Origin of the sequence: Actinoalloteichus sp. AHMU CJ021 (genome assembly GCF_002895405.1) — a bacterium.
Classification (GTDB): Bacteria; Actinomycetota; Actinomycetes; order Mycobacteriales; family Pseudonocardiaceae; genus Actinoalloteichus_B; species Actinoalloteichus_B caeruleus.
Window position 1 is genome coordinate 4,892,325 of the sequence record NZ_CP025990.1, and the last position, 57,671, is coordinate 4,949,995.

Annotated in this window: 47 protein-coding genes and 1 CRISPR repeat array (2 of these 48 cut by a window edge); of the genes, 29 read left to right on the forward strand and 18 right to left on the reverse strand. The window is 72.1% G+C overall.

What is annotated here, in order from left to right; all coding sequences use genetic code 11:
* Positions 1 to 305 carry the beginning of an ATP-dependent Clp protease ATP-binding subunit gene (locus tag C1701_RS20795; RefSeq protein WP_026420132.1) on the reverse strand. 2,266 nt of this gene lie to the left of the window's left edge, so 305 of the gene's 2,571 nt are visible here — the first part of the coding sequence; its start codon is at positions 303 to 305; its stop codon lies beyond the left edge, outside the window.
* 215 nt (positions 306 to 520) lie between these two features.
* Here C1701_RS20795 and C1701_RS20800 point away from each other — a divergent pair, with 215 nt between their 5' ends.
* Positions 521 to 1,639 (forward strand): PLP-dependent cysteine synthase family protein, encoded by a 1,119-nt coding sequence (locus C1701_RS20800; protein WP_026420133.1) that lies wholly within the window; start codon positions 521 to 523, stop codon positions 1,637 to 1,639.
* Between the two features lie 31 nt (positions 1,640 to 1,670).
* Here C1701_RS20800 and C1701_RS20805 read toward each other — a convergent pair whose 3' ends face one another.
* Together C1701_RS20805 and C1701_RS20810 are read right to left on the reverse strand one after the other, a co-directional pair.
* Complete coding sequence (locus tag C1701_RS20805) at positions 1,671 to 3,848, reverse strand: alpha-galactosidase (RefSeq protein ID WP_026420134.1); 2,178 nt, start codon at positions 3,846 to 3,848, stop codon at positions 1,671 to 1,673.
* 671 nt (positions 3,849 to 4,519) lie between these two features.
* Positions 4,520 to 5,248 carry a GGDEF domain-containing protein gene (locus tag C1701_RS20810; RefSeq protein WP_051314243.1) on the reverse strand — a complete coding sequence of 243 codons (729 nt, stop codon included), beginning with the start codon at positions 5,246 to 5,248 and terminating at the stop codon, positions 4,520 to 4,522.
* A 371-nt stretch (positions 5,249 to 5,619) separates the two neighbouring features.
* Between C1701_RS20810 and C1701_RS20815 the strand changes: the two genes are divergently transcribed.
* From C1701_RS20815 to C1701_RS20825, 3 genes are read left to right on the forward strand one after another with little or no spacing between them, the layout of a single operon-like run.
* Positions 5,620 to 6,015: a helix-turn-helix transcriptional regulator gene (locus C1701_RS20815; protein ID WP_030105973.1), complete on the forward strand. Its 396-nt coding sequence runs from the start codon at positions 5,620 to 5,622 to the stop codon at positions 6,013 to 6,015.
* Positions 6,012 to 6,599, forward strand: a complete 588-nt coding sequence (locus C1701_RS20820; RefSeq protein WP_155886233.1) for a hypothetical protein — start codon at positions 6,012 to 6,014, stop codon at positions 6,597 to 6,599. The genes C1701_RS20815 and C1701_RS20820 overlap by 4 nt, the downstream gene beginning before the upstream one ends.
* Before the next feature lie 6 nt (positions 6,600 to 6,605).
* Complete coding sequence (locus C1701_RS20825) at positions 6,606 to 7,856, forward strand: MAB_1171c family putative transporter (protein WP_026420136.1); 1,251 nt, start codon at positions 6,606 to 6,608, stop codon at positions 7,854 to 7,856.
* 15 nt (positions 7,857 to 7,871) lie between these two features.
* Here C1701_RS20825 and C1701_RS20830 read toward each other — a convergent pair whose 3' ends face one another.
* A complete protein-coding gene (locus tag C1701_RS20830) occupies positions 7,872 to 8,708 on the reverse strand; it encodes a hypothetical protein (RefSeq protein WP_103056461.1) in 837 nt (278 codons plus the stop codon).
* Positions 8,709 to 9,411: 703 nt separating this feature from the next.
* On the opposite strand from C1701_RS20830, the gene C1701_RS27735 reads away from it, so the two are divergent.
* From C1701_RS27735 to C1701_RS20845, 3 genes are all read left to right on the forward strand, one after another.
* Positions 9,412 to 9,888 carry a DUF742 domain-containing protein gene (locus C1701_RS27735; RefSeq protein ID WP_162147330.1) on the forward strand — a complete coding sequence of 159 codons (477 nt, stop codon included), beginning with the start codon at positions 9,412 to 9,414 and terminating at the stop codon, positions 9,886 to 9,888.
* A gap of 158 nt (positions 9,889 to 10,046) precedes the next feature.
* Positions 10,047 to 11,339 carry an MFS transporter gene (locus C1701_RS20840; RefSeq protein ID WP_051712762.1) on the forward strand — a complete coding sequence of 431 codons (1,293 nt, stop codon included), beginning with the start codon at positions 10,047 to 10,049 and terminating at the stop codon, positions 11,337 to 11,339.
* A gap of 770 nt (positions 11,340 to 12,109) precedes the next feature.
* Entirely contained in the window at positions 12,110 to 14,335 is a 2,226-nt protein-coding gene (locus tag C1701_RS20845; protein WP_103056462.1) for a WD40/YVTN/BNR-like repeat-containing protein, read from the forward strand.
* A gap of 74 nt (positions 14,336 to 14,409) precedes the next feature.
* Here the strand turns inward: C1701_RS20845 and C1701_RS20850 are convergent, their stop codons facing one another.
* Positions 14,410 to 15,402, reverse strand: a complete 993-nt coding sequence (locus tag C1701_RS20850) for a Gfo/Idh/MocA family protein (protein WP_245588915.1) — start codon at positions 15,400 to 15,402, stop codon at positions 14,410 to 14,412.
* A 246-nt stretch (positions 15,403 to 15,648) separates the two neighbouring features.
* Here C1701_RS20850 and C1701_RS20855 point away from each other — a divergent pair, with 246 nt between their 5' ends.
* From C1701_RS20855 to C1701_RS20875, 4 genes are all read left to right on the forward strand, one after another.
* Positions 15,649 to 17,703 (forward strand): heavy metal translocating P-type ATPase, encoded by a 2,055-nt coding sequence (locus C1701_RS20855; RefSeq protein WP_337661850.1) that lies wholly within the window; start codon positions 15,649 to 15,651, stop codon positions 17,701 to 17,703.
* 218 nt (positions 17,704 to 17,921) lie between these two features.
* A complete protein-coding gene (locus C1701_RS20865; RefSeq protein WP_081715640.1) occupies positions 17,922 to 18,608 on the forward strand; it encodes a DUF305 domain-containing protein in 687 nt (228 codons plus the stop codon).
* 322 nt (positions 18,609 to 18,930) lie between these two features.
* Positions 18,931 to 19,329, forward strand: coding sequence for a DUF6153 family protein (locus C1701_RS20870; protein ID WP_026420141.1), 399 nt, complete (start codon positions 18,931 to 18,933; stop codon positions 19,327 to 19,329).
* 72 nt (positions 19,330 to 19,401) lie between these two features.
* Entirely contained in the window at positions 19,402 to 20,010 is a 609-nt protein-coding gene (locus C1701_RS20875) for a DUF305 domain-containing protein (RefSeq protein WP_103056464.1), read from the forward strand.
* A 70-nt stretch (positions 20,011 to 20,080) separates the two neighbouring features.
* Here the strand turns inward: C1701_RS20875 and C1701_RS20880 are convergent, their stop codons facing one another.
* Entirely contained in the window at positions 20,081 to 21,031 is a 951-nt protein-coding gene (locus C1701_RS20880) for a phosphotransferase family protein (RefSeq protein ID WP_016696947.1), read from the reverse strand.
* A gap of 182 nt (positions 21,032 to 21,213) precedes the next feature.
* Positions 21,214 to 22,257, reverse strand: a complete 1,044-nt coding sequence (locus C1701_RS20885; RefSeq protein WP_016696948.1) for an NAD-dependent epimerase/dehydratase family protein — start codon at positions 22,255 to 22,257, stop codon at positions 21,214 to 21,216.
* Between the two features lie 231 nt (positions 22,258 to 22,488).
* Here C1701_RS20885 and C1701_RS20890 point away from each other — a divergent pair, with 231 nt between their 5' ends.
* The 4 genes from C1701_RS20890 (at position 22,489) to C1701_RS20905 (ending at position 27,911) form a co-directional block, all read left to right on the forward strand.
* Entirely contained in the window at positions 22,489 to 23,850 is a 1,362-nt protein-coding gene (locus C1701_RS20890; RefSeq protein ID WP_030106976.1) for an amidohydrolase family protein, read from the forward strand.
* 242 nt (positions 23,851 to 24,092) lie between these two features.
* The gene (locus tag C1701_RS20895; RefSeq protein ID WP_103057127.1) at positions 24,093 to 25,301 is read left to right on the forward strand and encodes a cytochrome P450; all 1,209 of its coding nucleotides are present in this window, start codon (positions 24,093 to 24,095) and stop codon (positions 25,299 to 25,301) included.
* Between the two features lie 590 nt (positions 25,302 to 25,891).
* Entirely contained in the window at positions 25,892 to 27,100 is a 1,209-nt protein-coding gene (locus C1701_RS20900; RefSeq protein ID WP_103056465.1) for a cytochrome P450, read from the forward strand.
* 151 nt (positions 27,101 to 27,251) lie between these two features.
* A complete protein-coding gene (locus C1701_RS20905) occupies positions 27,252 to 27,911 on the forward strand; it encodes a TetR/AcrR family transcriptional regulator (RefSeq protein WP_051314071.1) in 660 nt (219 codons plus the stop codon).
* A gap of 38 nt (positions 27,912 to 27,949) precedes the next feature.
* On the opposite strand, the gene C1701_RS20910 is transcribed toward C1701_RS20905, so the two are convergent.
* A complete protein-coding gene (locus tag C1701_RS20910; RefSeq protein WP_051314070.1) occupies positions 27,950 to 29,230 on the reverse strand; it encodes a cytochrome P450 family protein in 1,281 nt (426 codons plus the stop codon).
* 300 nt (positions 29,231 to 29,530) lie between these two features.
* On the opposite strand from C1701_RS20910, the gene C1701_RS20915 reads away from it, so the two are divergent.
* Positions 29,531 to 30,097: a TetR/AcrR family transcriptional regulator gene (locus C1701_RS20915; RefSeq protein WP_162147315.1), complete on the forward strand. Its 567-nt coding sequence runs from the start codon at positions 29,531 to 29,533 to the stop codon at positions 30,095 to 30,097.
* Positions 30,094 to 31,407 (forward strand): FAD-dependent oxidoreductase, encoded by a 1,314-nt coding sequence (locus C1701_RS20920; RefSeq protein ID WP_103056467.1) that lies wholly within the window; start codon positions 30,094 to 30,096, stop codon positions 31,405 to 31,407. The genes C1701_RS20915 and C1701_RS20920 overlap by 4 nt, the downstream gene beginning before the upstream one ends.
* A 232-nt stretch (positions 31,408 to 31,639) precedes the next feature.
* Here C1701_RS20920 and C1701_RS20925 read toward each other — a convergent pair whose 3' ends face one another.
* Positions 31,640 to 32,269: an NUDIX hydrolase gene (locus C1701_RS20925; protein WP_372493024.1), complete on the reverse strand. Its 630-nt coding sequence runs from the start codon at positions 32,267 to 32,269 to the stop codon at positions 31,640 to 31,642.
* Positions 32,270 to 32,400: 131 nt separating this feature from the next.
* Positions 32,401 to 33,600: a helix-turn-helix domain-containing protein gene (locus tag C1701_RS20930; protein WP_103056468.1), complete on the reverse strand. Its 1,200-nt coding sequence runs from the start codon at positions 33,598 to 33,600 to the stop codon at positions 32,401 to 32,403.
* Positions 33,601 to 34,002: 402 nt separating this feature from the next.
* Here C1701_RS20930 and C1701_RS20935 point away from each other — a divergent pair, with 402 nt between their 5' ends.
* Genes C1701_RS20935 through C1701_RS20945 form a run of 3 tightly spaced genes read left to right on the forward strand, consistent with a single transcriptional unit; the run spans position 34,003 to position 35,236 of the window.
* Positions 34,003 to 34,350 carry a hypothetical protein gene (locus C1701_RS20935; protein ID WP_026419211.1) on the forward strand — a complete coding sequence of 116 codons (348 nt, stop codon included), beginning with the start codon at positions 34,003 to 34,005 and terminating at the stop codon, positions 34,348 to 34,350.
* The gene (locus tag C1701_RS20940; RefSeq protein ID WP_026419210.1) at positions 34,347 to 34,715 is read left to right on the forward strand and encodes a hypothetical protein; all 369 of its coding nucleotides are present in this window, start codon (positions 34,347 to 34,349) and stop codon (positions 34,713 to 34,715) included. Before C1701_RS20935 ends, C1701_RS20940 begins: the two co-directional genes overlap by 4 nt.
* Positions 34,712 to 35,236, forward strand: coding sequence for a hypothetical protein (locus C1701_RS20945; protein WP_155886169.1), 525 nt, complete (start codon positions 34,712 to 34,714; stop codon positions 35,234 to 35,236). The genes C1701_RS20940 and C1701_RS20945 overlap by 4 nt, the downstream gene beginning before the upstream one ends.
* A 191-nt stretch (positions 35,237 to 35,427) precedes the next feature.
* On the opposite strand, the gene C1701_RS20950 is transcribed toward C1701_RS20945, so the two are convergent.
* The 5 genes from C1701_RS20950 to C1701_RS20970 form a co-directional block, all read right to left on the reverse strand.
* Entirely contained in the window at positions 35,428 to 37,677 is a 2,250-nt protein-coding gene (locus tag C1701_RS20950) for a rhamnogalacturonan lyase family protein (protein ID WP_337661851.1), read from the reverse strand.
* Between the two features lie 782 nt (positions 37,678 to 38,459).
* Entirely contained in the window at positions 38,460 to 39,707 is a 1,248-nt protein-coding gene (locus C1701_RS20955; RefSeq protein WP_155886168.1) for a serine hydrolase, read from the reverse strand.
* A 258-nt stretch (positions 39,708 to 39,965) separates the two neighbouring features.
* The gene (yicI, locus tag C1701_RS20960; RefSeq protein WP_103056471.1) at positions 39,966 to 42,290 is read right to left on the reverse strand and encodes an alpha-xylosidase; all 2,325 of its coding nucleotides are present in this window, start codon (positions 42,288 to 42,290) and stop codon (positions 39,966 to 39,968) included.
* Between the two features lie 93 nt (positions 42,291 to 42,383).
* Positions 42,384 to 43,772, reverse strand: coding sequence for a GH1 family beta-glucosidase (locus C1701_RS20965; RefSeq protein ID WP_103056472.1), 1,389 nt, complete (start codon positions 43,770 to 43,772; stop codon positions 42,384 to 42,386).
* A gap of 135 nt (positions 43,773 to 43,907) precedes the next feature.
* Complete coding sequence (locus C1701_RS20970; RefSeq protein WP_026419206.1) at positions 43,908 to 44,918, reverse strand: LacI family DNA-binding transcriptional regulator; 1,011 nt, start codon at positions 44,916 to 44,918, stop codon at positions 43,908 to 43,910.
* 1,069 nt (positions 44,919 to 45,987) lie between these two features.
* Here C1701_RS20970 and C1701_RS20975 point away from each other — a divergent pair.
* Complete coding sequence (locus C1701_RS20975; protein WP_103056473.1) at positions 45,988 to 46,443, forward strand: hypothetical protein; 456 nt, start codon at positions 45,988 to 45,990, stop codon at positions 46,441 to 46,443.
* Between the two features lie 91 nt (positions 46,444 to 46,534).
* On the opposite strand, the gene C1701_RS20980 is transcribed toward C1701_RS20975, so the two are convergent.
* The 3 genes from C1701_RS20980 to C1701_RS20990 form a co-directional block, all read right to left on the reverse strand.
* Positions 46,535 to 47,167 (reverse strand): winged helix-turn-helix domain-containing protein, encoded by a 633-nt coding sequence (locus C1701_RS20980; protein WP_337661852.1) that lies wholly within the window; start codon positions 47,165 to 47,167, stop codon positions 46,535 to 46,537.
* A 276-nt stretch (positions 47,168 to 47,443) separates the two neighbouring features.
* A CRISPR array of direct repeats spans positions 47,444 to 47,733; the repeat unit is 30 nt; unit sequence GTTGGAACTCCTCGTAGGAGCGATGAGGAC.
* Positions 47,734 to 48,160: 427 nt separating this feature from the next.
* Positions 48,161 to 48,487 carry a hypothetical protein gene (locus C1701_RS20985; RefSeq protein ID WP_337661853.1) on the reverse strand — a complete coding sequence of 109 codons (327 nt, stop codon included), beginning with the start codon at positions 48,485 to 48,487 and terminating at the stop codon, positions 48,161 to 48,163.
* Between the two features lie 311 nt (positions 48,488 to 48,798).
* On the reverse strand, positions 48,799 to 50,079 hold the full coding sequence (locus C1701_RS20990; RefSeq protein ID WP_103056475.1) for a citrate synthase: 1,281 nt from the start codon (positions 50,077 to 50,079) through the stop codon (positions 48,799 to 48,801).
* Positions 50,080 to 50,169: 90 nt separating this feature from the next.
* On the opposite strand from C1701_RS20990, the gene C1701_RS20995 reads away from it, so the two are divergent.
* The 8 genes from C1701_RS20995 to pglW form a co-directional block, all read left to right on the forward strand.
* Positions 50,170 to 51,342 (forward strand): citrate/2-methylcitrate synthase, encoded by a 1,173-nt coding sequence (locus C1701_RS20995; RefSeq protein WP_103056476.1) that lies wholly within the window; start codon positions 50,170 to 50,172, stop codon positions 51,340 to 51,342.
* Positions 51,343 to 51,804: 462 nt separating this feature from the next.
* Positions 51,805 to 52,038: a hypothetical protein gene (locus C1701_RS21000; RefSeq protein ID WP_337661854.1), complete on the forward strand. Its 234-nt coding sequence runs from the start codon at positions 51,805 to 51,807 to the stop codon at positions 52,036 to 52,038.
* A gap of 14 nt (positions 52,039 to 52,052) precedes the next feature.
* A complete protein-coding gene (locus C1701_RS21005) occupies positions 52,053 to 52,313 on the forward strand; it encodes a hypothetical protein (protein ID WP_026419169.1) in 261 nt (86 codons plus the stop codon).
* Positions 52,314 to 52,344: 31 nt separating this feature from the next.
* Positions 52,345 to 52,860, forward strand: a complete 516-nt coding sequence (locus C1701_RS21010; protein ID WP_051314043.1) for a DddA-like double-stranded DNA deaminase toxin — start codon at positions 52,345 to 52,347, stop codon at positions 52,858 to 52,860.
* Positions 52,857 to 53,303 (forward strand): Imm1 family immunity protein, encoded by a 447-nt coding sequence (locus C1701_RS21015; RefSeq protein WP_051314044.1) that lies wholly within the window; start codon positions 52,857 to 52,859, stop codon positions 53,301 to 53,303. The genes C1701_RS21010 and C1701_RS21015 overlap by 4 nt, the downstream gene beginning before the upstream one ends.
* A 52-nt stretch (positions 53,304 to 53,355) precedes the next feature.
* On the forward strand, positions 53,356 to 53,673 hold the full coding sequence (locus C1701_RS21020) for a DddA-like double-stranded DNA deaminase toxin (RefSeq protein WP_245588834.1): 318 nt from the start codon (positions 53,356 to 53,358) through the stop codon (positions 53,671 to 53,673).
* Positions 53,658 to 53,990, forward strand: a complete 333-nt coding sequence (locus C1701_RS21025; RefSeq protein WP_103056478.1) for a hypothetical protein — start codon at positions 53,658 to 53,660, stop codon at positions 53,988 to 53,990. The genes C1701_RS21020 and C1701_RS21025 overlap by 16 nt, the downstream gene beginning before the upstream one ends.
* A 358-nt stretch (positions 53,991 to 54,348) precedes the next feature.
* Positions 54,349 to 57,671 carry the 5' portion of a BREX system serine/threonine kinase PglW gene (pglW, locus tag C1701_RS21030; protein ID WP_417853701.1) on the forward strand. Its footprint extends 1,036 nt past the window's final position, so 3,323 of the gene's 4,359 nt are visible here — the first part of the coding sequence; it begins with the start codon at positions 54,349 to 54,351; its stop codon lies beyond the right edge, outside the window.

A 57,671-nucleotide genomic window follows, 5' to 3' on the forward strand; every position in this document is an offset into this window, starting at 1 on the left:
GCCAACGCCCCCGGATCGGCCCCCGCCTCCTCCAGCAGTTCCCGGGTCGGGGCCACCTGGGTGGCGGCCCAGAGGAGGTGCTCGGTGTCGACGTCCGCCCGACCCCAGTCGGCCGTCTTCCGGGCGGCCCTGGCCATCAGCTCCCGCGCCTGCTCGCTCATCAGCAAGGTGATGTCCACCCGTCGCGCGGGGTGGCGCTGCCCACCGCTGCCGAAGAACCGGGCGAGGAACTCGTCGAAGGAACCCCCGCCGAAGCCTTCCGGTCCCCCGCCGAGGCCACCCTCCGGGCCGAAGTAGCCGCTCATTGCCAACCTCCCAGTGCTGACGACCTGCCGTGGCCCCGCTGTCGGTGGCACGTGGCGCGGCCAGCCCGGCGTCGTCGGCCCGGCGAGGCGGCCCACACCGCTCTGCTCACACGAGGCGCGTCTCCCGGGGGTGCCCGAGTGGGGGAGGAACAAACGCCGCTGGCCGGTGGGACGCGCGGCGACCCGGCTGGTGGTGGGTCGGCTATCCTGCCGCGATGCGGGCTGGGGCGCGGGACGAGGACGAGTGGGCCGGCGGTCTCGGCCGTCGAGCGCGGGCCTGGGCGGACGAGGCGGTGCGGCGGGTGCAGGCGGACGCGAACCGTTCCGCCGACACGCACCTGCACCTCGTGCCGCTCCCCGCCGACTGGGGGATCGACCTCTACCTCAAGGACGAGTCGGTGCATCCGACGGGGAGCCTCAAACACCGGCTGGCCAGGTCGTTGTTCCTCTACGGCCTCGCGAACGGGTGGATCACCGAACACACCACGATCATCGAGGCCACCAGCGGGAGCACCGCCGTGTCCGAGGCCTACTTCGCCCGGCTCCTCGACCTGCCCTTCATCGCCGTGATGCCCCGCACGACGAGCCCCGAGAAGATCGCGCTCATCGAGCGCTACGGCGGGCGGTGCCACTTCACCGACCGGCCGATCGAGATCTACTCCGAGGCCCAGCGGCTCGCCGAGGAGACCGGCGGGCACTACATGGACCAGTTCACCTACGCGGAGCGGGCCACCGACTGGCGGGGGAACAACAACATCGCCGAGTCGATCTTCGAGCAGCTCGGCCAGGAACGGCACCCCGTCCCCCGGTGGATCGTGGTGGGCGCCGGTACCGGCGGAACCTCGGCGACGATCGGCCGCTACCTGCGGTACCGGCGCTACCCGACCCGGCTGGCGGTCGTCGACCCGGAGAACTCGGCGTACTTCCCCGGGTGGACCACGAACGCTCCCGACTACGCCACCGGGATGCCCTCCCGCATCGAGGGGATCGGCCGTCCCCGCATCGAGCCCAGCTTCGTGCCCAGCGTCATCGACCTGATGATCCCGGTGCCGGACGCCGCGAGCATCGCGGCCGTGCGCCACCTGCACGAGATGACGGGTCTGCGCGCCGGTGGTTCGACCGGCACCAACCTCTGGGGCAGTTGGCAGCTGATCAGCCGGATGCTGGACGCCGGGACGACCGGCAGCGTGGTCACCCTGCTCTGCGACGGCGGCGACCGCTACGACCACACCTACTACGACGACTCCTGGGTGGAGCGGCAGGACCTGGACCTGGCGCCGCACCGCCGGACCATCGACGAGTTCCTCGCCTCCGGCACCTGGAAGCAGGGCTGACCTCCCGGCACCGGACGACCGCCGACCAGGGTCACGCCGCCCGGAGGTGCAGGAGCAGCCCGTGCGCGGGGTGGAGGACGGGCAGTTGCAGCCCGACCGCGTCCAGGGCCCGTCCGGTGAACACCACCCCGCCTTCCTCGATCCACCGGGGCAGCGCGACGGCGGACCCCGAGGTGGGTTCGCCGACCTCGGTGCGCAACCGCACCAGGTACCGGTGGTCGGGGTCCAGGCCGGGTAGCCGGACCCGCCCGGGTACCGCCCCCGTGGAGGTCCCCAACCGGGCGTAGGAGAAGACGGCCTCCCGGCTGTCCGGCGCCACGACGCCCCGGACCAGGGCCTCCGGGTCGGGGTGGTCCACGTGGACGACGCGACCTCCGTGCAGCAGCCCCCGCAGTTCCCGGTACAGGGCGGCCCAGGCCCGGATCGCGTCCAGTTCGGCCTCGTCCCGCCCGACGAGGTTCCATTCGATGCCGGCGTGCGCGCCGAGGCTGGTGAGCAGGCGGAACCGCAGGTCCGTCACCCGTCCCGTGGTGTGCGAGGTGGGGCCGCCGACGTGGCTGCCCACGAGCTCGGGAGGGAGGAGGACCTCGGTCCAGCGCTGGATGACCTGACGCTCGACGGGGTCGTTGGTGTCCGAGGCCCACACGCGGTCGGTCCGCTCCAGCACTCCCAGGTCCACGCGGGCCCCGCCGGACGAGCAGGACTCGATCTCCAGCCGAGGATGCCGTTCCCGCAGCCTGTCCAGCAACCGGTAGACGCCCAGGGTCTGGCCGTGGACGCCCGCGCGCCCCGTCGGTCCGTGGACGGCTTCCAGCAGGTCGCGGTTGTGGTCCCACTTGAGGTAGTCGATCCGGTACTCGGTGACCAGCGCCGTCAGGCGTTCGAAGAGGTGGTCGGCGACCTCGGGTCGGGACAGGTCGAGGACGTGCTGGTGGCGCCAGGGGAGCGGTAACCGCCCTTCCGCCGCCAGCACCCAGTCCGGGTGGGCGCGGTAGAGGTCCGAGTCGGGGTTGACCATCTCGGGTTCGACCCACAGGCCCACCTCCATGCCCAGCTCGCGGACGTGGTCGAAGACGGGGCGCAGACCGTCCGGGTACTTCCCGGGGTCGACGTGCCAGTCGCCGAGGCCGGCGCGCTCGTGGCGGCGCCCGAGGAACCAGCCGTCGTCGAGGACGAAGCGTTCGACCCCGACCGAGGCCGCGACCGAGGCCAGTTCGCGCAACGTGTCGACGTCGTGGTCGAAGTAGACGGCCTCCCAGGTGTTCAGCACCAGGGGGCGGGGGGTGCGGGGGTGGTGCCGGCGGGAGCGCAGCCAGTCGTGGAGCCGGGCCGACAGGCCGTCCAGGCCCCGGTCGGACCAGGAGAAGCACACCCACGGCGTGGTGTGGGTCTCCCCGGGTGCGAGGCGGACCTCCCCGGGGCGGAGCAGCTCACCGCCGCCCAGCGTGGCCGAGGCCTGCCCGGCCCGTTCCGGCAGTCGTTCGGCCAGGTGTGTCTGGTCGCCGCTCCAGGCGACGTGGACGCCCCACACCTCGCCGTGCCGGAACCCGAACCCGGTCTGGCCGGCGACGAGCAGCAGGGGAGCGTCGTGCCCGGTCCGCCCCCGTCGGCTCTCCCGCGCCCATGAACCCTCCACCAGGGGGCGCCGCTGGGGGCTGCGTTCCCGACACCACCGGCCGGTCAGGTCGAGGAGTTCCGTCGCCTCGTCCGGCAGTGGGAGAGCGCTGACCAGCCCTCCCACCGTCCACGCGCCGGTCCCGGTGTTGGTCACGCGGTGGCGGGTCCTGACCAGCCCACCCGCCTCCATCCGCAGCGTGACGGTGACGGCGAGCCCGGAACGCTCGTCGGAGGCCCTGACGGTGAGTTCCCCACCGGACCCGCTGGCGGGGTGGCCGTCCGAGGGGTGGTCGAGGTCGACCTCGTGGACCGTCCACCGGGGATGCGAGACGGCGCCCTCGCGGTGGCCGGCGAGCGCGGGCCGCCCGGACCAGCCGTCGGCCTCCCCGGCCAGCAGCGGGAACCAGCGGGGGAAATCCACCGAGCTGGGTGGCGCGGGTTGTTCGACGCCCGTGCGCAGGGCGGCGCCCAGTTCGGCGTCGACCTCGCCGAGGTCGGCTCCCCAGTGCAGCACCCGGGGCGTCCCGGACGCCGGCACGTCGAGCACGAGCGCGGTTCCCGCCGCGCGAAGCGCGATGATCCCGTCCGTCATGGTTGCGTTCGGCTCCCGGGTCGGTGGGCGGCCCCCGCGTGCGGTCGCGGGCGCACCGGTCGACGATCAAGGCAACCACCGGGGTGGAGCCAGGCACAAGGCGACGACCGGGTGTTGGTCACCGTTGTCCGATCGCTGTCCTCCGCCTGGCCCTCGGCCTCGGGGTCCGGCCAGCGGTGCGCGAGTGGGAGGCGGCGGGCCGCCGCGGTGGCGGAGGTGGAGCGGAAGCGCGTCCGAATCGCCGGCCGGCACGAGGTGGGTGGGGAGGCGACGCCGGGCGCTGCCGGGTCACGGGCCCGGCAGCCCCGCCCGGTCGGAACGGCACGGGGTTCGGGGCCAGTGGGAGGAGCGTGACCGCCGGCGCCGCGAACCGGGGCGGTGAGCGCCCGTCGCACCGGCGGGTCGCTCGACGCGGTGGGTTGGTCCACCCGGGCCGGGTGTCCTGCCCGCCGCGTCGTGGTCGGCCGGCGAAGGAGAGGGCGGCGCCACGCGCTCGCGCGGTCCCGCACCCGTCACGGGTGGCCGAGGGCTCCGCTCGGAGTACGGGTGCTCCGAGGAGGTGGCCGGTGCTCGTCGTCGTCCGGGATGGCCACGGGGAGATCAGCCCTGGTCCCGCACGACGGGCCCGAGGAGCGGTCGAGTGCGCGGACACGTGCGGGCCGGAGGCGAGCTCAGCTCTGGGCGGAGGCCGTTCGCACCGGCATCACCATGCGGGGAGCGCTGGTCAGCGCCGGTCGGTACTGACGGGGGGTCTGCTGCCGGGGCACCTGGGCGGTGCGCATCCAGGGTTCGTACCTGACCCACCGCCCGCGTAAGAGCTTCGCCTGGTACAGCGCGGCATCCGCCGCACCGACCCACTGGGGGAGGCTGGGCTGGGTCCGCGTCACCCGCCGGATCTGGGACACCTCGGCGACGCCGATCGAGGCACTGGGCGCCAACCAGCCGCCGTCGGCGAGCTGGATGGGCTCGGCGAGCGCCTCGACCAACCTGTCCAACACCGAGGGATCGGCCAACTCCGGGAGGGCCGCCACGAACTCGTCGCCGGCGAACCGGCCGACGACGGCGGCGGGCCCGAGCGTCGCGGTGATCCGTTCCGCCTGCACCGCCAGGACGGCATCTCCCGCCGAGTGGCCCCAGGTGTCGTTGACCTGCTTGAACTGGTCGAGGTCGACGAAGAGCACGGCCGGGTCAGGGCACTCCTCCAGGAGGGGCCTCGCCTCGTTGCCCCACGCGGCCCGGTTCCAGACCCTGGTCCGCTCGCAACGCCTACCCGCCTCGACGGCCTCCAACAGCGCGCGGTTGCGCCGTTCGAGCCCCCGGATCCGCTGTTGGAGCACGGCGGCGTGCAGTGCCCACATGATCCAACCCCCGGTGATCAGCGCCGCCATCACCCAGGTCACCGCGCACCGCCCGGGTGCGCCGTCAACTCGCCCCTGCACCTGATCATGCCTGCCCCTCCCGGCACCCTGCCCTGCGTTCCGGAGACCCCCTGCTGGGCGGCGTACGAGTTCCCCGCTCGCGTTCACGCGAATACCGGCCGCGTCGTCCATCTCAAGTTGTCGCCCGGACAGGCGTATCCATTCCCCGACACCGTTACCCCCGGTCGGGGGGAGTGGATGCGACTCACGGCCCTGCTGCTCTACTCTGCTCTCCGAATGCTGACTAGTATTCTTAACACTACCCCCGACGATAGGGAGCGCCAGTATGGGCTGTCAAGGATTTCAGTCACGGAGCGTATCGCCCGATCGGGGGATGCTTCGTGGGAGTCGCAATGACGGTCGGTGACAGCGGGTCCTGGTCCATCGCCGAAGCCCTGAACCGGCTCATCGACGACTACAAAGAGCGCACCGGACAGCCCAAGCTCAGCATCCGCGCCCTCACCCGCCAAATGCGTTCCGACGGCGTGACGATTTCCCACGGCACACTCCAGAACCTGGTCAACGGCACCCACGGGAATCCCGGCCGCGAATTGCAGAACAGCCTCGCGCGTTTCTTCGGCGTCAGCCCCGTCTACTTCGACGCGCCTCCCACGTCCCTCGAGGTCGAGGTGATGGGGAGGTTCGCCGACCTCAGCCCGGAACGCCAGGAGGCGGTGCTCCAGCTCATCAACGACCTCCACGCGGAGGAACACCCGCCCGGCGAGACCGGCGACCACCGGCCGCGATGAGGCGCCGTCCACCCCGGTTGAACCTGGCGCGAGCACTGCGGCTGGCCAACGAGGCGGTCGCCACGCTGACGATCCCCGACCCCTGGGACCTCCGGGAGTTCACCGAGCACGTCGCCGAACGCCGGGGGCGCCCCATCCGACTCGTGCCGCGCACGATGAGTTCCTACCGCTCCATCGCCTCCGGCCTGTGGGTGCGTGAGCCCGACGCGGACATCGTCGTCTTCGACGCCACCTCCAGCCCGCTCCACCAGGAGAACACCGTCCTGCACGAGCTCGCCCACATGCTGCTCGACCACCGAGGCGTTCCCCTGCCCGGCCTGTCACCACCGGGAGGTCCCACCCGGCCGACGGCCGAGGCCGGCGGCGCCGCCACCACCAGACCACCGGATCGCCGCGAGGGGGACCCGCCGGAGGAGGTGCCGGCCCGGGTGCTGCACCGCGACCACTACCCGGACCAGGCCGAACTGGAGGCCGAGACCCTCGCCTACACCATCTGGGAGGCGGCGGGGGCACCGAGGGCCCTCGTCACGGATCCGCTGAGCAGGATGACCGCCGCGTTCGAGCACGGTCAGCGAAGGAGATGATCGACGATGCGGGATGTCGTCCAGTTGGCGGTGATCGGGCTCGCGGTGGCCGCCAGCGTGCTGAAACTGCTGCACTTACGCCGGCCCGGTACGAACCGGTCCGCGATCCGCGCGATGTGCGGTTTCCTCGTCGCGATGGGCGCCGCGCTCATCATGGAGTCCGCGGCGGTCTCGCCCTGGCTGGACGAGGTGCTGGGGCTGTCCGCCGCCTACGCGCTCAAGCACACCGCCGTGCTCACCTCGTTGTTCTGCCTCCGCGCCGCCTTCCTCTGCTGGGTGTGGGAACCGGGGCGCCCACGGGCCCGGCGGATCAGCGTGCACGCCGTGATCCTCGTCGGGGTGATCGCGACGCGCTGGGTCCTGGGACTGCTGGCGGGCGACGCGGACGTCGCGGCCGCCATGCGCTCGGAGTGGACCGAGGCGCCCTGGAGCGCCGCCGCCATGATCCTCTACGCCCTCTACGTCGGGCTCTCCGGCGCCTCGATCGCCGCGCTCGCCTGGATGTGGGCCCGGCACAGCGACCGGCCGTGGACCGCCAGGGGGCTCCGGCTGATCGCGCTCGGCTGCGTCGTCGGCATCAGCTACCTCGCGCACAAGGTCGTGTTCCTCGCCCTGGTCCTGGGCGGGTGGCAGCCCACCTACGACCAGTACCAGGTGGAGTGGGCGCTCATCGTCTGCTGCGCCGCCCTGCTGTTCGCCGGCCTGGCGATGCCGCTCATCGCCACCGGCCTGCCGGCGGCGGTCCGCCTCGGCCGGCACCGCGCCGCCTACGGACGGCTCGGTCCCCTGTGGATGGCCCTCACCCGGGTGCGCCCGGAGGTCGTCCTGGCGATGCCCCAACCCTTCGTCCTCCGCTACCTGCCCGCCTCGGTGGGACGCCTCTGGGACCGCGTCTCGCTGGGGAACCTCTCCCTCCGCCTGTACCACCGGGTCATCGAGTGCTGGGACGTCCTGGTGTACCTGCACGGTCACCTCTCGGACCAGATCCGGTCCGACGCCTACGAGCGGGCGCACGCCGAGACGGGTGACCCCCACCAGGCGGCGGCCATCAGCGAGGCGGTGATGATCGCGGTCGCCCTGCGCCGCGCGGAGGGCGACCACCCCGTGCTCCCCGAGGGCGAACGGGCGAGACCGATGGACTCCCACCACACCCTGTCCGAGAACATCGCCTGGTGGCAGCGGGTGTCCCACGCCTTCCGCTCCCCGCTGACCGCCCACATCGCCGAGCGCTACCAGCGGACGGCCGCGCCCGTCTGAGGTACCCCGTCCGGATCAGCGGGGGCGCCGGGAGGTGGTTCGCGGCGGGACGTCGACCTCCTCGATCCGGAGGTCGTGGCGTGGGCCGGGGTCGCTGCCCCCGATCTCCTCGGTGAACACGCAGACGCCGGTGGCGACGTCGAGCCGGACCCGGTGGGCCTCCGCGTGGCGGAAACCGGGGCCCCGGTCGGGTGGCGGCGCCCCGGCCTCGGCCTCGATCCGTTCCGACTCCGGCGAGAACAGCAGTGGGCAGCACGAACAGCGGGGGTCGTAGTCCCCCGTCGGGGTGAGCACCGCCTCCCACGCGGTCCGGCCGTGGTGCTCGACGACGGCGAGACCGCGCACCGCGGTGGCCGGCGCCCAGCCACCGGTGTCCGGATCGGTGCCGTCCGCCAGTTCCACCGGATCGAGCATCGCCACCCAGCGGTAGTCCTGGTACATCGGTGCGTCGAGGTCACCACGGCCCAGCGGTGGTCGGCGGCGCACGAGCCCGTCCTCGTCCAGTTCCGGCGGGTGGTGGCTGATCGGGTCCCCCCGATCCGAGTCCCCCCGATCCGAGTCCCCTCCCCAGGTCGGCGACGTCCCTTCCCCGTCGCGGTAGCGGGCGGGCGGGCGGCGGGGGAACCGACCGGGGGCGGGCGCCATCCCGTCGCTTCGCGGTGGGCGTGGGCCGGCACTCACCAGCAGCGGTCGTCCGTCCGGTGTCTCCACCCGCAGCGCGCCCCGGCGGCTCGTCCAGGCCCGGACCGCCGGCGCCCGACCTGGCCACCACACCGTGAAGGTCAGGTGGTCCCAGCGCCACGGCGCGGAACGGGCCAGCGCGGCGAACCGTTGGGGAGTCAACTCGAGCACCGGGGGATCCTCGCCGACCCGCGTCCGGGGAGCAACGCGGTTTCCCGGTGCGACGCGGGAGGTGGCTCGCGCATTCGGCCGGCGGGGTCGGGCGGTCCGGCGGTCCGGCGAGTCGGCGGGGAAGAACGGGAAGGGCCGAGGGACGCGGATTCGTGCATTGTGAATTTGTTTCGCAATTGACCCCGGTGTGTTGGTCCGGTGTCGACTCCGCATGGTTCATCCGCCCACGACGCGACCGGCAGTTGGCGGTAATGCGGGCGTCCGTCTCGGTACTACGGTGAGTACCGGAGGACGGCGTCCATTTCTCCTCGGCACGATCAGCGCGTCCTCCGGTGCACCCGACGCGACGTTTCCCGGCAGGCGAGGGGTGGAGTCGGTGGTTGATCGGACACGTCCGCCGGAGGAACCGGCGGAGCGAACGGGGGAGGACCGCGTCGGTCGTACGGGCGCGCGGTTCGGAGGTCCCCGGCGCCAGCGATCCCACGCCGATCGGACGACCCCCGACGTTCCTCATGGCACGGAGAGTGATCGGCGACGCGGTGTTCTCGGGCGAACCGGGGCGCGCTTCGGTGGAGCCCCACCGCCGGTGGAGGAGGAGCGGGATGACCCTCCGTTCCCTTCCGGCGACCCGGTCGGAACCACGGGCGCGAGGTTCGCGGCGACGGACCGCCGGCGGGAGCCAGGGGGACCGCGACGTGACGTCGTGGACACCGGGGACCTGGTCGTCTCCTTCGAGGCCCTGCACCACGGTCGGTCGGGCCCGACGGGGACCTCCGGCGAGGACGAGCCGGCCTGGCCCTCGACCGACTGGTCCGTGGATCCGGAGGCGACCGGGGGCGAGTCCTCATCCCTCGTCCGCCCCTACGCCTGGACGCGGGGACGGACGCGCGCGCGGGAGGACCTGCGGGTGGAGACGCTGGTGTCGGTGAGCGACCGGGATGAGTCGCTGCGCCGGCACGGCCTCACCCGGGAGTACCGCGGCATCATCCAGCTCTGCTCGGAGCCCCTCTCGGTGGCCGAGGTCGCCGCGCGGCTCGCCGTCCCCCTGGGGGTCGCGAAGGTCCTCCTCGGGGACATGGCGGAGACGGGCAGCATCGTCGTGCACCCGGCCGCCGCCCTGACCGGTCGCCCGGACACCCACCTGATGCTCCGGGTTCTCGACGGACTGCGCCGGCTGTGATCCCGGCCCCCCGCTCTGGGGAACGGCCACATCAGGCAACGGCCGGACCCGTCGTTCGTGGTCGGGGGCCGGTGGCGGGTGGCGGGACGCCGTCAGCGCCGACCAGGTGGGGGAAAGCGCTTGCCCATCTGGTGGTGGGTGGAGCAGGCTGAACGCCCATGACCTCGAACAGCGCGCTCGCCCCGCTGTCCTATCGCCCCTTCCGCAACTACTTCACCGGCCGGTCCGTCCTGCTGCTCGGTGAGGCCATCGCTCCCGTCGCCCTCACCTTCGCGGTACTCGACCTGACCGGGAGCACGGCGGATGTCGGGCTGGTCCTGGCCGGGCGCAGCATCCCCCTGTTGCTGTTCCTTCTCGTCGGTGGTGTGGTGGCCGACCGGCTGCCGCGCCACCTCGTGCTCCTCGTCGGTTGCCTCGTCTCCGCCCTGACCCAGGGCGCGGCGGCGGCCCTCGTGATCACGGGAACGGGCGAGGTCGGTCAGCTGGTGGCCATCGAGGCCGTCAACGGCATCGCGGCCGCGTTCGCGCTGCCCGCCACCAACGGGATGGTGCCCCAGCTCCTGCCCTCGACGCTCTGGCAACGCGCCAACGCGTTGGTCGGCTTCAGCAGGGGCGGGATCACCGTGATCGGGGCATCCGGAGGTGGGGCGCTGGTCGCCGTGCTCGGGCCGGGCTGGGTCCTCGCCTTCGACGCCGGGTGCATGCTCCTCGCGGCTCTCTTCTTCGCGCTCATGCGCCTCCCCAAGCGGGTGAGCGAGCGCGGTGGGCGCATCGTGGCCGACCTGCGGCACGGCTGGACCGAGTTCGCCTCCCGGCCGTGGCTGTGGCAGGTCGTCTCGGTGTTCTCCCTGGTCCACGCTGTCACGGCCGGAGCATGGCTCACCCTGGGCGCGAGCATCGCGGACGACACGGTCGGACGCGCGTGGTGGGGGGCCACCCTCGGAGCCCAGGCCGCCGGCGTGGTCGTGGGCACCGTGGTGATGCTGTACTGGGGACCTCGGCGCCCGCTGGCCACCGGGCTGCTCCTGCACCTGACCTTCGTACCGATGTACCTGGCGGTCGTGGTCGCGCCGCACCCGGCCGTGCTCCTGCCCGCGGCGGTCCTGGCCGGCGTCGGTGGCGGGATCTTCATCGTCTGCTGGGAGACCTCCCTCCAGCGCAACGTGCCCTCGGGCGTGCTGTCCAGGGTCATCTCCTACGACATGCTGGTGTCCAGGGTGGCGGTCCCGTTCGGACAGCTCGCCGGCGGCTACCTCGCGCTCCGCTTCGGGGAACCGCCGGTGCTGCTGGTCGGCACCGTGCTCGCGGGCGGGGCCGTGCTCTCGTTGCTGGCCTCCCGCTCGGTCCGGGGCCTCGGCACGGACCCGGCGGCCGGCGTCGCACTCGAACCGACGCTCTCGCCGGTCGGCGACGACCGGGCGGCCCCCACCCGGACCGGGAGCGGAACCTGACGCCTCGCGCGGAAGCCGAGTGGGCTGGGAACCGGGGAGCGGCTGGACGCTGGAGCGCGTCCTCCCCACCCGACTCGCGGCGGACGGGTGGCCCCCCGCCGACGGGGCAACCACCGGAGGGACCGCCCGATCGCCGGCCTCGGCCCGGGTTTCGGCCGGGAAAGGACCGCGCGCCGTTCGGGGGGTTCCGTCGACAATCGTGTCGATTCGACCGAAGGCTGGCAGGGGAATCGAACGCACACCGGATTGTCGAGTTTCCCGAGGTGCCAGGTCGGTGCGCTCGGGAACGGGGTGGTGCGGATTCGGGTGTCAGTTCCCCGGTGCGGAGGAGGCGGCTCGATCGGGTTCTCGCGGACCATCGCCGCCCTCGGCCCGAGGGGGTGCCCGCGAAGCGGGGACGCCGGATCTCCGGCCGGTACTGATCCCGTGACCACGCATTATGTCCCTGGCTGCCCCGGGTGCCGAGCCAACCCCGACCCGCCGGACGGCGTATCGGGACACTCATCGGGAAAGCGGGATCTCCTCGGGGGATTCGTACGAGATTCCGCCGTGATGCGCCTTCGAGTTTCGCGGCGGCGCGATCGGAGTTCGCCGAGGAGGACTCGAACGAGGGGTGTCGAAACGATTTCGACGACTCCGGTCGAACGCGTGCCGGTGGTCCGGAAAGGCCGGGAAAACCTTGACTTCCGCTTTCGTCCCGGGTGAGGCTGGCTGCTCGGGGGAATGGGCGCGCAGCGGAAACGACAGCCTCGACGTGAGGAGAACTGGGAATGCGACCACGCATCCTGCCCGCCTTCGCCGCCGTCCTCGCGGCGGCGACCGCGGGTGGAGCCGGCCCCGCCGTCGCCGGAGCGAGTCCCGACGTGCCGCGCGCCACCGCCGACCCGTCCCCGGCCGTCCTGGCCCACGAGCAGGCCCACGACTGGCGCAACGTGGAGATCGTGGGCGGGGGTTTCGTGACGGGCATCGAGTACCACCCGACGGAGCCCGGCCTGGCCTACGCGCGCACCGACATCGGCGGTGCCTACCGGTGGGACACCGGGACGGAGCGGTGGCTGCCGCTGACCGACTGGATCGGGTGGGACGACTACAACCTGCTCGGCATCGACAGCATCGCCCTCGACCCCTCCGACCCGGACCGGGTCTACCTCGCCGCCGGCGCCTACAGCCAGGAATGGGCCTCCACCGGCGCGATCCTCCGGTCCTCCGACCGAGGGGAGACCTGGGACCGGGTGGACCTGCCCTTCCGGCTGGGCGGCAACGAACCGGGACGCTCGATCGGTGAACGGCTGGTGGTGGACCCCAACGACGACGACGTCCTCCTGCTCGGGACGCGGGACGACGGGCTCTGGCGCAGCACCGACCAGGGAGCGACCTGGGCCGTGGTCGACGGCCTCCCCTCCACGGGCCAGGCCGGCATCGGGGTGGGGCCCGTCCTGTTCGATCCCGCCAGCGGAGAGACCGGCGACCCCACACCCGTGGTGTACGCCTCCGTCTCCGGGGAGGACGCCCCGCTCCACCGGAGCGACGACGCCGGCCGGACCTGGGAACCGGTCCCCGGGCAGCCCACCGGCCTGATCCCGCACCAGGCGGCGCTGTCCACCACCGGAGCGCTCCACGTCAGCTACGGCGACCTGCCCGGTCCCTACGAGATGTACGACGGCGCCGTGCACACCCACGACCCGGGGGCCGGGACGTGGACCGACATCACCCCGCTGCGGCCCAACGAGGGCGAGGAGGCCGGGTTCGGCTACGGCGGCCTGGCCGTCGACCCCACCGACCCCGACACGCTGATGGTCGCGACGATGGGGCGTTGGGGACCGGTCGACGACATCTTCCGCACCACCGACGGCGGCCAGAACTGGGTGTCCATCCAGGAGGGGCAGAACCTCGACACCTCGGTGTCGCCGTTCCTCGACTGGGGAGACACCCCGAAGCTCGGCTGGATGATCGGGGACCTGGAGATCGATCCCTTCGACCCGGGCAGCGTCCGCTACGTCACCGGAGCCACCATCTTCGGCACCGACGACGTCACCCCCGCTGACACCGGAGCGGCGACGGACTGGTCGGTCCGGGCCGAGGGTCTGGAGGAGACGGCGGTGCTCGACCTGGTCAGCCTCCCCGACGGACCGCTGATCAGCGGCCTCGGTGACATCGGCGGATTCACCCACCACGACCTCACCACCAGCCCGCCGGCCGGGATGCACCAGAACCCCATCCTGGGCAACACGACCAGCCTCGACCACGCCGAGCACGACCCGGCCACCGTCGTCCGGGCCGGGACCGGTGACGGCCCCTGGGCGGCCTACTCCACCGACGCGGGCGACAGCTGGCAGCCGTTCCCGACCCAGCCCCCCACCGTCTCGGGCGGCGGCACGATCGCGGTGTCGGCGAACGGCGACGCGGTGGTGTGGACCCCGGAGGACGGCGTCGCCCACCGCACCACCGACCTGGGCCGGAGCTGGACCCCGTCCTCGGGGCTGCCCGACGGTCTGGCGGTGCGCTCCGACCGGGTGGATGCCGCCGTGTTCCACGCCGTCGACCCGGAGGAGGGCGCCCACTACCGCAGCGACGACGGCGGGGCGAGTTTCGCCCTGGTCAACGACGACGTCCCCGCCACCGGACAGGCGCAGTGGAAGGCGGTGCCCGGCGTCGCCGGCGAGGTATGGCTCGCCGCCGGCTGGGGCGGGCTCCTCCGGTCCACGGACTCGGGGGAGAGCTACGTCCAGGTCCTCGACGAGGCGCACACCGTGGGGTTCGGGGCGCCCGCCCCCGGGGCGACGGCCCCGGCGGTGTTCGTGACCGGTGTCGTCGACGGCGTGCGCGGCGTCTTCCGGTCGGACGACGCCGGCGCGACCTGGGTCCGGGTCAACGACGACGACCACCAGTACGGTTGGATCGGCCAGACCATCACCGGGGACCCGGACCGGCACGGCCGCGTCTACCTCGGGACCAACGGCCGGGGCATCCTCTACGCCGATCCGATCGGCGGCTGAGCGCGCTCGGTGGGCGGACCACCCCGTCCGCCCACCGACCTCCCGGAACCCTCACCGGCTCGGGAGCGCCGTCCTCAGCTGGCGGTCACCGCACCGAGGCCGCGCAGCGCGCCGACGAGCGTGCGCATCACCGCCACGGACTCCTCGTGGCGCATCGACGGGCTCTCCACCTCCCCGGCGCGCACCGCCCGGTGGACCTCGCGGAGCTGGTGCCCGTAGCCCCGGCCCTCGATCGGGTGCTCGAACACCTCCGGGTCCCGGCCCGGGTTGACGAGGGTCAACGCGCTCGGGTTGAAGAAGGGGTCGGCGAGTTCGAGCCGGCCGGCCGTCCCGACCACCGACGCCCGCGCCGTCTGGTGCGCGAGCAGCGTGCAGCCCAGGGACGCGTACCTGCCGTCCGGGTAGCCCAGCAGCAGACCCGCCTCCGCGTCCACCCCGTTCGCGGCGAGGCTCCCCCGAACGGTGAGGTCGGTGGGTTCGCCCAGCACGAGGTGCGCGAACGACACGGGGTAGACCCCGAGGTCCAGCAGGGCACCGCCGCCCTGCGCCGGGTCCCACAGCCGGGCGGCCGGGTCGTAGGGCACGGCGAACCCGAAGTCCGCCCGCACCGAGCGGACGTCGCCGACCGCGCCGTCCGCGAGCAGCGCGCCGAGCCGGCGGATCAACGGGTTGAAGCGGGTCCACATCGCTTCCATGAGGAACAGCCCCCGGGCGCGGGCCAGCGAGGTCAGCTCCTCGGCCTCGGCCACCGTCACCGTGAAGGCCTTCTCGCACAGCACGTGCTTGCCAGCCAGCAGGGCGTCCCTGCTGATCTCGTGGTGTTGGCCGTGGGGCGTGGCGACGTAGACCACGTCCACGTCCGGGTCGTCGAGCAGCTCGCGGTAGTCGCCGTAGGCGCGTCGCACGCCGTGCCGGGCGGCGAACTCCTCCGCCCGCTCGAGGCGACGCGAGGAGACGGCGTGCGGGATCGCGTCCGGCAGCCGGGCCAGATCCTCCACGACGGTGCCGGCGATGCCACCCGTCGCGACGATCCCCCAGTTCAGCGGCCTGTCCGGTTCCACAGTCACGATCAGTGAGACTACGCGGGACTGTCACACGGGTGGGTGTGGACTGACCGGATTCCGCCGTCCTCTTCCGTCACTTCCGAGGTGGGGAGGGGCGGCCGGGTTCGGGTCGACGGCACCAGGGGACGGCCCGACACTGGGGGAACCCGGAGCGGGACACCCCGCCCGGAACGAGCCCGGAGTGAGAAGGACGGCGATCCGCATGCCGGACAGCACGCGGCCCCCGGTCCGCGCGGGACGGGAGTCGGGGTGACGCGCCGCGCGAGCGGCGACGAGGGCGCGCCCGGCGGCGGCCACGAGGACCACGCGGAACAGGCGGATCACGGCCACGCGGATCACGGCCACGCGGATCACGCCTCGGTCTTCCGCCGACGTTTCTGGGTCAGCCTCGTCCTCGCCGTCCCGGTGGTGCTGACCAGCCGGATGATCTCCGACTGGTTCGGCTACCCCGTCGCCGACCCGGTCGCGTGGGTGGCCCCCATCCTGGGAACGGTGCTCTTCGGGTACGGCGGTTGGCCGTTCCTCGCCGGTGCCGCCACCGAGCTGCGGGCCCGGAGACCCGGGATGATGACGCTGGTCGCCCTGGCCATCTCCGTCGCGTTCGTCGCCAGCGCACTCACCACCCTCGGGTTCGGCGGGTGGGACCTGGACTTCTGGTGGGAGCTGGCGCTGCTGATCGTGATCATGCTCCTCGGGCACTGGCTGGAGATGCGGGCCCTGGGGCAGGCCAGTGGGGCGCTGGAGGCACTGGCCGAGCTGCTGCCCGACGAGGCGGAGTTGCTCGGCGACGACGGGGAGCCCCGCCCAGTCCCGCTCCCCGAGCTGCGGGTGGGGGACGTCGTCCTCGTCAGGTCCGGCGGGCGGGTCCCGGCCGACGGCACCGTCGTCGCGGGGAGCGCCGAGGTGGACGAGTCGATGGTGACCGGCGAGTCGCAGCCGGTCACCCGGGAGGAGGGAGACCCGGTCGTCGCGGGCACCGTCGCCACCGACTCCGCGTTGCGCGTCCACCTCACCGCCGTCGGCGACCAGACGACACTGGCCGGCATCCGCCGGCTCGTCGCCGAGGCGCAGAGCTCGAGTTCCCGGGCGCAGGCCCTGGCGGACCGCGCCGCGGCCGCCCTGTTCTACTTCGCGCTGGTGGTCGGCCTGCTGACCTTCGCCGTGTGGTCCCTCCTCGGCGAGACGACCTCGGGTGTGGAGCGCACCGTGACGGTGCTCGTCATCGCCTGCCCCCACGCGTTGGGGCTCGCGATCCCCCTCGTCGTCGCGATCTCCACCTCCCTGGCCGCCAGGGCCGGGATCCTGGTCACCAGTCGGCTCGCCCTCGAACGGATGCGGACCGTCGACACGGTCGTCCTCGACAAGACCGGGACCCTCACGACCGGACAGCCCTCCCTGGTGGGGGTGGAGGCCGTCGACGGTGACGCCGAACGCGTCCTGCTGCTCGCGGCGTCGGCCGAAGCCGAGTCGGAACACCCGCTGGCCCGCGCGCTGGTCGCCGCCGCGCGGGAGCGCGGCGAGCTCGAACCGGCCGCGGACTTCCGCTCCCTGACGGGTCGGGGCGTGACGGCACGCGTCGGAGGCGTCGACATCGCCGTCGGCGGCCCGGCCCTCCTCCGCCAGCTGGGACTCCGCGTGCCCGAGCGGCTCGAACCCGCCACCGGGAGGTGGGCCGAGCGGGGCGCGGCCGTGCTCCACGTCGTGCGGGACGGTGAGGTGGTCGGGGCGGTCGGGCTCGCCGACACCGTGCGCCCGGAGTCCACCGAGGCCGTGCGCGGGCTCCGCGCCGAAGGGCTCGCCGTGCTCATGATCACCGGGGACGCGCGGCACGTCGCGGAGGCCGTGGGGCGCGAGGTGGGTGTCGACGAGGTCATCGCGGAGGTGCTGCCCGAGGACAAGGACGCCGCCATCACCCGGCTCCGGGACGAAGGGCACCGGGTCGTGATGGTGGGCGACGGGGTGAACGACGCCCCCGCCCTGGCCAGGGCGGACGTCGGGATCGCGATCGGTGCCGGCACGGATGTGGCGATCGAGTCGGCCGGCGTGGTCCTGGCCTCCGACGACCCGCGCGGTGTGCTGGCCGTCCGGCGGCTCTCGGCCGCCACCTACCGCAAGATGTGGCAGAACCTCGCGTGGGCGACTGGTTACAACCTGGTCTCGGTTCCCCTCGCCGCCGGCGTGCTCGCCCCCGTCGGTTTCGTGCTGCCCCCGGCCGTCGGGGCGGTCGTGATGAGCCTGTCCACCATCGTCGTGGCCCTGAACGCACAGCTCCTGCGCCGCGTCCGACTACGCCCGTCCGGGTGAGCGGGTGGGGTTGGGAGCGTCGACGGCGTTGGCCCACGGCCAGCCGGGCGCGGTGGCCCCCTTCAGTAGGATCCCGGGCGGATGGAACCACCATCGTGCGCGTTCCCCACCGCCCGGCCGCCGACGGTCCTCCCCCTCCCACCGGTCGGGCACCGTCCTGCGGCGCAGGCCGGTCACCGCGCGCCCCGTCCCTGCTGACACGACGAGGAACCCTGACCATGACTGTGAGGCCGTGGACCAAGGCCGCGCTGCTCGCGGCGGTGACCGCCGCGGCGCTGGCCGGCTGCACCTCCCACGAGATCAACAGCGATCCCGAGCCAGCCGGCCCCCAGTTGGAGTTCACCTCCGAACCGTCCTACACGGAGGAGGACATCGCGCTCGCCCACGACATGGTCGCCCACTACGAGCGCACCGTCGCCCTGTTCGATGCCCGAGGCGAGGAGAACGCGCGCCTCACCTCGCCGGCGCTGCGGGAGTACGCGGACCGCACGGCCATCGAGCACACCCGGCTGAAGGACCGCTTCGTCGGCTTCTCCTACATGACGGGCCAGTGGCCACCCCTCGAACCGCTGGACGACCCGCCCGCGTTGCCCGGTGACGAGGAACTGTCCCCGGCGGAGCAGGTGGTGGAGACCGAGCCCGAGGCCGACCCGTCCGACGCCGAGGGGGAGGGTGAGGGGCCCGAGGAGAGCCCGTGGCCGAGGGTCCAGCGGCTGGAACAGCTCCAGGGCCCGGAGTTCGACCGGTTCTGGCGGGACTCGCTCGTGGCCAGCCACGAGATCGCGTTGGAGAAGGCCCGGATCATGCTCGACGAGGCTCCCGCCCGTGAGCTGCGGGAACTCGCGCAGCGGGTGCTCGACCGGAACCCGGGAGAGATCGAGGAGCTCCGCGCGCTCCCGCTGTGAGCCGCTCCCGAACACGCACACCGCCGGCCCGTCGTCCACTCTGGACGGCGGGCCTGCGGCGTTCCGGGGGGTTCGCTCCTCGGGTTCGCCGCCGGCCACCGGCTGGCCGCGTGACCCGGGGGCGCTCGCCTTCGCGGGCACCACCCGGGCGCGGGCACCACCCGGCGCGGCGACGGCGCGGGGCACCGCTCCCACCACCCGGGCGAGCCCCGCCTTCCGCCGACTCCACGGCACTCCGCCCGCACTGCCTGTCCGGGTACTCCCCCGACGGACACGCCGCGGACCCCGGGTTTTCCCACGGTGAACCGATAGCCTGGGGCGGATGAACGGGTGGAGGAGCGCGCACGGCCGGTGGCTGGTCCTGCTCGTCCTGCTCGTCGGCCTCGTCGGCGCCCACCACGTGGTGGGCCGCGCGACACCGACCGCCCCGTCCCCGGTGGCCGTGTCCTCGTCCTCGCCGGCCCCGCCGCAGTGGGCGGTCGGGTCCGATGCCTGCTCGTCGTGCGCCGGGACACCCGTGGTGGCCGAGGACTCCCTGTTCCACGTTTGCGTCGCGGTGGTGCTGGCCCTCGCGCTGGCCGCCCTGGCCCGCCGCCCCCGCCCCCTCGTCGAACTCCGCCCCACCCGCCGGCACCGGGAACGCCGCCGGCGACTCCCCGAGGTCACCCGCGCCCCCCGCGTCGCGTTACGGCTCGCCGGGCTGGGGCTGCTGCGGCTGTGACGGTCGCGCCGTGGCCGCCAGCCGCGGCGTCGTCGCGTCCACCCGTCTCAGCCACTCCCGAGGAGAACGCCCGTGACCACCCGTTTCCCGCTCCGCCTCGTCCTCACCTCGGCCGCCGCCGCCGTCGGCCTCGCCCTCACCGGCTGTTCCGACGGCGGCCAGGACACCGGTTCCGGCACCACCGGTGGGGACACCGCCCCCAACGCCGCCGACATCGAGTTCGCGCGGGACATGGTCCCCCACCAACGGCAGGCACTGGAGATGGCGGAGCTGGCGCCTGAGCACACCGAGAACGCCGAGATCCAGGAACTCGCCGACCGGATCGAGGGCACCCAGTGGCCCGAGCTGGACCAGCTGACCTCCTGGCTGGAGGAATGGGACGAGGAGGTCCCCGAGGACGGTGCCGGCGGGGACGGGAGCACGTCACCGTCCGCGTCCGCCGTGCCGCCCCACGGACTGCTGTCCGAGGACGAACTCGGTCGACTCGCCGAGGCCGAGGGGGACGAGTTCGACCAGCTCTGGCTGTCGATGATGCTCATCAACCACCAGGGCGGGGTGGACCTCGCCCAGGCCGTGCTCGACGAGGGGGAGTCCCCGGAGGTCGCCGAGCTGGCCGAGCGTGTCCTGAACACCCAACAGGCCGAGATCGACGAGATGCAGACCCTGCTGCCGCAGGGCTAGCCGCCGAGGTGACCGGCACGGGCGGACCCGGGCGGTGTCCTCCGGGCACCGCCGGTCCCCGGCCGCCCGGTCATCTCGGGGCGTTGGCCACCAGCAGGTCGGTGACGGACGCCTGGTTGAGGATGTGGGCGCACCAGGCGAAGTGGCCGTCCGCTCCGGACGACGAGTAGGCGGTGGCACCGGTGACCGCGTAGGCGGCCAGGTAGGTGAGGAGCAGCTCGACGGGGTAGCCCAGCTCCGCGTGGACCGCGTCGACGAGCCGCTCCCGCTTCACCCCGGCGTCCGGCCCGTACATGTCGTGGAACCCGGCGGCGGTGGCGGCGTCGAAGGCGTTGTCACCGGCGGTGGAGACGAAACCCCAGTCCAGCAGCGCGGTCACCGATCCTGCCTGGTCCACGAGGATGTTCTCCGGGCAGATGTCCCCGTGCACCACGGCGGGCCGCGCCACCCGGACCCTGTCCAGCAGGACGAGGAGCCCGTCGATCTTGCGGTCGAGCTCGTCGACCGCCGAACCCAGCGGCCCGCCAGCGGGACCCGCCGGGGCGCGACGACGCACCAGCGCCGCGAGCGCGCCTCCCCACGACCGGTGTCCCGCCCACAGGGGACGCGGTTCCCCGAACACCGGAAGCGCCCGGCTGGCCGGGCCGGCCACCGTCGACGCCAGTGCGGACACCACCTCGACGGTGATCTCCACCGCCCGCTCGCCGGTCACCTCGCCCCGGGTGACGATGTCGGCCAGGGACGTCCCGGGCAGGTGCCGTTCCAGGCTGAGCACGACACCGTCGACCTCCCGGACCTCCTCGACGTACGGGGTGGCGAAGGGAAGCCCCTGGTCGGCGAGTTCCCGGGAGAACGCCACGAGGGGGGAGAGCTGTTCCGGGGTCCTGGCTCGCCACACCTTCGCCACCAGGTCGCCGGTGAGGCGCCAGACCTCCCCCTCCATCCCCCCGGCGAGCCGCTCCGCGCCCGGGTGGCCGAGACGGGCCAACAGGTGGGGGACGTCGGTGGCAGGCGGAGTCATCCGTTCCTTGTACCAACGGCGTCACCCTCAACGCCACCGGTTTCCCCCGCCCGGTGGCCCGTCCGCGCACCCGAGGTGACCCGCGTCGGTGCGTGTCGTCGGCCCGGACCCGACCCGGCCCGGGGCTGTGGCCGTCGCCGATGTCCCGGCCCGGTCCGGCGCGCGGGACCGGGGACGCCGGGCTACGTCCCGACGCCGCCCAGGACGGCGTCCTCTGCGGCGTAGTCGGCGAACCCGTCCCCGTACAACCGGACGATCTCGGGGAAGGCCTCCCGCCACCCCCTGCCCTCAAGCGCTTCGGTCAACCAGCGCACCGCCGGGCGCACCGTGTCCTCATAGGTGGTGACCGGCCGGTAGGACAGCTCGCGTTCGGCCGCGCCGAGGTCCAACACCACGTCGTGGGGGACCGACCACGGGGTGGCACCGACACCGCCGCCCAACGGCGGCCCGTCCAACAGGAGGAGTTCCGGTGCGTGGCCGGCCGCCTGGCACACCCACCGCACGATGTCGAGGACGGAGGGAGGATGCGGATCGCCGGCGTTGAGCACCCTGCTCCCGGGACGGGCGGCGGCGAGCCGGACGAGTTCGGCGAGGTTCCGGGCGCTGGCGGTGTGGAACACGCCTGCTCCCCGGTGGGCCAGCGCGACGACAGGACGACGGTCGACCGCGCGGAGCAGGGGCCACAGCTCGCGGGGAGCGGTCGAGCCGGGACCGTGCACGGCACCGGGCCGCAACACGGTGACCGGCAGCGCGTCGCAGCGCAGTACCACGCGTTCCAGCGCCGCCTTCCGCGCCGCGTAGCCGGAGTCGCCCGGTGCGACCGTCCGGTGGTCCTCCCGGAGGGGGACCGGGAAACGGGGGAAGTCGGTCAGCCCGCCGGACAGGCTCCGGCCGGCCTCGTCGACGTAGACGGCCGCGCTCGACACCACCACGGCCGAACCGACCAGGTCCGCCAGGGCGCACAGCTCCCGGCCGTGCGCCTCGTCGTAGGCGATGGTGTCCACCAGCACGTCGGCGCCGCCCTGAGCGGCGAGGGCGGCGCGGAGTGCGCCGGGCTCGTCCCGGTCCAGCAGGGTTCGGCGCACCCCCAGCTCGGCCCAGGTCGAGGGCACGGGACGGCGACCCCTGTCGACGGTCCGCACCTCCCACCCGGTGCGGACCAGACCGAGCACCACCGCTCGTCCGATCTGGCCGGAACTGCCGAGGACGACGGCTCGTTTCGCCATGCCGAGAAGCCTAGGGGCCGGTGCGGTTCCGTGTGCACGGCTGTTCACGGCGGGTGAACACCTGGGGGAGACCGGTGCCGGAACGGCTCCCCTCCCCGGGCTCTCCCGGCGTCGGTTCCCCCGCGTGCGGCCCGCCGCACCGGGCGACCTCCGGTCCCGTGCCGAGACCAGGCCCGTGGCCCCCGCTCCGAACCGACCGGGAGCCTCGGTCCGCTGACCTAGGCTGACCGCATGAACCCGACGCCCGCGTCCGCCAACCACAGCCAGCCAACCCCGGTCGACCTCGTCGTCTCCGGCGGTGTCGTGCTCACCCTGGACGCCGAGGACACGGTCCTGCCCGCCGGCGCCGTCGCCCTCGGCGAGGGCCGGGTGGTGGAGGTGGGGGAGGCCGCCGCCGTGCGGGCCAGGTACCCGGACGCGCCGGTGCTCGACGCGACGGGCTCGGTGGTCTTACCGGGTCTGGTGAACACCCACACCCACCTGGCGATGTCCCTGTTGCGGGGCACCGCCGACGACGTCGACCTCCAGGGCTTCCTCGCCAGGGTGATCCCGCTGGAGCAGCGCCTGCTCACGGCCGACAACGTCGCCGCCGGGGTGCTGCTCGCGCTCGCCGAGTCGCTGCGGGGCGGCACCACCACCGCCCTGGACATGTACTGGTTCCACCAGGCCGCCGCCGGTGTCGCCCGGCGCGCGGGTTTCCGCCTGCTCGCCGGTCCGACCTTCATGGACGTGCCGGACCTGCCCGACGGGATCAGTGACTTCGGTGAACGGCTCCGCCTCGCCGACGCCGAGCTCGCCGGCCGGGAACCGGACGCGCTCGGCCGGCCGAGCGTCTTCGCGCACAGCACCTACACCCTGGACGAGGCGCAGCTGCGGTCGGTCGGGGCGCTGGCGAGGGAACACGGGGCACTGCTCCACGTGCACGCGGCGGAGAACCAGACCGAGGTGGACACCGTCCTCGACCGGACGGGGAGGCGGCCCGTCGAGCTGTTGGCGGATCTGGGCCTGCTCGGTCCGGACACGGTGTTGGCCCACGCCGTCTGGCTGACGGACACCGAACTGGACCTGGTCGCCGACTCGGGGGCGTCGGTGGCGCACTGCCCGGTGTCCAACGCGAAGCTCGCCGCCGGGATCGCGAGGGTGCCCGACCTCGTCGCCCGAGGCGTGCCCGTGGGGCTGGGCACCGACGGTTCCGCCTGCGCGACGGGCCTGAACCTGTTCGACGTGATGCGGTACGGCGCGCTCCTGCACAGCGTCCACACCGGGGACCCGTCGGCGGTGGGGGCGCGGTCGGTACTGCGGATGGCCACGGCGGGCGGTGCCCGGGCCCTGGGGTTGCAGGACCGGTTGGGCTCGTTGGAGCCCGGGAAGTTGGCCGACCTGGTCGTCGTGCGCACCGACCGGCCGCACACCCGGCCAGAGCACGACCCGTACTCCACCGTCGTCTACGCGGCGACGGCCGCCGACGTGCGGCACACGGTGGTCGGCGGCGAGGTCCTGGTCCGGGATGGCCACCTCGTCGGGATCGGTGACGAGGAGGTCGACGAGGCGGTCGCCCGCTGGGGGCGCCACGCCTCCTCGGCGACGGGCTGAGCGCGCGACCCCCGGGACCGTCACCCACCCGCGGTGGGGTGGGGAGTGCCCCGGCGGGAGCACCCGAGGGAACGGCGTGCCCGGCGGGGCACGCCGAACCGGCCGGCATCGGCCCGGCGACGCTCCCCGCTCGCCGCGACCACGCGGTGATGGACGGTAGTCGTTCGGATACCTTGTGTGATCAATGACGGGCCGCTACCAACATGGTGGTGGTCGTGGTCAGGTCCGAACGGAGGCCGCCCATGAGTGAGACAGCGCCCGGACGCATCACGGAACTGCCGCTGCACATCCGACGGCACGAGTTCGCCCCCGCTCTGGAGATGCGGGAGATCCGCGAGCGGGACGGGATCGAGCTCGTCCACACCCCTTTCGGGTTCGACGCCTGGATGGTCACCCGGCACCGGGACGTCCGCGAGGTCCTGTCGGACCCCACCCGGTTCAGCAACACCCAGCACGTCCTCAACAGCGCGGGCAGGTCGGGTATCTCCGACACGGCGACCCAGCGGGTCCTGGAGGGCAACCTGCTGGCCGCGGACCCGCCCGACCACACGCGGTTGCGGCGGATGCTGACCGGGGCGTTCACCGCCCGCCGCATCCGGCTCCTGGAACCCCGGGTCCGGGACATCGTCGCCGATCACCTGGACGCGATGGAGCGTGGTGGTTCGCCGGCGGACCTGGTCAGCGACTTCGCGTTGCCGGTTCCCTCGTTGGTCATCTGCGAGTTGCTGGGTGTGCCCTATGCCGACCGGGACGCGTTCCAGGAGCGCAGCGGTCAGTTGCTGGACGTGTCGAGCACGCCGGAGGAGCGGGTGCGGGTCCAGTTGGAGTCGCGGGAGTACATGCGGGAACTGGTGTTGCGGGCTCGGCGTGAGCCGGGTGAGGACCTGTTGGGCATGTTGGTGCGTGAGCACGGTGAGGACGTGGGTACCGGGGAGCTGGCCGGTATCGCTGATCTGTTGCTCATCGCCGGGCACGAGACGACGTCGAACATGCTGGGGTTGGGGACGTTGGCGTTGTTGCGGCATCCCGAGCAGTTGGCGATCATGCGGGACGATCCGGGGGCGGTGGACGCGGCGGTCGAGGAGCTGCTGCGGTGGTTGAGCATCGTCCACACCGGAACCCTCAAGGCGGTCATCGCCGACACCGAGCTGGGCGGGGCGCGCCTTCGCGCCGGTGACGTCCTCTTCTGCGGTCTGCCCATGGCCAACCGCGATCCCGAGGTGATCGACGACCCGGACCGGCTGGACGTCACCCGGGGTGGCCTGGGGCACTTGGCTTTCGGTCATGGTGTGCACCACTGCCTGGGGGCGCCGTTGGCCCGGATGGAGATGCGGGTCGCGTTCCCCGCGCTGCTGCGGCGGTTCCCCACCCTGCGGGAGGTCCCGGGCGGGGCGGAGTTCCGGTCGTTCAACGCCGTCTACGGGCTGGCCTCGCTGCCGGTCGACTGGTGAGTCCCCTTCCCGGGTCCGTGTCCGTCCGCGTCCGTCCCCGGACTCGCGCGACGTGACCGGCCGCCGTGCCGGGTGAGCGTCCCCGCCGGTTGGCGCGTTCGACCGGCACCACCGCTGGCGGGGACGTGCTCGCGCGGGGGCGCCCCGACGCTCGGCGTCGCGGGGGACCGTGGCGAATCTGGTCGTGGTGCGTCCCGGTCGCTCGCGCACCCGGCCCGAGCGCGCCTCGCGTCTTGCACGTGGTCCACGCGGGGAGGGCTGCCGACGTGCGGGTACGAGGTGTCGGTGGCGAGGTCCCGGGAAGGGGAGCCACCGGGTCGGCATCCGTGAGGGGGAGGCGGACGGAGTGGTCGCGCGCCAGCGGCGAGGCGTCCTCGCCGCCGGGTGAGCGGAGCCCCGCGATCGTCACCCCACCACGTGGCGAGGGGAGTGCGCGGGTAGGAGCCCGGTGCAGGGGGGCTTCGCTCCTCGCCGGTCTTCTCCGTGCGCATGCGGTGATTTTTAGTGGCCGTTCGGATACCTTGAGTAATATGTGATAGACCGCTATCAGTACGGTGGTGGTCGGGGACACGCCCGAACGGAGGCCGCCCATGAGTGAGACAGCGCCCGGACGTATCACCGAATTACCGCTGCACATGCGGAGGCAGGAGTTCGCCCCTGCCCCGGAGGTGCGGGAGATCCGCGAGCGGGACGGGATCGAGCTCGTCCACACGCCTTTCGGGTTCGACGCGTGGATGGTCACCCGGCACCGGGACGTCCGGGAGGTCCTGTCGGACCCCGCTCGGTTCAGCAACACCCGCCAGGTGCTCAGCGGGGCGAGCCGGCGAGGCGTCACCGACGCGGAGATCCAGCGGGTCCTGGAGGGCAACCTGCTGGCCGCGGACCCGCCCGACCACACGCGGTTGCGGCGGATGCTGACCGGGGCGTTCACCGCCCGCCGCATCCGGCTCCTGGAACCCCGGGTCCGGGACATCGTCGCCGATCACCTGGACGCGATGGAGCGTGGTGGTTCGCCGGCGGACCTGGTCAGCGACTTCGCGTTGCCGGTGCCCTCGTTGGTCATCTGCGAGTTGCTGGGTGTGCCCTATGCCGACCGGGACGCGTTCCAGGAGCGCAGCGGTCAGTTGCTGGACGTGTCGAGCACGCCGGAGGAGCGGGTGCGGGTCCAGTTGGAGTCGCGGGAGTACATGCGGGAGCTGGTGTTGCGGGCTCGGCGTGAGCCGGGTGAGGACCTGTTGGGCATGTTGGTGCGTGAGCACGGTGAGGACGTGGGTACCGGGGAGCTGGCCGGTATCGCTGATCTGTTGCTCATCGCCGGGCACGAGACGACGTCGAACATGCTGGGGTTGGGGACGTTGGCGTTGTTGCGGCATCCCGAGCAGTTGGCGATCATGCGGGACGATCCGGGGGCGGTGGACGCGGCGGTCGAGGAGCTGCTGCGGTGGTTGAGCATCGTCCACACCGGAACCCTCAAGGCTGTGACCGAGGACACCGAGCTCGCCGGCACCCCGCTCCGCGCCGGCGATGTCGTGCTCTGCGGCCTGCCCACCGCCAACCGGGACCCCGAGGTGATCGACGATCCGGATCGGCTGGATCTCACCCGGGGTGCGCTGGGGCACCTGGCTTTCGGTCATGGTGTGCACCACTGCCTGGGGGCGCCGTTGGCCCGGATGGAGATGCGGGTCGCGTTCCCCGCGCTGCTGCGGCGGTTCCCCACCCTGCGGGAGGTCCCGGGCGGGGCGGAGTTCCGGTCGTTCAACGCCGTCTACGGGCTCGCCAGGTTCCCCGTCACCTGGTGAACCCGTGACCCCCCGGGGCGGGACGACCTCCAAGCCGACCGGGACCGCCGTCGGTCCGCCACGCCCCTGACGGGCGGAACCGGCGACCGGCCCGGGTGACCGTGCTCGCCGAGCGGCGCGCCCTGCGACATCCGTCCTGTTGAATGCGCTGATGCGCGAGACACCCCGACGCGCCGACGCTCGGCGCAACAGGGAGAGGATCTCCAGGGCCGCCCTCGCGGCCTTCTCCGAACTGCCGGCCGGCGGGCCCACCGACCTCCGACTGGAGGACGTGGCCGCCAGGGCCGGCGTCGGCGTCGCCACCGTGTACCGGCTCTTCGGCGGGCGCGGGGGACTGGTCCGCGCCGCGTTCCGGGTCCTCCTCGCCGACGAGGTCTGGCCGCTCGCGGCGGTCGCGGCGACCGCCTCCAACCCCGGCCCGGCCCTGAGGGCGGCGATCGTCGAGGCGGTCGAACGACTCGTCGCCCGCCCCGCGCTGGTCCACGCCGCCCGCGACCGAGGGGCCATCGACCTCGACCTGGTCGAGAACCACCTGGGTGACCTGCGCGCGGTGCTGGTGGCGGCGCAGCACGCCGGGGAGGTACGACCGGACGCGGTCCTCCGCGACCTCGCCGCGATCCTGGTGATGACGCTGGCGACCGCGCACGACCAGGACGGCGCCGGAGTGGACCGTGCCCGCTCCCTCGCCCTGCTCCTCGACGGTCTCCGTCCCGGAGGCACCGCGCTACCCACCCCGGAGGGGACACCGCAGGGTGCCGCCGACCCGCCCGCCAGCGCACTCGGAACGGGCCGTCCCGGCCAGGCGGGGTGACCGTCACGGCCCCTGAGCCGCGCTTCCGCCCGCCGGGGTCACGGGCGGACGGGCCCGAGCGGCGGGAGCGGACGGCCGAAGCCGCCCGCCGGGTGCAGGAACACCGGCAACGCCGCGTGCCCGCTCACCAGGAACGTCCCGAGCGGCGGGAGCGCCGCCGCCGGCTGGGCCAGCGCGATGCCGGGAAACCTGTCGAACAACGCGGACACCGCGAGCTCCGCTTCCATCCTGGCCAGCGGAGCACCCACGCAGAAGTGGGCACCGTGCCCGAACGACAGGTGCCCGCGACGGCTGGGGCGGAGCACGTCGAACACGTCGGGACGATCCCCGTGCTGGTCGGGGTCACGGCCCGCTCCGCCGTAGGACACCATGATCGCGTCCCCCTCCGGGATGACGGTGCCCCCCACGTCCAGGTCGGTCACCGCGTACCGCAACAGCACGTGCGGCACCGGTGGCGCCCACCGCAACGCCTCCTCCACCGCATCCGACCACGACGCGACCCCCACCCGCACCAACTCCCGCTGCTCGGGGTGGGTCAACAGCGCCAGCACCAGGTTGTGCACCAGGTTGAGCGTCGTCTCGAACCCGGCGCCGAGCATCAACAACAGGGTGTCGTGCAGCTCCTCGTCACTGAGGGGCTGGTCGCCCTCGGCCGGCGCGCCGTGCAGCAGGGTGCTGGTGAGGTCGTCGGCGGGTTCGCGGCGCTTCTCCTCGACCATCTCCCGCAACAACACGTCGAGCCGCGCGCGGTCCCGCGCGGCGTGCTCGGATGACACCGTCGTCTGGAAGAGGTTGTCCACGCACTCCCGCAACGTGGTCCACCCCGCGCGGCGCAGGCCGAAGAGCTGGGCGATCACGGAGATCGGCAGCGGGCTGGCCAGTTCCGCGCGCAGGTCCACCACCTCGGAGGCGGGTTTGGCGGCCAGGCGCACGATCAGGTCCGCCGTGACCTGCTCCACCCGAGGGCGCAGCGCCTGGACCCGACGGGGCAGGAAGGCCGCGCTGACGATCCGCCGCAGCCGCCCGTGCTCGGGGCCGTAGGCGGTGAACATGTTCCGCAGCGACACGAAGTTGGCCAGCGGCCAGTCCCGGGGCACTCGACCTTCCCGCCAGTCCCGCCAGTGCTGGTGCGGGTCCTTGGAGACACGGGGGTCGGCCAACAGGGCACGCACGTGCTCGTGACCGGTCACGGACCAGGCCCGTACCGCACCGGGCAGGACGACCGGGACCGCCGGGCCCCGGCCCCGCAGCTTCTCGATCTCCGCGTACACGTCCCGCCCGGTCGGATCGAGCGTGACAGCGTCGAGGTGCTGACCCATGTGGTCTCCAGAGGACTCTCGGGGGATGACCTGCCCGGCCACACCAGCCGAACAGGTGACACCGAGTGTGATGCCCCGAGAACTCCTTGTGAAGGCTCTGTCAGGGTGTTGGCGGCCAGCGGCGGTCCGATGTGTCCTGCCACCACCGCCGCGCTTCCGCTTGTCCCCGCACCGGAACCGCCGGCTCGTCGCCCCTCGGCGGTTCGCCGCGCGGGTCCGAGCCTGACCGTTGACGGACGACCAGGCCGGCCTCAGCCCACCCGATCAAGGACGCCGGACGAGTGCACTACAGTCCATCAAGTGATTGATGGAAACAGTGGGCGGGCGGGTGAGGTCGTCCGGGCCGCGTTCCGCGTGGTCGCCGACGTCGGCTTCGAGGGACTCCGGCTGCGCCGCGTCGCCGCCGACGTCGGCCTCGACCAGTCGACCCTGCACCACTACTTCGCGACCAAGGACGCGCTCATCGGAGCCGTCGCCGAGTACACGACCAGCCGGCTGGCCACCACCGCGCCGCCGTGGGACCTCGAACCGCCCGCCGCGCTCATCGCACACCTCGACGCCCTGCTGGCGATGATGCGCACGGAACCGGAACTGCTCACGGTCAGCGCCGAACTCGACCTGCGAGGCCGCCGCGACCCCGAGGTGCGGCGCGAGGTGGAACGGCACGAGGCCGGGTGGCGGCAGGCCCTGTCCGCCCTCCTCACCGACCTGCCCCGCGCCGGTCTTCCCGTGGCGGAGGCCGTCGAACTGGTGATCGCCGCGGTCAAGGGCGTTCGGCTCACCCCCGAACTCGCCCCCGCCGTCCTCGACCCCCTGGCCACGCTGCTCACCGCGCCACCCGCTCCCGAAGGAGGGAACAGGTCATGAACGCACCCCACGTCCTGGTCATCGGCGGTGGCATCGGTGGCCTCTGCCTGGCGCAGGGGCTCCGCGCGGCCGGCGTCCCGGTCACCGTCCACGAACGCGACACCCACCCGGCCGGCCGGTGGGAGGGGTACCGCATCCACATCGACCCGGCGGGAGCGAGATCACTCCGCGCCTGCCTCCCGGACAGGCTGTGGCGGGCCTTCCTCGACCTGGCCGCACCGGGCGGGGACTTCGGTTTCCTCACCGAGCGGCTCACCGAACTCCTCGTCGTCGAGGAGGAGATCTCCCACCCCCGGGCCGACGACCCGGCCGAAGGGCACTACGCCGTCGACCGCCGCGCGCTGCGGCGACTCCTGCTCGCCGGCATCGAGGACGTCGTCCACTTCGGCGCCGAGTTCGAGCGGTACGAGGTCACCGACGACGGCCGCGTCGTCGCCCACTTCGCCGACGGCTCTTCGGCCACCGGAGACCTCCTCGTGGGCGCGGACGGCACCGGCTCCCGGGTGCGTCGGCAGTACCTGCCGCACGGGGAACCGGTGGCCGCCGGAGTCGTCGGGCTCGCCAACAAGCTGGTGCTCACCGACGGCCGGGGGTGGGTGCCCGGCCGGTTCCTGCAGGGGATGAACCTGGTGACCGGGGACGGCCCCTACTCGCTGTTCACCGCCGCCTACCAGCCGCCCCCCGGCGCGGAGCGGGTCCTCGCCGAGGTCACCGGGCGGACGCCGCCACCGATCGACCAGCCCTACCTGCTGACCGCGTTGGTGTCCGCCCCCGACCACCTGCCCCCCGACATCGGGGACTTCGGGCCGGACCGCCTGCGCGAGGTCGCGGCCGGACTCGTCGCCGACTGGCACCCGGTGGTCCGCCGCATGATCGACGAGTCCGAGGACGACAGCCGGGGCGTCAGCGTCTTCCGGGTGGCGCCGCAGCTACCGCCCTGGCCATCCAGCCGGGTGACCCTGCTCGGCGACGCCATCCACGCCGTCCCCGCCACCGGCGGCCTCGGCGGCAACGCCGCGCTGCGGGACGCCCGCCGCCTGACCCAGCTGCTGGCCACGACGAGCGGCGACGGGATCCTCGACTCCGTCCGCACCTACGAACGGGACCTCCGCGAACACGGCTACGCGGCCGTGCGGGACGCGCTCGCGGTGCGGGACCAGATGGTCGCGGGCGGAACCCTGGACACCATCGTCAGCCGCACCTGGATGCGGCTCTGCCGGTACGTCACCCCGCTGCGGCGGCACTCCTTCGGGTCCTCCGATGCCGACGTCAGCCACCCCCGGCCCTGGGAACTCGCCTCGCCGGCGTGAACCCGACGAGGAGGCAGTCGGAGGAGGGCCGTCCACGGTCGGTGGCGGTGATCCACCGCGGGACCCGCCACTGACCGGACCGCTGGTCCGCCCGCTGCCCCGACCCGGGTGTGTACGCACCCGCCTCGGGATTCCCTGTGGAAGGTGGCCGATGGTTGGCGTACCTGGATGGGAGTGCGTCGTCGAACGCTCGTGGCGGGCACCCCGTCCGCTGAGGACGCTAGTCTCGTGGTCATGCGCGGTGCTGGCGACCCACTGAGCATCGGGGAACGAGTGGCCTTCTACCGGCGCCGGCGGGGCCTCGCCCAGGTGGCCCCGGCGGGCATGATGGGCCGATCCGAGGACTGGTTGAGCAAGATCGAGCGTGGGGTCCGAGTGCATGGTCGATGCGCAGTCGGATCGCCGGGTGGATGTTGAGGGTCATGAGTTCCTCGGGAAGCCCAGAGTACCTCCTTGCTCTCACTGCTGGTCCGCAAGCTCCCAGACACCGGGTCGGCAAGGAAGCGGATGGAGAATTCCTGACGAACCTGCCGTCGCTGCTGTAGGAGACTACGTGGTTGGGGTCCGTACAGATTCCGGTAACCGCCCTGGGGACTACGGTGATTCCGGTTTCCTCCTCGACTTCCCTGACGACGGTCTGGGAGATGGTTTCACCGATACCCTGTGTTTCGCCGGGGATGGCGTACAGGTCGTTGTCGGTCCGACGAATAATCAAAAAGTGCCCTGACCAGTTGCGAACTACTGCCGTCACGGCGGGTGCGATGCTGTTCGCCCCGGGGCCGGATTCGTCGTAGTAGTAGTCCCGTCCGGCCCCTTGCGTTCCCTTCGTCCGTGCTCGTTTCTCGTGGGCTGCGCCGACCATGATCTCGGGCGCGAACGTCGTCTCCGAATCCGGGTTAACGGCGGGCAACCTGGGCAGGCAGTGCCGCGCCGGGCAGGCGCCTCGACCGAAGCGGCCGTGCGGTCGAGTGGGGGATGGCGGTTCGAGATCGATCACTCAGTTGGGGCCGACAGCTGAAGTGCCTCGAATATGGGTTGTGCGGCTGGGTCTCCGGGGTAGAGTTCACGTGCCTGCCGCATGGCCTCCTGGGCGAGCATGGCGAACGGCAGTTGAGATCGACGAGTTTCCTGCTTCGCTTCCTCGATCCACGGTAGTGCTGATTCGATATCCCCGGTTCGCAGTGCGGAGATGCCGAGGGTGAATCTGGCTTCGGTCGCGCGCATGGGGCTTTTCTCGGTTCCGTCAGATGCTCGGGACAGGTGAATGACTTCGTGCGCGTGCTCCGTCGCCCTTCGATCATCGCCCACCAGGCGGTAGCAGTCCATCGCGTAGAAGTCCCACTTGGTCGGGTCGATGACGAAATGGTTCTCGGGTCGGCTTGGGTGATCGTGCCGGGTGAGAAGGCGGTACCCCCCGTCCAGGGTTCGATGTACGCGATCCCGCTGCCCCATCCGGGCATGGGCCTTCGCCGATTGCGCGGCAAGCTGCACGACGACCGAAGAATGGGGAGCTGCTGCGGTGCCGGCCTCCGCGTACTGGGCGACGGAGCGTAGGCGTCCCTGCGTGAGCGCGAACCATGCGCTCAACTCGAAGGTCCATCCCACGATCTCGGCGTGTCCGGATTCCTTGCCTATCTGTAGGGCGGCAAGGCGGCTGAGTTCGGCTTGTCTGATGTTGCCGAGATCGTATTCCAGGCAACCAAGGAGCAGGGTGAGCCACCCAGCGTTGACCAGGATGTCCCGATGTTCCCTGAGCGTCGTGGGGCGTTCGAGCAGTTGGGCGCTGTACTCCAACCACTGCATGGTCTCACGGTGCAGTTTACGGGCGCCCCGCCAGGCGTACTCGCAACAGAGCTGCTCGGTGACGAGTTGCATCTGCTCCAGCGTCTTGCTACCGACATCGGTGTTGTGAAGGCGTCGCACGACGTCGCTCAGTCCCCAGGGGCGGCCCGGAGCCGACGGAGCCGTGGGAGGAAGGACCGCACGGCCCGTCGCGCGGGCAGCGGCGGCCAGGGAGCCGTCGGCGCCCAGGATCGTGTCCAGGCGATCGATCATGCCTTCGTCGGGAAGACTTTTGGAGTTCTCGCAACGGCTGACCTGGCTTTGGCTCCAGTGCGCGGCTTTCGCGAGCTCTCCCTGGCTGAGACCAGCACGCCGCCGAAGCCGCGCGAGTTCTCCTGCGAACCGTTCCATGCTGGCACCTCCCGTACCTGGCTATGCGCATCGCATGCGCCGGGTACGCATTCGGTCGACTGTGGTGCTGCTGAGGCCGATTCTAGCTCTTGGAATGGATGACAGGTGCGGGCAGAGGGCACAGCGCAACCACGACCGGATGGACGAAGCTGATGAGGTTATGAGTCCTGGTGCACGTTCGGTAGACGCCACCCGGATAGCTGGTATGGCGGCTGTTCACGACTCGCGCTCATATCGCGATGGGGTGTGGCGGCAGGAAACGCGAAGCACGCGGCGCGGATCAGTCCGCCGCTCGGCGTGACGAGTTGGACGGCAACTTCGAGGTCACAAATCTGATCCTCCCCGGGAACTGAGGACTTTGACGCAATGAGCATTTGCCGTGCAGAAGTGAAAGGTGTTCGCATGGCGAGCGGTGGTGGAGCCCGACTTCGGGCCGGGCATGACGAGGTGTTCCCACACGGTGCGCTGGTGATGCGGGTGGGGCGGGTGATGGAGCCCCGGAGCCGTGAGGAGCGGGCGCGGGGTGCGGCTCGGGTCCCCGAGTTGGACCCCGGCACCGGACACTGTCAGTGGTTGGTGACGGTGATCGACCAGGCGGCGGAGGCGCTGCCCGGCACCAACCTGCGACCAGTGGTCTTCGAGGGGCTGACCGCGGCTCCCCGGAACGACAGCGGGCAGTGCGGCCCGCCGGCGGCGGGACGAGGGCAGCGGTGTCGAGCGTGGCCGACCGGAGAGAGGGACACACCATGATGGTCCCCCAGGTGGTGGCGGCCCCAGCGCAGGGAGCGGGGGCGTTGTTCACGGTGGAGATGCCCGGCACCGGGCCGATGCTGATGGTGGACCTGGGAAGCCTGTGCGTCCAGGTCCGGTTCCACCAGGACGGCCAGGACCGGGAACACCTCGACCGGTTCCTGTCCGAACTCTCCGGGGAAGCGGCTCGGGCGCTGGCCTGGCTGCGTTCCCAGCCTCGGCACACCCACGGTCTGCTCGACGTGGACTCCGCCCGGACCGCGCTGGCCGGCTACCTGCCCGCCACCCCACCCGAGGACCCCCCAGGTGGGGCGCACCACTGGCGGGCACCTGAGCCCACCGACGAGGGGGAGTGCCACCGGTGAGCGAGGACCAGCCGGAGGTGCCCGCGTGGGAACGGGAACTGCGCGCCCTGTTCCTCACCTTCGTGGAGCACCTGCCACCCAAGGACGCGCCTGCCGAGGAGCAGCTGGCCTACCGGGAGCGGTGGGCGGAGTGCTTCGACGAGGTCGCGGACACCCTCGACGAGATCCAACGCACGGCGGCGCTGCTGGCGCGCTCAGCGCGGGACAGCCTCGACATGCTGCGCAGGTTGGCGGGCCAGTATCCCCCGGTGGCAGCCGAGGTCCCCGCCCCCCGGGTTGAGGGGCAGACCGGGACGGCCGGCCGGTTAGCAGCCTGGTGGTCCCGCGCCTGGCGGCGGTCCTCGCCCACGCCGGCCGCGCCCCGGCGGGTGCGGTTGGAGTTCCGGCGGTGCCGGACCTGCCGGAACGGCGGCTGGTGGCCCGACGGGCAGGAGTGGTGCTGGGACTGCACGGCGGCCGGCGAGTGGCGGCGGCTGCGCACCGCGGCCCGGCACGCCGCCGTCGGACGCTACCCGGGCTGAGCGGTGGCGGGACCACCACGTCCGTGCCGCCCCGTCCGCGCCCCCTGGGGAGGGAGCTCGTCCGGTGCGCCGTTCTCCGATTCCTCCCGGGCCGCCTGCGGACCCGCGTCACCCCGACGCGTTCCCGGGAACACGTCGGGGAGTCCACCCGGGCTCCCCGACGCGCGATCACGGCTCAGCGGCTCGACGGGTCACGGGTAGTAGACGTTGGGCTGCGGGACAGGGGCCATGCCGTCCCCGATGAAGAAGCTGGGGTGCGGCGGCTGGTTGTAGGCGGTGTTCTGCCACGCGATCGCCACCCGGTACTGGGTGTCGTGCATCAGCGTCGGAATCCGCAGGTCGGTGAGGTCGGTCGTCGTGTAGATCCGCAGCGCGCGGCTGTCCGACGTCCGCCACACCACCTCCTCCCGCCAGTCCCCGAACAGGTCGCCCGAGAGCGCGGGAGTGGCCTTCGTGCCGTTGTTCGAGGCCACACCGTTCGCCGTCAGCAGCCGGGTGTCCCCGTTCGGCCCGTACTTGTCGATCCTGGTCTGGTCGAGCAGTTCCCGCACCGGGTCGCCGTCCCACCAGATCAGGAAGTTCGTCGACGACGGCTTGCGCCCCACGTTCCGGCCCTGGGTGTCGCGCATGCCGTCCACCCGCGACGACCACATCTCGGCTCCGGGGCTGCCCGCCCAGATGTCACCGGCCACCCCGCGCCCGTTGTCGCCGTTGGCCGGCGTGGTGTGGATCGGCTGCCCGGTGCGGGCGTCCACCAGCCACGAACTGGGCTGGTTGCTGTTCTCGGCGACGCCGAAGACCTCCAGCCCCGGGCGGCTGGGCACGAAGTCGCCGACGTGCAGCGCGTCGCCGTGCCCGTAGCCGGTGTTCCACAACGGGGTGCCGTCGTCGTCGATGACCATCGCGCCGAAGACGATCTCGTCACGACCGTCACCGTCCACGTCGGCGATCGACAGGCTGTGGAAACCCTGCCCCCGGTACTGGCTGCCGGCCGAGTTGCTGTCGAAGGTCCAGCGCCTGGTCAGGCTGCCGTCGCGGAAGTCCCAGGCCACGATGACCGTGCGCGTGTAGTAGCCACGGGACATGATGAGGCTCGGCCGCTGGCCGTCCAGGTAGGCGGTGCCCGCCAGGAAGCGGTCCACCCGGTTGCCGTAGTTGTCGCCCCAGTCGCTGACGTTGCCCCGCGCCGGCAGGTAGTCCACCGTGGACAGCGCGGCTCCGGTCCGACCGTCGAAGACGGTCAGGAACTCCGGCCCGGCGAGGACGTAGCCGCTGGAGTTGCGGTGGTCGGCGTTGGCGTTGCCGATGACGCGTCCAGCACCGTCCACGGTGCCGTCCGCCGTCTTCATCGCGACCTCCGCCCGGCCGTCGCCGTCGAAGTCGTACACCTGGAACTGGGTGTAGTGCGCCCCCGCCCGGATGTTGCGGCCCAGATCGATCCGCCACAGCCGGGTGCCGTCCAGCCGGTAGGCGTCGACGAACACGTTCCCGGTGTGCCCCGAGTGCGCGTTGTCCTTGGAGTTCGACGGATCCCACTTGACGACGAACTCGTACTGGCCGTCGCCGTCGAGGTCACCGACGCTGGCGTCGTTGGCCGAGTACGTGTAGTCCACGCCGTCCGGAGTCCGACCACCCGAGGGCACCTGGAGCGGGACGTCGAGGTAGTTTCCGCCGCCGAACCGCAGCGACGGTTCCGACGCGCCCTGCTCGGTGCCGTTCACCACGGCCCGGACGGTGTAGCTCGCCGTGGCCGAGGCCCCGCCGTCGAAGTAGTTCGTCGAGTCCGTGATCGGCGACGAGTTCACCCGGGTCGAACCCCGGTACAGGTTGAACGCCACTCCCGCCGGGTCGGTCCCCAGCAGCCGCCAGCTCACCAGGTTGCCGTTCCCCGACCTGGCGCTGATCAGACCCCGGTTCAGGTCCTCCACCTGCCTGGCCTGCCCGGGTGGCTGCGTGCCACCCCCGTCGACCGGGACCAGCTGCCACTGCTGGTTGTGGCCGTCGTGGTCGGAGTACTGGGAGACCCTGGCCCCGTCCTCGGTGGACCACTCCCACACCTCGAGCGCCTTGCCGCTGAGCCGGTTGATCAACCGCACGTGGCCACCGGCCGAGTCGGCGAGGCGGAACTGCTGGTTGTGCCCGTTGAGGTCGGCCCACTGCACGACGCGGGCTCCATCGGCGACGTCGAACTCGTAGAGGTCGAGGACCTTGCCGCTGTGCCGGGCCTGGATCCGGTACCACCCGTCACCCGAGGGCAGGAACCGGAACTGCTGGTTCGTTCCCGAGTTCCGGGTCCACTGCACGGCGTTCACGCCGTCCCCGGTGCCCCGTGCCTCGATGTCCAGTGCCTTCCCGCTGTGCCGGTTCACCAGCTGGTAGTAGGCGTTGGGGTCGACGGTCGCGGCGTTGGCGGCCGCCGGAACCCCAAGAGCGGCGAACACGGTGGCGATGACCGCGGTGACCGCCGTTCTCCATCTTCGCGTTGGGCGCGCTCCCGATATTCTTCCGCTGTTCGACATCGTCATTCCCTTCAGGGCCTGACCACGGCCCGGTCGCACGTCGACGTGCCTGGTGTCCCGCCGGGAGGAAGAAGGAGAAGGCCACTCGTCCGTTCGGGGCCGGCGATGTCACGGCAGCCCGGGCGGTGAGCGTGTCGCCACGGCGGAAATTCCGCGGAATACCAGGCGGGGTGGCGCCCGCCGTCTCTCGTGTCGGCGCGGGATGGCTGGTCAGGACGCAGGTCATCGAGCGGTGGCCGTGCCGTGGCCACCGGTGCCGGCTGGCTGGGCGGGAATGTTACCCAGAATCCATCGAGCAGCCAACAATGCGGAAACATCGGTACTTGTCGCCGGGAGCGGGGCCGACGTGATTCCGAGTGGGGACTCCTCGCCGGAGAATTCACCTGAAGTGCTCCGGACGGAGTACCGGCGATCGTCGAAATCGGGATCCGGCGGTGGGGCGGCGGTGGTTTCTCGTGACTATCGGTCGGCTTTCGTCCGAGTTCTCGGGAATTGTCGCCGACTGCGGCCCGGAATCTGCCGCTGGGGCTGGCCCGATGCGGCCACCGTCGACGACCAGCCACCCACCCCGACGGGGGGAAGCCTTGCTGAGCTTCCCGTCGGTCCTCGGCGCGGCGGAGCGTTCCCCCGCGCCCCGCGAGGTCCGCTCCACTCCCGAACGGGTACCCGGCCCCGCCGCGCCGGGCGGCGGGGCCGGGGTCGCGTCAGCCGTTCAGGGCGGCGCCCAGCGGCGGCTGCTCGGTCAGGACGGTCGGGACGTTCCCCACCGGAGCCCACTCCTCGCCGCAGAACTCGAGGTTGATCGCGTTGACCACCCCGAGGTGGAACAGCGCGACGCTCTCGTCCCCGGCCCAGGCGTTACCGGAGACGGTGACGTGCCGCTCGCCGTCCAGCGTCCCGAACGAGTAGGTCAGGAAACCGGGGATGCCGCCGGTGTGCCCGACGAGCGGGACCCCGCACACCGTGTTCAACGTCTGGAGCCCGAGCCCGTACTGGGGGAACAGCGTCGGATCGGTGGTGGGGACGCCGTCCGTCATCAGCGCCAGCGACTCCGGCGACACCAGCTCCCCGCCGAACAGCGCCCGGTAGAAGCGGTTGACGTCGGCCGTGTCCGACACCAGGGCGTAGGCGGCCCAGGCGAAGGACGGGTTCAGCTCGGTGAGCTCCCGCCACTCACCAGCCGGGTCCCCGGCCAGCCGGTAGTACCCGAGGGAGTGGGGGCCGGGGAGTTCCCGCTCGGTGAGCGGGAAGGAGCTGTTGGCCATCCCCGCCGGTTCGAACACCCGCTCCCGCAGCAGGACCTCCAGCGGCTCCCCGGTCACCGACTCCACGACGAGGCCGAGCAGCACGTAGTTGATGTTGGCGTAGGAGAACTCCCCTCCCGGTTCCCCGACCGGGTCCTGGGCGCCGGAGAACCGGACGAGGTCCCACGGCGTGTAGGTGCGCCGCGAGTACTCGGCGACGTCGTCGAACTCGGCGTCCTCCAGGTAGTCGGTGAGCCCGCTGGTGTGGTTCAACAACTGCTCGACGGTGACCCGGTCGGCGGTCGGCACGGAACCCGGCAGGTGCTCGGCGAGGGGGTCGGCCAGGGCGAGCCGGTCCTCCTCGACGAGCTGGAGGACCAGCGTCGCCACCAGGCTCTTCGTCACGCTCGCCGCCCGGAACACCCCGTCCGGCGGTGTCGGGACCCCGGTGCCGAGGTCGGCCACCCCTGTGGTCAGGACCTCCTCGTCCGCGCCGTCCCGGACGCGGAGCTGGATGCCCGGGTACCCGGCTGCCTCCACGGGTAAGCGGAGCGCGTCGAGCATCGCGCTCCGGTCGGAGTCCCCGTTCGTGTCCGGCGGCGCGGCGGAGCCGGCGCCGGGGTCGGCGAGCGCCGGGGGCGCCCCCAACGCGAGCAGCGCTGCCAGCGCGCCGCACACCAGCGCTCGCGGTGTTCTCTGGTGCTTCATCAGGATGTGGTCCTCCCTGGACTCGGGTTCGGCCGTGCCTAACCTCGGCGGGAAGCACGCTAGGTGCGCGACCAGGACCCCGGCATCGGTCGACCGGGCGGAGACGATCACCCGAAGGTTGGAAGCGCGGCCCTGCCCGGATCCTCCTTCCGGCCGCCCAGCCCCTGGGCGCCCCGGCACACCGCCGACCCGGTCGGACCCCTCGGCGGCTCCCACCGCGAGGTCCGACCCGCACGGGCCGGCGGCGCCCGAACCGGTTCAGTCCGCCACGACCACCGACAGCTCCGCCCCGGTCGCCGACAGCAGGACGCCCTGCTCGTGCGGCTCCCAGGTGCCTCCGCGCACCGCCGTCACCGCCGCGACACCCACCACCAGCACCCGCCAGCCCGCCGCGGCCCCGGCCACCACGCGAACGGTGAGCGTCGCCCCCGTGCGGGTGGTCTCGAACTCGACCCCGGTCTCCCCGGCCAGCGTCGGAACGGCAGTCCTCGTCCTGGTCAGTTCCGGTGACCAGCCCACCCGCAGCGTCAACCCCCGCGTGTAGTCGTAGTCGGGGCGGTCCGACCGCCCACCGAGCGGGACCACGGCACCCGGGCGGACCAGGACCGGCAGCCCCAGGAAACCGTGCCGCTCCCGGCGCCAACCGGGGCCCTCCATCGGCTCCCCGGTGACCAGGTGGGTCCACCGGCCCGAGGGCACGTAGTACTCCACCTCGCCGTCCGCGCTGAGCACGGGCGCGACCAGCAGGTCATCACCCAACAGGTACTGCCTGTCGAGGTAGTCGCAGGCGGGGTCGTCGGGGAAACCGAACCCCATCGACCGCATCACCGGCCACCCGTGGTCGGCGGCCTGCCCCGCCGCACCGTAGAGGTAGGGCATCAGCCTGCACTTCAGCTCCGTGAAGAACCTCGCGACCTCGACGGACTCCTCGTCGAACTCCCACGGCACCCGGTAGGACCTGCTGCCGTGGAGCCGGCTGTGGGAGGACAACAACCCGAAGGCCAACCACCGTTTGAACACCCCCGGGTCGGGGGTGCCCTCGAACCCGCCGATGTCGTGGCTCCAGAACCCGAAACCCGACAGGCCCAACGACAACCCGCCCCGCAGGCTCTCCGCCATCGACTCGAACGTCGACTCCGAGTCCCCGCCCCAGTGCACGGGAAACCGTTGCCCGCCCGCCGTCGCCGACCGGCCGAACACCACCGCCTCCCCGTCGCCCCGCTGCTCGCGCAACACCTCGAAGACCGTCTGGTTGAACAGGTGGGTGTAGTAGTTGTGCATCCGCACCGGGTCCGAACCGTCGTGGTACACGACGTCGGTCGGGATGCGTTCCCCGAAGTCGGTCTTGAAGCAGTCCACGCCCATCGCGAGCAGGCCACGCAGCTTGTCCGAGTACCAGGCCCGGGCGGCGGGGTTGGTGAAGTCCACGATCGCCAGCCCGGGCTGCCACAGGTCCCACTGCCACACGTCGCCGTTCGGCCGCCGCAGCAGGTACCCCTCCCGCAGCCCCTCCTCGAACAGCGGGGACTTCTGCCCGATGTAGGGGTTGATCCAGACGCTGACCCGCAGGCCCCGGTCGTGCAGCCGCCGCAGCATCCCCGGCGGGTCGGGGAAGACCGCCGGGTCCCACTCGAAGTCACACCACTGGTACTCCCGCATCCAGAAGCAGTCGAAGTGGAACACGCTCAGGGGAATCGACCGGTCGCGCATCCCCTCGATGAACCCGGTCACCGTCTCCTCGTCGTAGGAGGTGGTGAACGAGGTGGACAACCAGAGCCCGAACGACCACGCCGGCGGCAGCGCCGGCCGCCCCAACAACGCCGTGTACCGGGACAGGATCTCCTTCGGCGTCGGCCCGTAGATGACCAGGTACTCCAGGGTCTGGCCCTCAGTGCTGAACTGGACGCGGCCCGTGTGCTCGGAGGCCACCTCGAACGAGGTCTGCCCCGGTTCGTTGACGAAGACGCCGTAGCCCCGGTTGGTGAGGTAGAAGGGCACGTTCTTGTAGGACTGCTCGCTGCCGGTCCCGGCGTCGGCCTGCCAGATGTCCACGACCTGGCCGTTGCGCACCAGCGGCGTGAAACGTTCCCCGAGGCCGTAGACGAGCTCGCCGACCCCGAGCGAGAGCTGGGCCACCGAGTAGTGCCGGTCCTCCTCGGTGACCGCGATCCCCGTGCCCTTCCGGCCCGTCCGCGTCAGCACCCGGCCCTCGGCGAGGAAGTCCAGACTCCACTCGGCCGAGGTGTCCAATCGCAGCGACAGCCGCCCACTGGTCAGCTCGACCACCGGCCCGACCCGCTCCACCTTCGCGGTGGTGTCCGGCTCCACCGCCAGGGAGAACTCCGGGGACCGCGGCCGCCCACCGGCGAAATGGGTGGTGCGGACCGCGATCACGTCCGGCGCCGGCGTCCACCAGTGCGTGGTCAACACCGGGCCGTACAACGTGTCCCCCCGATGTCTCACCGCCCGGGTGGCGGCGTGCACGGTCACCGTCTCCCCGGTGGTGACCACGTCCCGTGCCTCGGTGGCGTAGGACGCGCGCACACCGTCGCGCATCAGCCAGACACCGTTGGTGAACTTCATCCGCTTCCTCTTCCCACTGGAAGGTGCCCGGCCGGGAAGCCGAGCGTTCTGACGTCGACGAACGCGCTGGAACGGGCGGATCGGTGATGCTGGTCAGCCCCGGGCGGACCGCTCCCGGTGACCGGCGATGGCACGCCGGTACCAGTGGTAGCTGTCCTTGGGCGTGCGGGTCTGGGTGTCGTAGTCGACGTGGACCAGGCCGAACCGGCGGTCGTAGCCGTAGGCCCACTCGAAGTTGTCCAGCAGGGACCACGCGTAGTAGCCCCGGACGTCGACCCCGAGGTCCACCGCCCGCGCCACCGCCCCCAGGTGTTCCCGCAGGTAGTCCACCCGGCCCTCGTCGTGCACCACCCCGTCGGGACCGACCTGGTCGGCCTCGGCGCTCCCGTTCTCGGTGATGTACAGCGGCGGCAGCCCCGGATAGCGCTCCACCAGCCCGGTGAGCAGGTCGGTGAGGGTGGAGGGCACCACCGGCCACCCCATCTCGGTGGTCCGCGCACCCGGCCACCCGGCCGCGACCGCCCCCACGTCCCACGCCGTCCGCCGGGCCGGATCGGCCTCGACCCGAGGCGCGGGCGCCACCCGGCTGGGGGCGTAGTAGTTGACGCCGAGGAAGTCCAGCGGCGCGGCGATCACGGCGAGGTCCCCGTCCCGCCGGTAGGACCCGTCCGCCAGCGGCCCCCAGGTCTCCCGCTCCCACTCCGGGTACCGGGCACCGAGGATCGGATCGGTGAACGCGAGGTTCCGCAGCGTCTCCGCGCGCCGAGCCGCGGCGATCTCCTCCTCGCCGCCACCGACGGCGGTGATCCGCTCGGGGTTCAGCGTGATGCCGACCTCCCCGGCGCCGGCGTCCCGCAGGCACGACACGGCCAGCCCGTGGGCCAACAACAGGTGGTGGGCGGCGGCCAGCGCCGGCGTGCCCTCCCGCGCACCGGGCGCGTGCCGGCCCTCGGCGTGCCCGATGAAGGCGGAGCAGAACGGCTCGTTCAGGGTGATCCAGCGGGCCACCCGGTCACCGAGCCGGCCCACCACCAGGGACGCGTAGTCAGCGAAGCGGTGCGCCGTGTCCCGCGCACGCCACCCCCCGGCGTCCTCCAACGCCTGGGGCAGGTCCCAGTGGTACAGGGTGAGCGCCGGCGCCACCCCGGCCGCGAGCAGCTCGTCCACCAGGCGGTCGTAGAAGTCGAGGCCGGCCGCGTTCGCCGGCCCCCGGCCCTCCGGCTGCACGCGGGGCCACGCCGTGGAGAACCGGTAGGAGTCCACCCCGAGGTCCCGCAGCAGGGCCACGTCCTCCCGGTAGCGGTGGTAGTGGTCGCAGGCCACGTCCCCGGTCTCACCCCGGGCCACCCGACCCGGGGTGTGGGAGAAGGTGTCCCAGATGGAGGGTCCGCGACCTCCCTCCCGCACCGCCCCCTCGATCTGGTAGCTCGCGGTGGCCACACCGAAGACGAAATCCGGCGGCAGGACGGGCAGGTCGGACAAGGGTCGCTCCTCTTCTCGTGGATGTGAACGGTGCCTCGCCAGCCGCCCGTGGGGACGGCGCGGCCGACGAGGTCCGCCGCGCGCGCCGTGCCGGGGAGCCCGTCGACGGGACACCCGGCGGCCGCGCGGCTGCCCTCACCCCGCCTCGCGGGGCGGGGCGACACTCGGGCCTGGCAGCAGGTCCGGCGGGATGAGGACCCGCGTCCCGCTCGTCGGGTCATCGACGGCGGCGATCGCCAGGGCTGTGGCGTGCTCGGCCATCCGTTCGACGGGCAGCTCGACGCGGCGGAACGCGACGTGCTCCGGGTCGTCGGGCAACGTGCCGATCAACACCACGGACACGTCCGAGGGAACGCGCATCCCCTGTTCCGCCAACGCGTCGACCACCACCCGCGCCGCCGCCGCGTCCTGCACGGCCAACGCCGTCGGCGCGTCGGGCATCGCGAACAGCGCCGCCAACCGCCGCCGCAGCTCCAGCCGGTCCGAGGTCGAGTGCAGGATCTCCACGCTCCCCGCGAGCTGCCCGGCCGCGCGGCGCGCCCCGGCGAGCCCGTGCGCGGCGTAGCTGCGCCTGGCCTGGATCTCCTGTTCGGTGACGGCGAGGTAGGCGAGCCGGTGGTGTCCGGCCGAGGCGAGGTCCCCCAGGGCGAGGACGGCGGCCTGCTCGAAGTCCAGGTCGGTCCACGGGGTGCCGAGAGTGGTGGTGGGCCGCCCCACCACCGCGATCGGGAAGTTCGCCTCCCGCATCGCCTCGATCCGGGGGTCGTCGAGGTCGACCGCCATCAGGATCCCGGCGTCCGCCAACCGCCCCCTGGCGATCCGCCGCAGCCCGGGAACACCCTCCTGCGCGGTCATGAGCAGCAGGTCGTGGCCCTGGCGGACGGCGGCGACGCTCAGGTCGTGGATGAAGCGCCCGTCGACGGCCCGGTAGGACCGGGTGGTCTGGGGGAGGGCCAGGGCCAGGACCCTGGTCCGCGCCGCGCGGAGCGCCCTGGCACTGGCATGGGGGTGGTACCCGAGTTCGTCGATCGCCTGGCGCACGACCTCCCGAGTGCCGGCGGAGATCTTGCGGGCACCGCTGAGCACGTAGGACACGGTGCTCGTGGACACTCCGGCCCTCTCGGCGACGTCCTTGATCGTGACCATTCCGCTCCTTTGCGGTCCGGTTTGAGGCGACTGGGGTCGAAACGATTCACCTGGTGTCGTTGATCGGAAAGTAGAAGCTTCGACCAACCGGTGTCAATGCTCCGAACGGGCAGCCCCACCAGGAACGGGCCACCGGGGGAGGGCCGGCGCCCACGCGGGCGGGGCCGGACTTCGCCGCTCGGGGAACGGATCACCGGGACGTCCGGACCGCCTTCCGCGTCTCCCGGAACCCCGGGCGCCGGGTCCCGCCCCCTCCGCCCCGAAACTGAACACGGTGGCGCCCACTCCGGACGCTGAACCCACCGCGACACCACCACCGGAACCGCGTGCCGCCCCGCCTCCCCGACCAGTGGCGTCGAAGACCACCGCCCGGGCTCCGAGGGCGCTCGCGGCCTCGGTGAGCACGTCGGTACGGCGTCCGCCGCCCCGGGGCCCGACTCCGTGCGGCACCTGGGAACACCCGACCACCGGTCGCCGGTAATCTCCTCCGCCGCCCCACCTCGTCACACCCGGAGCGGGAATGCGCCCGGGGCCGCACGGGTTGGGCAGCGGTAGTGCGGCGCGGTGACACGTCGTGCCGACGAACGAGAGAGAGGACCCGAACGTGACCGAGGCGGCTACCGAGATCCGCGACCTGGCGGCCGAGGACGAGGACGACTTCCTCGCCGGCGCCGTCGCCTGCTCCACCGAGCCGGGCGAGTGCGAGGCGTGCCAGTGAGGTCGCCCCGCTGACGCCGTCCTCCCGGGACGGCCCGGCCGCCGGTATCTCCGTGTCCCCTGGCACGTCAGCCGGCGGCCGGCGCGGCGGGCCCGAGCACCGGCACCCCGCCCCCCGAGGTGGCGCCGGTCCGCCGCCGGTCGTCGCGCCGGCCCACCGCACCGCCATCCCGGGAACGGGTGAACGGGAGTCCCAAGATCCACACCTCCGGCCCCGATCCCACATCGTGAGGAGGCGGGTACCCCACCCCGTTGCCCTCCCCACCGCCCGCTGCCTACCGTTGACGCGGACGCCCACCCGCCGACGAGCGCCGGCGGCGGCGCCACCCCCTCGCAGGCCAGGGGAGGACCGATGCCCCCGACGACCGAGCCTCCGCGCCCCGCCGCCTCCCGGCCGGGCGCCGGAACCCCGTCGGGCGCCGGCACGGTCCACCACCGGGGCACCGCGTCGCCCCCGGGCGGGGAACCCGACGCCGTGCCGCCTCCAACGCCCACGGCCGCCCCTCGGCCCCAGGACATGCGTCCCCCGCCCCGGTGGGGCACCTCCGCGTCGCCCCGCCCCGGCCGCACCACCACCCCACCCCCGCGAGCGGACCAGCCGGAGGTCACCGACATGGACATCCCGCGCAGGAAGGCGAGCGACGACGTCCCCCGGCCGGGCGCGGGCGACGAGCCGAGCACCCCGGCGACCGAGGCGGACGACGCGCCCATCGGGGCGAACCCCCGCTGCCCCGGGCTCGACGGCACCGTCCTCCCCAGCCTCGGTGAGGACTGCGAGCGGAACCCACGCGGCTACGTCTGGGACTGAACGCGCCGCGCGGCGGTGAGAACGACGCCCCGGCGGACTCGACCGACCCGAGCGGGTCGGGCGCCCCGGCCCGGGGCACCCGGCACCACCGTCAGGACCGGGCGGACCCCGAGGCGACGGCGTGGTGGAGGACCACCAGCGTGGGATCGTCGACCCGGTACCCCACACCCCGCACCGTGGTGATCAACGGGCAGTCCACGCCCAGCTTGCTCCGGATCCGCCGCACGTAGACGTCGATGGTCCGTTCCGAACTCCGACCCGGCGCCCCCCACACCCGCGTCACCAGGTCGGAGCGCTGGTGCACCACCCCGGGGTTCTCGCACAGGAACACCAGCAGGTCGAACTCCATCCGCGTCAACGGCACGTCCACGCCAGCGCGGGTCACCCGGCGCGCCGGAAGGACGATGTGCAGCGGACCGGACGGCCGAGTCCCGACGTCACCCCGCCCCGCGTCCTCGCGCGACGCCGGGCACCGGCGGGAGACGGTCACCCCGTCGACCGTGAGCGAGGCCGCCGAGAGGTCGACGGCCCGGCGTACCGCCCGCACCAGGCGGCCCGTGACCGACGCCGCCTCCTCCACGTCCGTGCGGACGGTGATGGTCACCGTCATCTCGGCGTGAGCACTCGGCTGGCCGTGGTGGACCGGCGCCGAGGAGACCTGACAGGGCACCGCCCGCAACTCGGGGCTGGGGGAATCGGACGTGGACTGCCAACGCGACGACATGGTGGTGGTTCCTCACGGGAAGCGGGCCGGAGCGACCCGGGATGGGCGGTCAGAGCTCGAGGAACAGGGAGCTACGACACGCCTGGGTGTTGACGCGGGCGAAGTCGATGTGCCGCCGTCGAGTCAGCACCGTGGGAACCACGGGTGAATTGCAGCAGGGCGGTCACAGGGTGTCAACGCTTCCCAGGTCCTGGACGACCTGGCGCCGGTTCGCGAGGCCCGCACCGGAACTCAGCGAACCACGGACCACACCCCGGAGCAGGCGGACAGGGCGGCGCAGGAACTCCTCCTAGGCGCGATGAGGACTGCGATCCCTCCCCGGTCGGCCGCCGCCGGGCGCGTTGGAACTCCTCGTAGGAGCGATGAGGACGTGCCGGCGTACGCCCGCCGGCACCGGCGGGTCAAGTTGGAACTCCTCGTAGGAGCGATGAGGACGTGGCGCTGGACCGGGTCGAGGCGGCTCGGCCCCTGTTGGAACTCCTCGTAGGAGCGATGAGGACCCAGGAGTTCACGGCGGCAGTCGGCCGGATGTGCATGTTGGAACTCCTCGTAGGAGCGATGAGGACCCGAGAGTAAAGTCGCAGGTCAGGATACACGTGGATGGCGTCGATCGCGTCAGTTCCGCAGCGAACCCGAGGTTTGACATCAGCCCCGGGGGGTTCGCTGAAATCCGGCCGCACTCGTGGTGGCTCCTGTCTCCCACTTCCGTCGTTCCCGGGGGGCGTCGTTCCGGTATACCGCACGCCGCCGGCGCGCTCCGTCGCGGGGACCGCACGACGGCCGGATGGGGGAGGACGACCAGCGCCGCCGCCCTCCCCTCCGCTCATCGTGGCTCACCGGTGACGCCGCCCACGGCCCTCGTACGCCGCCGCGCCGGTCCTCGGTCTGCCCGGCGCCGAGGCCGACACCGACGCGCCTGCCGGGTTTCGCCCGGACCTGCGGTGGGGCCGCCGGGACGGTCCTGCCGCACCGGCGACGCGCACCGCTCCGGACTCAGCAGGCGACGGACGGGCCGAGCCAGTAGTAGAAGGTGTTCACGTAGGCGAGTGACCTCCGCTCACCCGGGCCGATCTGCCGGCAGCTCGCCGGCGGGTAGCCGGTCGCCTTGCGCCACACCGTCGTGGTGCCGCAGTTGTAGTAGGTGAGGTCGCGCATGACGGTGGTCCCCAGCCGGGTGTCCGTGAAGTTGTCGCCACACCGCATCTGGGTCGGGGCGACGGCGGTGGCCGTGTTCTCGGCGGGACTGGCGGCGGCCGCCAGCGTCGTACCGCCGAGCAGTGCGGCCACCACGGCGGCCACCAGCGTGACACGAGTACGCAACTGTTCCTCCTCCTGACCTGACGAACGCGGCTCCCGGTACCGGGAGCGGTCCGACGCACGTCGGACAGGGACAGTGGAACGGCACCAGCACGCCCGGGTCCGGCGCCTGCTCGGACATCGCCGGAACGGAGCAGCGGTTCCCCGTCGCGGGTCTTTTTCCAGGTAGGAGCCCGCATCGTGAACGCCGGACGGGATGGGGTGGCGGCGGCACCCGAGCGGCGGCGCTCCACCGGAACGCCAAGGGCGCGAGCAGGCACGACGGGGTAGCCGCCGAGGACGCCCCCGGACCAGGGACTCCTCGGCCCGCGTGCCTACCGGTCGTCGTCGGCGTCCGACGTGGGCGGCGGACCGACGTACACGCCGGCGGGCCGGAACCGGACCCCGGGTTCCCGGTACTCCTCCAACGCGTGCGCGACCCACCCCGCGATCCGCGCGACCGCGAACACCGCCTCGCCCGCGTCGGCCCGCATCCGGTACCCGTGCTGCATCGCCGCCAATGCCAGGTCGATGTTGGGGAACCCGCCGGGCCGGTCCCGCAGCCGGTCGGCGATGGTGTCCACCACGTCCACGGCCTGCGCGAGGCGGGGCGAGCCCTCCGCCGACTCCCGGAGCCGACCCAGCAGGGCCTCCGCGCGGGGATCCCGCGCGGTGTAGACGCGGTGCCCGAACCCGGGCAGGGCCGATTCCACCCGCAGCCGGTCGGCGAGCGCGCCGAGGGTGTCGTCGAGGGCTTCCCGGAGGAACCGGTACGCGACCCCGCTGGCCGCGCCATGCGCGGTTCCCTCGACGGCACCCAGTCCGGCGGAGACGACCGAGTACAGGGGGCCCCGGGTGCTGGCGGCCAGGCGGGCGGCGAGCGTCGACGCGGCGAGGTCGTGGTCCGCCAGCAGGATGAGCGCGGCGCGCAGGTGGTCGACCGCCTCCTCGGTGGGTTCCTCGGCCGTGAGCCGAGGCCAGAGCTGGTCGGCCAGCGCGGCCGAGCTGGGTCCGCTCGCCCCGGGCACCAGGGGCAGGGCACGCACCAGCACGCCGACCAGGGTCTCGGTCCGGTTGGTCACCGAGCCCTCGTCGAGGTCGAAGCGGAGGGGGTCGGAGATGGCGACGGTCGTCAACAGCACCCGGATCCGGTCCGTCAGCCGGGCGGCGGGCGGGAGCGCGCGGTCGGCCCGTCTGGCGGCGCGCACCAGCTCGTCGGGGGCGGCGAAGGGGCGGTGGTCGGTCAGGTTCCCCGTCCACAACAGCCTGGCGACCTGTTCGGCCGAACACGAGGACGCGAGGTCGACGGCGTCCCTGCCTCGGTAGTGCAGCCGGTCGTCGGCGAGCAGGGTGATCTCGGTGCGGATCCGTTCCAGGACGCCGGTGGACGTGCGCCGTTCGCGGCCCGCGCCGGCGAGGGCCTCCACCTCGGCGACGCTGAACCTGCTGCCCCGGCGTCCCGGCTCCCGGTGGCTCGTGAGCAGCCCCCGGCTGACGTAGGCGTACACGGTCTCCTGCCGGACGCCGAGCCGGTCCGCCACCTGCGCGGTGGTCAGGTGATGTCGCACACCCTCCTGACCTGCTTCGTTCGCGTCGTGCCCGGTCCGTCCGGTCATCTGGGAGCTCCTGTCGTCAACATTGACTGGATCAACGTTGACGGTATCGCGACGTCTGCTGACAGTGGCGGGCACACAAGGAGGTGCGCGATGTCCGGAACAACGACCAACTCGCCGCGGGACACCATCAGGGCCAGTGAGGTGCCGCCCGGCCTGCGCGGGGTCGTCGTCACGTCGACCACGCTCGGGGACGTCCGAGGAGAGGAGGGCTTCTACCACTACCGCGAGTACTCGGCCGTCGACCTGGCCGAGACCAGGAGCCTGGAGGACGTGTGGTTCCTGTTCGTGGAGGGGAGGTTGCCCGACGCCGAGGAGCGAGCGGCGTTCGTCGAGGAGGTGGCGCCGCTACGGCGTCTCCCGGCGGAACTGCTCGCCGTGCTGCCCGCGATCGCCGGGTCCAGCCGGGGTGATCTGCTCGCCGGGCTGCGGGCCGCCCTGTCCCTCGCGGGAGCGGTCCGGGGGGTGCGGCCGCTGTGGGATTCCAGCGGGGAGCAGCGGCGGGCTGACGCGCTCTGGGTGGCTGCCGTGACGCCGACCATCCTGGCCGCGCTGTACCGGCTCGGGGTGGGGCTCGAACCGCTGGAGCCGCGCCAGGACCTCTCCGCCGCGGCGAACTGGCTGTACCAGGTGACAGGGGAGGAGCCGGCGGAGCACGAGGTCGCGGCGATCAACCGCTACCTGGTGTCCACGGTGGACCACGGGTTCAACGCGTCGACCTTCACCGGCAGGGTGGTGGCCTCCACGGGCGCCGATCTGGTGGCTGCCGTGGTCGCGGCCGTCGGGGCCTTCTCCGGCCCGTTGCACGGTGGCGCGCCGGACCGCGCCCTGGACGCCCTCGACGAGATCGGCTCACCGGACCGGATCGACGGCTGGGTTCGGGGCCGTGTCCAGGCCGGCGACCGGATCATGGGCTTCGGGCACCCCGTGTACCGGACGGCCGATCCCCGGGCGGTGATGCTGCGTCGGACCGCGCTGGAACTGGGCGGCGACCTCGCGGACTTCGCGGTGCGGGTGGAGACCCGGGTCGTGGAGCTCCTCGCGGAGCTGAAGCCGGAGCGCCGGCTCCACGCGAACGTCGAGTTCTACGCGGGCGTTGTCATGGAGCTGTGCGGCCTGCCCCGGGCGATGTTCACCCCGACCTTCGCGACGAGCCGGGTCATCGGCTGGTGCGCGAACCTGCTGGAGCAGGCCGGGGAGTCCAGCATCATCCGGCCGGCCGCGAGGTACGTCGGTCCGCCCGCGCCCGTGCCGGTGCCGGTCTGACGAGTGGGGGCCGGTGGGCGTCCGGCGCCTCGGGCACCCACCAGGCCGCCGCCGGTGACCCACGCGGCGCGCCGGGGGGAGGGGGGTGATCAGCGGGGCGGATGTGGGTGCTAGAGTTCATCCCCGGAACGACGAGACGGGACGAGCGGACGTCAGGACTTGACACCGCGAATCCGGACCGGCTAGAGTCGTTGCTCCCCCCAGTGAAGATCAGCGGCGAAAGCCGAGATCTCGCTCGTGCGTGTCGGCGAACCAGTCCCTTCGTGGCGGGTTCGACGTGCGCTCGGGGTGGGGTTGACACCTGAAGAACGGTTGGCGCGTCACGGCGCGCGGGCCGTGGGACGAGGTCGGTCGGAGAGCCGGACCCCCGGTTGGGGTGAGGATCTCCGCCTGGTAGCGTTCCCGGGCGTTGAAAACAGCAACACCACTGAGCAGCTCGGACCTGACACGGACGCCGACGCGGTGGCGACCGTCATCACGGCCGGGCCGGGGGTGGTGGCCTCGCTGATGGTGACGACCCTGTCCCGGCTCGGCGGGAAGGTCCTCACCCTGACCTCTCCCGGTGCCCCGCCGCTGACGTGGGCGCTTCCCGTGCGGTGGCGCCCACCCCAGCCCCAGGGTCCCGCGCTCACCCACCCGCAGCGGGCCGGGGAGCTGATCGGCCGGGCCGCCTCGGCCGCCGAAAACCATACCTGAACAGGAGAACCGCCGTGGACATGCAGCAGATCATCGGAGGCTTACAGGCCGCCAGCACCCTCCTGGAGCCCTACGGTCTCAGTCAGGAACAGGGCCGGATGGACGAGGTCACCGGGCACCTGGCGGTGCTCAACGGCACCGCCCGGCACGGCGAGGTGCTGGCGCAGCTGGAGCAGATCCGCCAGTCGATCGCGATGGCCGCCGACCAGCAACAGCAGTTGCGCGAGCAGTTGGTGCGGCTGATGGCCACGTTTCAGGGCGGCTTCGGGATCTGATCAGGCCCCTGGGCCGCCAGCCGGTGGGGTGGTGCACGGCACCCACGACCCCGCCCCGGCCGACGAACCGCCCCAGGGCCGTTCGCTGCCGCACCCGTCGAACACCCCGTGGGAAGCGGCCCTGGGGACAGGCGTCGCCTGGGTGGCCTGGGCCCGAGACCAGTTGCCGGAACGTCCCCGAGGCCGGGGCCAGACGACCGGGATCATCCTGGGAGGCTCTGACGGCAGCGGCGAGCGGATGGTGTCCGGCCACGAGCCGGAGTCGGACCTGGCGGGCCTCATCCTCGCCACCAGCGACGTGTTTCCGGAGCATCGGCTGCGGGACCTCGCCATTGCGGACGTGGCGCGCCACGTCGAGACGAAGCTAGCGGTACGCCAGGCAGAAGCCGGTGTCACCCACACGGTTGTCGTCCTCAATAACCGTATGTGCGACGGTCTTTACGGGTGTACGGAAGCAGTAGCCGCGATCCTGCCCCGGGGGTTCTCCATGACGGTATGGGAACCAGGGCGCAGCCGACCGACCATCATCGAAGGGAAAGCCACGTGACAGTCGTTGTGACCGCGATCATTGACAATGATCGCTACTACGCCCGGACGGAGGAGGAACGAGCGGTCCTGATTCGCCGAATGGTGGACGAGGAGCATCCGGGATGGGCGTCACTCGTCTACGTCTGGGATCGGCCAGCGGGAGAGGGAAGCGGACGGCTGGCGTGGCCGGCGTGGCAGCTTCGGGTGTCCGCTGAGCCGGGCCTCGGGGTGGGCGCGCTCAACTGGGTGGGGCCGGTTCCGAGTGATGAGCTGGGCCCATGGGACACTCTGAATCCCACGCCGATCGTCGGTGTCGCGGTCGAGTTCGACGGTTCCGTTCCCTCCTACTTTCCGCCGTCGGCGGTGCTGCCAATCGACGACGTGCGCCGGGCCGTTGCGGAACACTTCAACACGGGCCGCCGGCCGGAGTGCGTGCAGTGGCAGCCGGGCTATCGGTTCTGAGCCCACGACCGGCATTAACCTGAAGGGCCCCGAGGGCAGTGGCGAACGGGTGGTGTCCGGGCGTGGGCCGGAGTCGGACGTGGTGGGCCTCATTCTCGCCACCAGCGACCTGTTCCCCGAACATCCGCTGCGCGACCGCGCAATCGCCGATGCCGCCCGTCACGTCGAGACGAAGCTGGCGCTGCGCCAGGCAGAGTCCGGTGTCACCCACGCGGTCGTCGTCGTCAACAACCTGATGTGCGAAGGCCCTTACGGGTGTACGGAAGCAGTAGCCGCGATCCTGCCCCGGGGATTCTCCATGACGGTATGGGAACCAGGGCGCAGCCGACCGACCACCGTCGAAGGGAAAGCCACGTGGCAGTCGTCGTGACCGCGATCATCGACAACGTTCGGCACTACCGGGCGCCCGGCCCCAGCATCCGAGCGAGTGGCGGGGCGCCACCGCGCCAGGCCTCCCACCCTGGCGCGGCGTCGCCTGCCGGCCTGTCCCTCCGCTCGCTGCGGCGGAGAACACTGCTCGCTGTCGTGCTGCTCGACGAGCCGCACCTGTCGCTCAACCCGGTCGCGATCGGCGCGGACCTTTCCGTCTCGCCCTCACTCGCCGAGTACGCACGACCGCGGTTGGTCGGCACCCAGCGGTTCGCGGTTGCGATCACCGCGCCGCGCGGCAAACCCTTCTCCGAGTGAGTTGCCGGATGATCAACGGGCAGGACGAGCGAACGCGGTCCGCCATCCATCGCCGGTCGGCTGGCATGCCGACCGGCATGCCAGCATGGAGTGCCGCCTCGCGATGTGTTCGGTTATCCGGCAGTGCCGATACCGCCCCGCTCGAGGACGGGAACTGTCGGCGCCATAGCGGAGGGTGTCCGTGCGGATACGGCGCCCCAGCTACCCTCCTCATAAGTAACGGAACAGCGCTCCCGCACGACGCAACAAGGCGTGCGAAACCGCGATCACCATGGCTGCTCGAACCCGCGATGACCAGGAATCCAACCGCAGGGGTAGCTACGATCGCGGCTTGGGGTGTTGATCTCATCACGAGGGGGTGGACCGTTTGAGGAACGGGCCGGAGGCACGGCGGGGCGGGAGCCAGGGCCAGGCTCCGCCCCAATGGTGTCAGGAAAGACGCTCACCGTATCCTTGGGAACAGGACGGTCTCGACCACGTCCGGCGTCTCCTGCCGCGCGCCGAGCCCTACCGTGCCTGGGCCACGTTCAGCTTCACCAGCTCCACCGGTCGGGTGCACGAGTGTGACCTCCTGGTCGCCGCACCGAACGGTCTTCACCTGGTGGAGCTGAAGGGGCACCCAGGCCGTGTGGTGAACAGGGCCGGTACGTGGAAAGTCTACGACGGCACCTCCACCCGGCCCCGACACCTGCGCAACCCCCTGCACCTGACTGATCTCAAGTCCAAGGAACTCAAAAGCCGGTTGGATTGGGCCGCCAAGGAACTGGGGAAGAAGACGAAGGTGCCGCGCATCTCGGCGTCGGTATTCCTGTCCGCGCCGGGCCTCGTCTCGGAACTCGATGAACAACAGAACACAAGTGTCTATGGGCGCGACGAGGACTGCCAGGGATTGCCGTGGATCTGGCGGGACCTGCTGGCCCGCCCGCCCGCGAACAGGGACCGTGTCACCCCTGAGTTCTCGCGAGACATCCTGCCCGAACTACTCGACACGATCGACATCCGCGCTGCCACCGCACACCTGCGTTTCGACGATGAGTGGGAGTTGTCGCACGAGGTGCTGGACATGGGCCTCACCTGGGAGGACCGACTCGCCGAGCGGACCGGAATCGTGCGGGAACAGGGTAGGGTCCGCATCTACCTGACCGAGCGGCAGGCCGATGCCGAGCGTAGGGAGTCGGTGACCAGGGCAGCACGGCGTGAATACCAGCTTCTTCAAGGCATCACGCACCGAGGTATCGCGCAGGCGGTGCAGATCCGCGAGAACCAGGGCGGCCCTGCCATCCTTTTCCACCATCGAGCGTCCGACCTGCGACTCGACTCCTACCTCGATCTCTTCGACGAACAGCTCACCTTCGAAACGCGCCTGGACATGGTGCGTCAGCTCGCGGAAGCAGTGCAATACGCGCACAGCCGTTCGCTGTACCACCGAGCGCTGTCCGCCCGCTCGGTGTACGTCTCGACCAAGGATGGCAAGACGGGTCCAGTGCTCCGGATCATCGACTGGCAGGCAGCTGCCCGCGACTTCGACACCTCCGGCCACACCTCGTTGGGACGGTCCTCGCCCGAGGCCGAGCACCTGGCGAGCGCGACCGAGGCGTACCTCGCACCGGAGTTCGACGCACCCTACGCCGACCCGGTCGATCTGGACATCTTCGGGCTTGGCGCCTTGGCCTACTTGCTCCTGACCGGGCAACCACCGGCTCCCCAACGCGCCGCGCTCATCGACCGGCTCGCCAAGCACGGGGGCCTGCACCCTTACGCGGTCTCCGACGGCATCTCCGATGCCCTGGACGCGGTCGTCTTCTCCGCCACCCAGGCGGACGTAGCACAACGGTTGGACTCGGCGGACGCCTTCCTCAAGCGTCTCGACAGCGCCGAGCGTGAGTCGCTGCCCGACGCCGTGCCCGTGATCGCGGACCCCCTCGCCGTGTCCCCTGGTCAGGCGCTCGACTCCGACTGGACCGTGGAACGGATCCTTGGGACCGGCGCGACCGCGCGTGCGCTGCTGATCACGCACGTCGGTGAGGACGAGAACGGTGACCCGCTCCTCGAACGACGGGTTCTGAAGGTCGCACTCGACGAGGCCAAGGCCGTCCGGCTCCTCGACGAAGCGGAAGCGCTGCGGAAGGTGGGTGGGGGAATGGTCGTCAAACTGCTCGCCCCACCACGGCAGCTGGGCGGTCGCGCGGTGCTCGACCTCGAGTACGCGGGGGGCACCGATCCGGAGAGCGGGACCCTGGGCGAGCTGCTGCGAGCCGAGGGGAAACTCAGCTACCACTACCTCGAACGCTATGGACGGGACCTGTTCACGGCGCTCGACCAGCTCCAAGCCCAGGGAGTGCGTCACCGGGACCTCAAACCCGACAACTTCGGCGTCTACCGCCGCGCCGACCGGTCGACGCAGCTCATGCTCTTCGACTTCTCGCTCGCCAAGGCATCGGAGTTGGACGTCAAGGCCGGTACACGCGCCTATCTCGACCCGCACCTCGGTACTGAGCGCCGCCCAAGGTACGACGACCACGCGGAGCGCTACGCGGCAGCGGTCACCCTGCACGAAATGGCCTCGGGGCGGCGACCGGTGTGGGGCGACGGCGTGACCGACCCGCGCACCACCAACGATGCCACTCCCACCCTCGCCGTAGACCTCTTCGATCCGGCGCTCCGGGACGAACTCACCGCCTTCTTCCACCGCGCCCTCCACCGAGACGTCAACAAGCGGTTCGACGGTTTCCGACAGATGGAGGAGGCGTGGCGAGGGGTGTTCACGGTGGCCGACGCCGCCAGCCCCGTCACCACGCCCGGGACCGTGGGCCTCGGCGAGGCCACCCTCGAGGAGACGCGGAACGCGCACGCCGAGGCGGCCGCGCTCGACACACCGCTCGACGCCGCCGGACTGACGCCCCGAGCGGTCTCCGTGGCGCAGTCCTTCGACGCCGTCACCGTCGGCGATCTGCTCAATGTCCCCCTCTATCGAATCGCCAAGGCCCGCGGGGCGGGCGCCCTGGTCCGCAAGGAACTCAACCGGCGGCACAAGCAGTGGACGTCGGCGTTGTGTCAGGACAACGGTCCTGGTCCACGCGCTGTCGCGGACCAGGGGCGGCTGTCCGTGGACGACCTCGCGCAGCTGTTGACCGGCTACGAGGGCGGCCGACGGGGCTCGAAGCGGGGTGATGTCATCCGCCTCACCCTGGGACTCCCGACTGAGCACGGTCCTCCGCGCCCGTGGCCGACGCAGTCGGAGGTGGCCGACGAACTGGGCATCAACCAGACGTCCGTCTCGTGGCATTACCGCAACGCTCTACGGGCATGGGCAAAGGAACCACGGCTGCAGGAGCTTCGCGACGAACTGGTCCGGCTCGTCACGGACGCCGGCCGGATCATGACCGCGAACGAGCTGGCAGCCGGATTGAGGACCCGTTTCGGATCTGTCGACCAGGACGCGGAACGAGTCGCCGCGCGTGCCCTGGCCGTGGTGCGAGCCGGGGTGGACACCGAGGTCGACGCAGGTATGGCGCCCGGAGCGCCGGACGGAGGCCCCCGCCTCACCGTGTACCGGCGCGGTGGACGCTTGCTCATCGCACTCGAGTCACTGCGTGGCGTGGAGGAACCCAGCGCCTCGGAACTCGCGGACTACGCGGTCAGACTGGGAGAGCGGGCGGACGACCTGGTCTCTCGGGACCC

What these genes read in the sequence shown, in the direction of transcription:
- C1701_RS20800 (WP_026420133.1), top strand. Translation starts at nt 521, where the DNA reads ATGCGGGCTGGGGCGCGGGACGAGGACGAGTGGGCCGGCGGTCTCGGC.
- C1701_RS20805 (WP_026420134.1), bottom strand. Translation starts at nt 3,848, where the DNA reads ATGACGGACGGGATCATCGCGCTTCGCGCGGCGGGAACCGCGCTCGTG.
- C1701_RS20815 (WP_030105973.1), top strand. Translation starts at nt 5,620, where the DNA reads ATGACGGTCGGTGACAGCGGGTCCTGGTCCATCGCCGAAGCCCTGAAC.
- C1701_RS20820 (WP_155886233.1), top strand. Translation starts at nt 6,012, where the DNA reads ATGAGGCGCCGTCCACCCCGGTTGAACCTGGCGCGAGCACTGCGGCTG.
- C1701_RS20825 (WP_026420136.1), top strand. Translation starts at nt 6,606, where the DNA reads ATGCGGGATGTCGTCCAGTTGGCGGTGATCGGGCTCGCGGTGGCCGCC.
- C1701_RS20840 (WP_051712762.1), top strand. Translation starts at nt 10,047, where the DNA reads ATGACCTCGAACAGCGCGCTCGCCCCGCTGTCCTATCGCCCCTTCCGC.
- C1701_RS20845 (WP_103056462.1), top strand. Translation starts at nt 12,110, where the DNA reads ATGCGACCACGCATCCTGCCCGCCTTCGCCGCCGTCCTCGCGGCGGCG.
- C1701_RS20865 (WP_081715640.1), top strand. Translation starts at nt 17,922, where the DNA reads ATGACTGTGAGGCCGTGGACCAAGGCCGCGCTGCTCGCGGCGGTGACC.
- C1701_RS20870 (WP_026420141.1), top strand. Translation starts at nt 18,931, where the DNA reads ATGAACGGGTGGAGGAGCGCGCACGGCCGGTGGCTGGTCCTGCTCGTC.
- C1701_RS20880 (WP_016696947.1), bottom strand. Translation starts at nt 21,031, where the DNA reads ATGACTCCGCCTGCCACCGACGTCCCCCACCTGTTGGCCCGTCTCGGC.
- C1701_RS20885 (WP_016696948.1), bottom strand. Translation starts at nt 22,257, where the DNA reads ATGGCGAAACGAGCCGTCGTCCTCGGCAGTTCCGGCCAGATCGGACGA.
- C1701_RS20890 (WP_030106976.1), top strand. Translation starts at nt 22,489, where the DNA reads ATGAACCCGACGCCCGCGTCCGCCAACCACAGCCAGCCAACCCCGGTC.
- C1701_RS20895 (WP_103057127.1), top strand. Translation starts at nt 24,093, where the DNA reads ATGAGTGAGACAGCGCCCGGACGCATCACGGAACTGCCGCTGCACATC.
- C1701_RS20900 (WP_103056465.1), top strand. Translation starts at nt 25,892, where the DNA reads ATGAGTGAGACAGCGCCCGGACGTATCACCGAATTACCGCTGCACATG.
- C1701_RS20905 (WP_051314071.1), top strand. Translation starts at nt 27,252, where the DNA reads ATGCGCGAGACACCCCGACGCGCCGACGCTCGGCGCAACAGGGAGAGG.
- C1701_RS20910 (WP_051314070.1), bottom strand. Translation starts at nt 29,230, where the DNA reads ATGGGTCAGCACCTCGACGCTGTCACGCTCGATCCGACCGGGCGGGAC.
- C1701_RS20920 (WP_103056467.1), top strand. Translation starts at nt 30,094, where the DNA reads ATGAACGCACCCCACGTCCTGGTCATCGGCGGTGGCATCGGTGGCCTC.
- C1701_RS20925 (WP_372493024.1), bottom strand. Translation starts at nt 32,269, where the DNA reads ATGGTCGGCGCAGCCCACGAGAAACGAGCACGGACGAAGGGAACGCAA.
- C1701_RS20930 (WP_103056468.1), bottom strand. Translation starts at nt 33,600, where the DNA reads ATGGAACGGTTCGCAGGAGAACTCGCGCGGCTTCGGCGGCGTGCTGGT.
- C1701_RS20935 (WP_026419211.1), top strand. Translation starts at nt 34,003, where the DNA reads ATGGCGAGCGGTGGTGGAGCCCGACTTCGGGCCGGGCATGACGAGGTG.
- C1701_RS20940 (WP_026419210.1), top strand. Translation starts at nt 34,347, where the DNA reads ATGATGGTCCCCCAGGTGGTGGCGGCCCCAGCGCAGGGAGCGGGGGCG.
- C1701_RS20955 (WP_155886168.1), bottom strand. Translation starts at nt 39,707, where the DNA reads ATGAAGCACCAGAGAACACCGCGAGCGCTGGTGTGCGGCGCGCTGGCA.
- yicI (WP_103056471.1), bottom strand. Translation starts at nt 42,290, where the DNA reads ATGAAGTTCACCAACGGTGTCTGGCTGATGCGCGACGGTGTGCGCGCG.
- C1701_RS20970 (WP_026419206.1), bottom strand. Translation starts at nt 44,918, where the DNA reads ATGGTCACGATCAAGGACGTCGCCGAGAGGGCCGGAGTGTCCACGAGC.
- C1701_RS20975 (WP_103056473.1), top strand. Translation starts at nt 45,988, where the DNA reads ATGCCCCCGACGACCGAGCCTCCGCGCCCCGCCGCCTCCCGGCCGGGC.
- C1701_RS20980 (WP_337661852.1), bottom strand. Translation starts at nt 47,167, where the DNA reads ATGTCGTCGCGTTGGCAGTCCACGTCCGATTCCCCCAGCCCCGAGTTG.
- C1701_RS20990 (WP_103056475.1), bottom strand. Translation starts at nt 50,079, where the DNA reads ATGACCGGACGGACCGGGCACGACGCGAACGAAGCAGGTCAGGAGGGT.
- C1701_RS20995 (WP_103056476.1), top strand. Translation starts at nt 50,170, where the DNA reads ATGTCCGGAACAACGACCAACTCGCCGCGGGACACCATCAGGGCCAGT.